At 29.9% G+C, this 57671-nt stretch carries 59 protein-coding genes, 11 tRNA genes and 1 rRNA gene; 52 read left to right on the top strand and 19 right to left on the bottom strand.

All coding sequences use genetic code 11. The features are described 5' to 3' along the window. Positions 1-57: 57 nt before the first annotated feature. The 8 genes from DR024_RS17460 to dnaA form a co-directional block, all read right to left on the bottom strand. Positions 58-1572, bottom strand: a 16S ribosomal RNA gene (locus DR024_RS17460). A gap of 529 nt (positions 1573-2101) precedes the next feature. Continuing rightward, positions 2102-4627 carry a DNA gyrase subunit A gene (gyrA, locus tag DR024_RS17455; RefSeq protein ID WP_055185049.1) on the bottom strand — a complete coding sequence of 842 codons (2526 nt, stop codon included), beginning with the start codon at positions 4625-4627 and terminating at the stop codon, positions 2102-2104. A gap of 21 nt (positions 4628-4648) precedes the next feature. Further along, positions 4649-6556, bottom strand: a complete 1908-nt coding sequence (gene gyrB / locus DR024_RS17450; protein WP_027099042.1) for a DNA topoisomerase (ATP-hydrolyzing) subunit B — start codon at positions 6554-6556, stop codon at positions 4649-4651. Positions 6557-6609: 53 nt separating this feature from the next. Then, positions 6610-6870: an extracellular matrix regulator RemB gene (gene remB / locus DR024_RS17445; protein ID WP_027099041.1), complete on the bottom strand. Its 261-nt coding sequence runs from the start codon at positions 6868-6870 to the stop codon at positions 6610-6612. A 14-nt stretch (positions 6871-6884) separates the two neighbouring features. Beyond that, positions 6885-7985, bottom strand: a complete 1101-nt coding sequence (gene recF / locus DR024_RS17440) for a DNA replication/repair protein RecF (protein WP_027099040.1) — start codon at positions 7983-7985, stop codon at positions 6885-6887. A gap of 58 nt (positions 7986-8043) precedes the next feature. After that, a complete protein-coding gene (locus DR024_RS17435) occupies positions 8044-8250 on the bottom strand; it encodes an RNA-binding S4 domain-containing protein (protein WP_027099039.1) in 207 nt (68 codons plus the stop codon). 36 nt (positions 8251-8286) lie between these two features. Continuing rightward, positions 8287-9387 (bottom strand): DNA polymerase III subunit beta, encoded by a 1101-nt coding sequence (dnaN, locus tag DR024_RS17430; RefSeq protein WP_027099038.1) that lies wholly within the window; start codon positions 9385-9387, stop codon positions 8287-8289. A 258-nt stretch (positions 9388-9645) separates the two neighbouring features. Next, a complete protein-coding gene (dnaA, locus tag DR024_RS17425; RefSeq protein WP_027099037.1) occupies positions 9646-11001 on the bottom strand; it encodes a chromosomal replication initiator protein DnaA in 1356 nt (451 codons plus the stop codon). Between the two features lie 533 nt (positions 11002-11534). Here dnaA and rpmH point away from each other — a divergent pair. From rpmH to DR024_RS17365, 12 genes are all read left to right on the top strand, one after another. Next, the gene (rpmH, locus tag DR024_RS17420) at positions 11535-11669 is read left to right on the top strand and encodes a 50S ribosomal protein L34 (RefSeq protein WP_027099036.1); all 135 of its coding nucleotides are present in this window, start codon (positions 11535-11537) and stop codon (positions 11667-11669) included. A 60-nt stretch (positions 11670-11729) separates the two neighbouring features. Further along, positions 11730-12116: a ribonuclease P protein component gene (gene rnpA / locus DR024_RS17415; RefSeq protein WP_099314368.1), complete on the top strand. Its 387-nt coding sequence runs from the start codon at positions 11730-11732 to the stop codon at positions 12114-12116. Further along, entirely contained in the window at positions 12079-12288 is a 210-nt protein-coding gene (gene yidD, locus DR024_RS17410) for a membrane protein insertion efficiency factor YidD (RefSeq protein WP_027099034.1), read from the top strand. Before rnpA ends, yidD begins: the two co-directional genes overlap by 38 nt. Before the next feature lie 38 nt (positions 12289-12326). Then, positions 12327-13106, top strand: coding sequence for a membrane protein insertase YidC (gene yidC, locus DR024_RS17405; protein ID WP_423236505.1), 780 nt, complete (start codon positions 12327-12329; stop codon positions 13104-13106). Positions 13107-13137: 31 nt separating this feature from the next. Then, positions 13138-13767, top strand: a complete 630-nt coding sequence (jag, locus tag DR024_RS17400; RefSeq protein ID WP_099314366.1) for an RNA-binding cell elongation regulator Jag/EloR — start codon at positions 13138-13140, stop codon at positions 13765-13767. 311 nt (positions 13768-14078) lie between these two features. After that, positions 14079-15458 (top strand): tRNA uridine-5-carboxymethylaminomethyl(34) synthesis GTPase MnmE, encoded by a 1380-nt coding sequence (gene mnmE, locus DR024_RS17395; protein ID WP_027099031.1) that lies wholly within the window; start codon positions 14079-14081, stop codon positions 15456-15458. 12 nt (positions 15459-15470) lie between these two features. After that, positions 15471-17354 (top strand): tRNA uridine-5-carboxymethylaminomethyl(34) synthesis enzyme MnmG, encoded by a 1884-nt coding sequence (gene mnmG / locus DR024_RS17390; protein ID WP_027099030.1) that lies wholly within the window; start codon positions 15471-15473, stop codon positions 17352-17354. Positions 17355-17369: 15 nt separating this feature from the next. Then, positions 17370-18089: a 16S rRNA (guanine(527)-N(7))-methyltransferase RsmG gene (gene rsmG / locus DR024_RS17385; protein WP_027099029.1), complete on the top strand. Its 720-nt coding sequence runs from the start codon at positions 17370-17372 to the stop codon at positions 18087-18089. A gap of 133 nt (positions 18090-18222) precedes the next feature. Next, the gene (gene noc, locus DR024_RS17380) at positions 18223-19002 is read left to right on the top strand and encodes a nucleoid occlusion protein (RefSeq protein WP_027099028.1); all 780 of its coding nucleotides are present in this window, start codon (positions 18223-18225) and stop codon (positions 19000-19002) included. 132 nt (positions 19003-19134) lie between these two features. Beyond that, complete coding sequence (locus DR024_RS17375) at positions 19135-19899, top strand: ParA family protein (RefSeq protein WP_027099027.1); 765 nt, start codon at positions 19135-19137, stop codon at positions 19897-19899. A 13-nt stretch (positions 19900-19912) separates the two neighbouring features. Beyond that, positions 19913-20755, top strand: coding sequence for a ParB/RepB/Spo0J family partition protein (locus tag DR024_RS17370; protein WP_027099026.1), 843 nt, complete (start codon positions 19913-19915; stop codon positions 20753-20755). A 39-nt stretch (positions 20756-20794) separates the two neighbouring features. After that, positions 20795-21310 carry a DUF4446 family protein gene (locus DR024_RS17365; RefSeq protein WP_111919375.1) on the top strand — a complete coding sequence of 172 codons (516 nt, stop codon included), beginning with the start codon at positions 20795-20797 and terminating at the stop codon, positions 21308-21310. Positions 21311-21337: 27 nt separating this feature from the next. Here DR024_RS17365 and yyaC read toward each other — a convergent pair whose 3' ends face one another. Continuing rightward, positions 21338-21928, bottom strand: a complete 591-nt coding sequence (yyaC, locus tag DR024_RS17360) for a spore protease YyaC (protein ID WP_111919373.1) — start codon at positions 21926-21928, stop codon at positions 21338-21340. 54 nt (positions 21929-21982) lie between these two features. Then, positions 21983-23128: an aminotransferase class V-fold PLP-dependent enzyme gene (locus DR024_RS17355; protein ID WP_065254779.1), complete on the bottom strand. Its 1146-nt coding sequence runs from the start codon at positions 23126-23128 to the stop codon at positions 21983-21985. Between the two features lie 150 nt (positions 23129-23278). Here DR024_RS17355 and DR024_RS17350 point away from each other — a divergent pair, with 150 nt between their 5' ends. From DR024_RS17350 to proC, 12 genes are all read left to right on the top strand, one after another. Then, positions 23279-23518, top strand: coding sequence for a putative Se/S carrier protein (locus DR024_RS17350; RefSeq protein ID WP_027099022.1), 240 nt, complete (start codon positions 23279-23281; stop codon positions 23516-23518). An 11-nt stretch (positions 23519-23529) separates the two neighbouring features. Further along, the gene (locus DR024_RS17345) at positions 23530-24417 is read left to right on the top strand and encodes a mechanosensitive ion channel family protein (RefSeq protein WP_027099021.1); all 888 of its coding nucleotides are present in this window, start codon (positions 23530-23532) and stop codon (positions 24415-24417) included. Continuing rightward, entirely contained in the window at positions 24417-24611 is a 195-nt protein-coding gene (locus tag DR024_RS17340) for a DUF951 domain-containing protein (RefSeq protein WP_027099020.1), read from the top strand. Before DR024_RS17345 ends, DR024_RS17340 begins: the two co-directional genes overlap by 1 nt. 98 nt (positions 24612-24709) lie before the next feature. Next, entirely contained in the window at positions 24710-24997 is a 288-nt protein-coding gene (gene rpsF, locus DR024_RS17335; RefSeq protein WP_027099019.1) for a 30S ribosomal protein S6, read from the top strand. 14 nt (positions 24998-25011) lie between these two features. Continuing rightward, on the top strand, positions 25012-25470 hold the full coding sequence (locus DR024_RS17330) for a single-stranded DNA-binding protein (RefSeq protein WP_027099018.1): 459 nt from the start codon (positions 25012-25014) through the stop codon (positions 25468-25470). A gap of 26 nt (positions 25471-25496) precedes the next feature. Further along, positions 25497-25742 (top strand): 30S ribosomal protein S18, encoded by a 246-nt coding sequence (gene rpsR / locus DR024_RS17325; RefSeq protein WP_027099017.1) that lies wholly within the window; start codon positions 25497-25499, stop codon positions 25740-25742. A 179-nt stretch (positions 25743-25921) separates the two neighbouring features. Beyond that, the gene (locus DR024_RS17320; protein ID WP_027099016.1) at positions 25922-26242 is read left to right on the top strand and encodes a MazG-like family protein; all 321 of its coding nucleotides are present in this window, start codon (positions 25922-25924) and stop codon (positions 26240-26242) included. 27 nt (positions 26243-26269) lie between these two features. Then, positions 26270-28213 carry a DHH family phosphoesterase gene (locus DR024_RS17315; RefSeq protein ID WP_027099015.1) on the top strand — a complete coding sequence of 648 codons (1944 nt, stop codon included), beginning with the start codon at positions 26270-26272 and terminating at the stop codon, positions 28211-28213. Between the two features lies 1 nt (position 28214). Further along, complete coding sequence (gene rplI / locus DR024_RS17310) at positions 28215-28661, top strand: 50S ribosomal protein L9 (protein ID WP_027099014.1); 447 nt, start codon at positions 28215-28217, stop codon at positions 28659-28661. 12 nt (positions 28662-28673) lie between these two features. Next, a complete protein-coding gene (gene lonC / locus DR024_RS17305; protein WP_027099013.1) occupies positions 28674-30569 on the top strand; it encodes a Lon family ATP-dependent protease in 1896 nt (631 codons plus the stop codon). Between the two features lie 22 nt (positions 30570-30591). Then, positions 30592-31926 (top strand): replicative DNA helicase, encoded by a 1335-nt coding sequence (locus DR024_RS17300; protein WP_027099012.1) that lies wholly within the window; start codon positions 30592-30594, stop codon positions 31924-31926. A gap of 18 nt (positions 31927-31944) precedes the next feature. After that, on the top strand, positions 31945-32745 hold the full coding sequence (gene proC, locus DR024_RS17295) for a pyrroline-5-carboxylate reductase (RefSeq protein ID WP_027099011.1): 801 nt from the start codon (positions 31945-31947) through the stop codon (positions 32743-32745). Positions 32746-33045: 300 nt separating this feature from the next. Here the strand turns inward: proC and DR024_RS17290 are convergent, their stop codons facing one another. After that, positions 33046-34218 (bottom strand): NAD(P)-dependent malic enzyme, encoded by a 1173-nt coding sequence (locus DR024_RS17290; protein WP_027099010.1) that lies wholly within the window; start codon positions 34216-34218, stop codon positions 33046-33048. A 169-nt stretch (positions 34219-34387) separates the two neighbouring features. Here DR024_RS17290 and DR024_RS17285 point away from each other — a divergent pair, with 169 nt between their 5' ends. The 3 genes from DR024_RS17285 (at position 34388) to DR024_RS17275 (ending at position 36468) form a co-directional block, all read left to right on the top strand. Next, positions 34388-35674, top strand: coding sequence for an adenylosuccinate synthase (locus DR024_RS17285; RefSeq protein WP_027099009.1), 1287 nt, complete (start codon positions 34388-34390; stop codon positions 35672-35674). A gap of 89 nt (positions 35675-35763) precedes the next feature. Then, complete coding sequence (locus DR024_RS17280) at positions 35764-35946, top strand: DUF1858 domain-containing protein (protein WP_027099008.1); 183 nt, start codon at positions 35764-35766, stop codon at positions 35944-35946. Between the two features lie 114 nt (positions 35947-36060). Further along, positions 36061-36468, top strand: a complete 408-nt coding sequence (locus DR024_RS17275; RefSeq protein ID WP_027099007.1) for a hypothetical protein — start codon at positions 36061-36063, stop codon at positions 36466-36468. On the opposite strand, the gene DR024_RS17270 is transcribed toward DR024_RS17275, so the two are convergent. After that, positions 36439-37674: a BaiN/RdsA family NAD(P)/FAD-dependent oxidoreductase gene (locus DR024_RS17270; protein WP_027099006.1), complete on the bottom strand. Its 1236-nt coding sequence runs from the start codon at positions 37672-37674 to the stop codon at positions 36439-36441. The genes DR024_RS17275 and DR024_RS17270 overlap by 30 nt on opposite strands. Before the next feature lie 94 nt (positions 37675-37768). Here DR024_RS17270 and DR024_RS17265 point away from each other — a divergent pair, with 94 nt between their 5' ends. From DR024_RS17265 to DR024_RS17210, 12 genes are all read left to right on the top strand, one after another. Next, positions 37769-38362, top strand: coding sequence for a hypothetical protein (locus DR024_RS17265; protein WP_027099005.1), 594 nt, complete (start codon positions 37769-37771; stop codon positions 38360-38362). A gap of 124 nt (positions 38363-38486) precedes the next feature. Further along, positions 38487-38561 (top strand) — tRNA-Glu (locus DR024_RS17260). Between the two features lie 9 nt (positions 38562-38570). Then, positions 38571-38646: transfer RNA gene (locus DR024_RS17255), tRNA-Val, on the top strand. Positions 38647-38653: 7 nt separating this feature from the next. Further along, positions 38654-38730, top strand: a tRNA-Asp gene (locus DR024_RS17250). Between the two features lie 32 nt (positions 38731-38762). Next, positions 38763-38837: transfer RNA gene (locus tag DR024_RS17245), tRNA-Thr, on the top strand. A gap of 6 nt (positions 38838-38843) precedes the next feature. Next, positions 38844-38918 (top strand) — tRNA-Glu (locus DR024_RS17240). A gap of 9 nt (positions 38919-38927) precedes the next feature. Beyond that, a tRNA-Val gene (locus tag DR024_RS17235) sits at positions 38928-39003 on the top strand. Between the two features lie 7 nt (positions 39004-39010). Further along, positions 39011-39087: transfer RNA gene (locus tag DR024_RS17230), tRNA-Asp, on the top strand. A gap of 32 nt (positions 39088-39119) precedes the next feature. Next, positions 39120-39194 (top strand) — tRNA-Thr (locus tag DR024_RS17225). Between the two features lie 6 nt (positions 39195-39200). Continuing rightward, positions 39201-39275 (top strand) — tRNA-Glu (locus tag DR024_RS17220). Positions 39276-39284: 9 nt separating this feature from the next. After that, positions 39285-39360: transfer RNA gene (locus tag DR024_RS17215), tRNA-Val, on the top strand. A gap of 8 nt (positions 39361-39368) precedes the next feature. Next, a tRNA-Asp gene (locus DR024_RS17210) sits at positions 39369-39445 on the top strand. Between the two features lie 79 nt (positions 39446-39524). On the opposite strand, the gene DR024_RS17205 is transcribed toward DR024_RS17210, so the two are convergent. Both DR024_RS17205 and DR024_RS17200 read right to left on the bottom strand, forming a co-directional pair. Then, on the bottom strand, positions 39525-40505 hold the full coding sequence (locus DR024_RS17205; RefSeq protein WP_027099004.1) for an ATP-binding protein: 981 nt from the start codon (positions 40503-40505) through the stop codon (positions 39525-39527). Further along, positions 40498-41490, bottom strand: a complete 993-nt coding sequence (locus DR024_RS17200) for a DnaD domain protein (RefSeq protein WP_027099003.1) — start codon at positions 41488-41490, stop codon at positions 40498-40500. Before DR024_RS17200 ends, DR024_RS17205 begins: the two co-directional genes overlap by 8 nt. Before the next feature lie 164 nt (positions 41491-41654). Between DR024_RS17200 and DR024_RS17195 the strand changes: the two genes are divergently transcribed. Next, positions 41655-42848, top strand: a complete 1194-nt coding sequence (locus DR024_RS17195; protein WP_027099002.1) for a peptidoglycan DD-metalloendopeptidase family protein — start codon at positions 41655-41657, stop codon at positions 42846-42848. On the opposite strand, the gene DR024_RS17190 is transcribed toward DR024_RS17195, so the two are convergent. The 5 genes from DR024_RS17190 to DR024_RS17170 all read right to left on the bottom strand — a co-directional run bounded on the left by DR024_RS17190 (position 42845) and on the right by DR024_RS17170 (position 46646). After that, complete coding sequence (locus DR024_RS17190) at positions 42845-44038, bottom strand: S8 family peptidase (protein WP_027099001.1); 1194 nt, start codon at positions 44036-44038, stop codon at positions 42845-42847. The genes DR024_RS17195 and DR024_RS17190 overlap by 4 nt on opposite strands. 93 nt (positions 44039-44131) lie before the next feature. Then, entirely contained in the window at positions 44132-44947 is an 816-nt protein-coding gene (locus tag DR024_RS17185) for an MBL fold metallo-hydrolase (protein ID WP_027099000.1), read from the bottom strand. A gap of 16 nt (positions 44948-44963) precedes the next feature. Further along, the gene (locus tag DR024_RS17180; protein WP_027098999.1) at positions 44964-45395 is read right to left on the bottom strand and encodes a DMT family transporter; all 432 of its coding nucleotides are present in this window, start codon (positions 45393-45395) and stop codon (positions 44964-44966) included. An 88-nt stretch (positions 45396-45483) separates the two neighbouring features. Then, the gene (locus tag DR024_RS17175) at positions 45484-45936 is read right to left on the bottom strand and encodes a dUTP diphosphatase (protein ID WP_027098998.1); all 453 of its coding nucleotides are present in this window, start codon (positions 45934-45936) and stop codon (positions 45484-45486) included. Positions 45937-46103: 167 nt separating this feature from the next. Then, positions 46104-46646 carry a hypothetical protein gene (locus tag DR024_RS17170; protein WP_027098997.1) on the bottom strand — a complete coding sequence of 181 codons (543 nt, stop codon included), beginning with the start codon at positions 46644-46646 and terminating at the stop codon, positions 46104-46106. Between the two features lie 321 nt (positions 46647-46967). Here DR024_RS17170 and DR024_RS17165 point away from each other — a divergent pair, with 321 nt between their 5' ends. The 12 genes from DR024_RS17165 to DR024_RS17110 all read left to right on the top strand — a co-directional run bounded on the left by DR024_RS17165 (position 46968) and on the right by DR024_RS17110 (position 57629). Then, positions 46968-48233 carry a UDP-N-acetylglucosamine 1-carboxyvinyltransferase gene (locus tag DR024_RS17165; RefSeq protein WP_055185022.1) on the top strand — a complete coding sequence of 422 codons (1266 nt, stop codon included), beginning with the start codon at positions 46968-46970 and terminating at the stop codon, positions 48231-48233. Positions 48234-48249: 16 nt separating this feature from the next. Beyond that, positions 48250-49041: an MBL fold metallo-hydrolase gene (locus DR024_RS17160; RefSeq protein WP_055185020.1), complete on the top strand. Its 792-nt coding sequence runs from the start codon at positions 48250-48252 to the stop codon at positions 49039-49041. A 29-nt stretch (positions 49042-49070) separates the two neighbouring features. Beyond that, the gene (locus tag DR024_RS17155) at positions 49071-49568 is read left to right on the top strand and encodes an SEC-C metal-binding domain-containing protein (RefSeq protein WP_027098994.1); all 498 of its coding nucleotides are present in this window, start codon (positions 49071-49073) and stop codon (positions 49566-49568) included. Positions 49569-49652: 84 nt separating this feature from the next. Next, positions 49653-50294 (top strand): lactate utilization protein, encoded by a 642-nt coding sequence (locus DR024_RS17150; RefSeq protein WP_027098993.1) that lies wholly within the window; start codon positions 49653-49655, stop codon positions 50292-50294. Between the two features lie 91 nt (positions 50295-50385). Beyond that, positions 50386-50904 (top strand): Hsp20 family protein, encoded by a 519-nt coding sequence (locus tag DR024_RS17145; protein WP_172458970.1) that lies wholly within the window; start codon positions 50386-50388, stop codon positions 50902-50904. Between the two features lie 60 nt (positions 50905-50964). Then, entirely contained in the window at positions 50965-51444 is a 480-nt protein-coding gene (gene rlmH, locus DR024_RS17140; RefSeq protein WP_027098991.1) for a 23S rRNA (pseudouridine(1915)-N(3))-methyltransferase RlmH, read from the top strand. Positions 51445-51584: 140 nt separating this feature from the next. Further along, positions 51585-53183 carry an amidohydrolase gene (locus DR024_RS17135; protein WP_099328560.1) on the top strand — a complete coding sequence of 533 codons (1599 nt, stop codon included), beginning with the start codon at positions 51585-51587 and terminating at the stop codon, positions 53181-53183. A gap of 85 nt (positions 53184-53268) precedes the next feature. Continuing rightward, entirely contained in the window at positions 53269-53415 is a 147-nt protein-coding gene (locus DR024_RS17855; protein ID WP_155849311.1) for a hypothetical protein, read from the top strand. A 141-nt stretch (positions 53416-53556) separates the two neighbouring features. Next, a complete protein-coding gene (locus DR024_RS17125; RefSeq protein ID WP_027098988.1) occupies positions 53557-53853 on the top strand; it encodes a hypothetical protein in 297 nt (98 codons plus the stop codon). A 276-nt stretch (positions 53854-54129) separates the two neighbouring features. Continuing rightward, positions 54130-55347, top strand: a complete 1218-nt coding sequence (locus DR024_RS17120) for a carboxylate--amine ligase (protein ID WP_027098987.1) — start codon at positions 54130-54132, stop codon at positions 55345-55347. 3 nt (positions 55348-55350) lie between these two features. Next, a complete protein-coding gene (gene cuyB / locus DR024_RS17115; RefSeq protein ID WP_027098986.1) occupies positions 55351-56061 on the top strand; it encodes a cysteate racemase in 711 nt (236 codons plus the stop codon). Positions 56062-56084: 23 nt separating this feature from the next. Beyond that, positions 56085-57629, top strand: coding sequence for a Mur ligase family protein (locus DR024_RS17110; protein ID WP_111919371.1), 1545 nt, complete (start codon positions 56085-56087; stop codon positions 57627-57629). The last annotated feature ends 42 nt before the right edge of the window (positions 57630-57671 follow it).

The raw sequence follows: 57671 nt of genomic DNA, 5'->3' as shown, positions 1-57671 counted from the left end.
AAAAACAGATTCTAATTTGTACTAGTCAAGCTTCTTGCTTGCTAGATTTCTCCATAGAAAGGAGGTGATCCAGCCGCAGGTTCTCCTACGGCTACCTTGTTACGACTTCACCCCAATCGCTGACCCTACCTTAGGTGGCTTCCTCCCTTACGGGTTAGATCACCAACTTTGGGTATTGCCAACTCTCATGGTGTGACGGGCGGTGTGTACAAGGCCCGGGAACGTATTCACCGCGACATTCTGATTCGCGATTACTAGTAACTCCAGCTTCATGTAGGCGAGTTTCAGCCTACAATCCGAACTGAGACCGGTTTTATAGTTTTGCTCCACCTCACGGTATTGCATCTCGTTGTACCGGCCATTGTAGCACGTGTGTAGCCCTAGACATAAGGGGCATGATGATTTGACGTCATCCCCACCTTCCTCCCGGTTAACCCGGGCAGTCTCGCTAGAGTGCTCAACTAAATGGTAGCAACTAACAATAAGGGTTGCGCTCGTTGCGGGACTTAACCCAACATCTCACGACACGAGCTGACGACAACCATGCACCACCTGTCTTCCTGTCCCCGAAGGGACTTCCCACATTACATGGTAATTCAGGAGATGTCAAGTCTAGGTAAGGTTCTTCGCGTTGCTTCGAATTAAACCACATGCTCCGCTACTTGTGCGGGCCCCCGTCAATTCCTTTGAGTTTTAATCTTGCGACCGTATTCCCCAGGCGGAATACTTAATGCGTTAGCGGCGGCACAGAGGTCATGACAACCCCTACACCTAGTATTCATCGTTTACGGCGTGGACTACCAGGGTATCTAATCCTGTTTGCTCCCCACGCTTTCGAGCCTCAGCGTCAGTTACAGTCCAGAAAGTCGCCTTCGCCACTGGTGTTCTTCCTAATCTCTACGCATTTCACCGCTACACTAGGAATTCCACTTTCCCCTCCTGCACTCTAGATTTCCAGTTTGGAATGCAGCACCCAGGTTGAGCCCGGGTATTTCACATCCCACTTAAAAATCCGCCTACGCTCCCTTTACGCCCAGTAAATCCGGACAACGCTTGCCACCTACGTATTACCGCGGCTGCTGGCACGTAGTTAGCCGTGGCTTCCTCCTTGGGTACCGTCATTATCGTCCCCAAAGACAGAGCTTTACAACCCGAAGGCCGTCATCACTCACGCGGCGTTGCTGCATCAGGGTTTCCCCCATTGTGCAATATTCCCCACTGCTGCCTCCCGTAGGAGTCTGGGCCGTGTCTCAGTCCCAATGTGGCCGATCACCCTCTCAGGTCGGCTACGCATCGTCGCCTTGGTGAGCCGTTACCTCACCAACTAGCTAATGCGCCGCGGGCCCATCTTATAGCGGATTGCTCCTTTAATTGCTACTTCATGCGAAGCTACAATCTTATGCGGTATTAATCTTCCTTTCGGAAGGCTATTCCCCTCTATAAGGCAGGTTGCCCACGTGTTACTCACCCGTCCGCCGCTAATCCGTTCCCGAAGGAACTTCATCGCTCGACTTGCATGTGTTAGGCACGCCGCCAGCGTTCGTCCTGAGCCAGGATCAAACTCTCAATAAAAAGTTTAATCTTGCTACTTGATTTCTCAAGTTTACTCGTAAAAAAGAATTGCTGGTTTTTAACTTTATATTCTGTTCAATTTTCAAAGACCAATCTGTGTGTCGCACTCAAGCGACTTTTTTATCTTATCACTATTGCTAAACCTTGTCAACAAGTTTTTATTTTTTTCTTGTTGTTTTTGTTATCTGCATCAGCGACGTGTTTTATAATATCATACACAAGTAATAATTAATTTATCTTACATATAAAATAATTAAATTATTCTAGTTTTTCTTTAATATTATTCTTTTTTCTCTATTTTATATATAGTGATACACCAGGGTATGATGATTAATATATTCATAAAAAATTTGATGGATATTCATTTTGCTTGTTCTGTCGCAAGCTTCGAATCACATCAGAACAAATATCCACCTCAATCATACTAAAGATACTACCTTTGATTTATAGCTAATTAAAATTTTATTCTTTTCTATGATAATAAAAAAGAAGTACTCTTGATATTTACAAGAATACTTCTTTAACACAATTATTCTTCAGAATCACTTTGTGCCCTATTTACTAATTCATCTAATATGTCATCTTTACCATTATAATCATCTAATATATCTATTTGTTCTTCTACATTTTCTTCTTCACTACCTGATATCTTAGCAACTGCTACTACTTTTTCATCTTCATTAGTCCTCATTAATGTAACTCCCATAGCAGATCTTCCGGTAACAGATATATCTTTTACATTTATTCTAATAGCTACTCCACTTGAATTTATTAACATAAGTTCATCCAGTTCATTACACATTGTAGCACCAACAACTTTTCCTGTCTTTTCACTTATTTTATAAGTTATTAATCCTACTCCACCTCTATTTTGAACTTTATATTCGCTTATAGGTGTTCTCTTACCAAATCCATACTCACTTATAATTAATAAATCTTCACTATCTACAGCTATATCCATACAAACAGCTATATCATCATCCTTAAGGTTTATTGATCTTACTCCAGATGCTGTTCTTCCCATAGCTCTTACATTTTTTTCACTAAATCTAACTGCATAACCATTTTGGGTTACTATTATTATATTAGCATCCCCTCTAGTTACCTTAACCTTAAGTAATTCATCACCTTCCCTTAAGTTAATAGCTATTAATCCATTTTTTCTTAAGTTTTTAAAGTCACTTAAAGGTGTCTTTTTTACTATCCCCTGCTTAGTTGCCATAAACAAGAATCCATCCTTAGTATTATCTCTTATTGATAATACAGTTTCTATTCTCTCATCTGGCTCTATAGCAATTAAGTTAATTATGTTAGTTCCTTTAGCTACTCTTCCTGCCTCTGGTATTTCATAAGCCCTTAGCTTATATACTCTTCCCTTGTTAGTAAAGAACAATACATCTGAATGAGTAGATGTTATCATTATATGTTCAACAAAATCATCCTCTTTTGTTGACATTGCTTGAATACCTTTTCCACCTCTTCTTTGTGAAGAATAAGTATCAGCAGATATTCTCTTAATATATCCAGAATGTGTTAAAGTTATTGTAACTTCCTCTTCTTGGATTAAATCTTCTATATCAATTTCATTTACTACTTTTTCAATTGATGTTCTTCTCTCATCACTGTATTTATTTTTTATTTCTATTAGTTCTTCTTTAATTACACCTAGTAATTTTTCTTCACTTGCTAAAATAGAATTCAAGTATTCTATTTGTTTCATAAGTTCATTATATTCTTCTTCAATCTTACCTCTCTCTAAACCAGTAAGTCTTCTCAATCTCATTTCTAAGATTGCTGTTGCTTGTTTATCTGTAAAATTAAATCTTTCAATAAGAGTATTCCTTGCTATTTCTGAAGTATCTGAATGTCTAATTATACTTATAACTTCATCAATATGGTCTAAGGCTATTCTTAATCCCTCAAGTATATGAGCCCTTGCTTGTGCTTTATTTAAATCAAATATAGTTCTTTTAGTTATTACTTCTTTTTGAAAGTCTATATAATTACATAAAACTTGTTTTAGATTTAAAACTTGAGGTTCGTTGTCAACAAGTGCAAGCATTATAACTCCAAATGTATCTTGCATTTTTGTATGCTTATATAGTAAGTTTAGTATTACATTAGGATTTGCATCCTTCTTCAATTCAATAACTATACGCATACCTTGCCTATCTGATTCATCTCTTAAGTCAGATATGCCTACTATTTTTTTATCTTTTACTAAGTCAGCTATATTTTCTATAAGCTTAGCTTTATTAACTTGATAAGGCAATTCAGTAACAATAATCCTATGTCTTGAATTTTCTTCTTCAATATCAGCCTTTGCTCTTACAACAATTTTTCCTTTACCTGTCTCATATGCTGCCCTTATTCCAGCCTTACCCATTATAATACCAGCTGTAGGGAAGTCAGGCCCCTTTATTATAGTCATTAATTCAAGTACTGATGTTTCTGGGTTATCTATTAACATTACAGTACCATCTATAATTTCACCTAAGTTATGTGGTGGAATGTTGGTTGCCATACCAACAGCTATACCTGATGAACCATTTACTAATAAATTTGGATATCTAGCTGGTAATACTGCTGGTTCTTTTTCTGACCCATCAAAGTTTGGTACAAAATCAACAGTATTCTTATTTATATCCCTTAACATTTCTACAGCTATCTTATTCATTCTAGCTTCTGTATATCTCATTGCGGCTGCACTATCACCATCAACTGATCCAAAGTTACCATGTCCATCAACTAACATATATCTCATTGAGAAATCTTGTGCCATTCTAACTAATGCATCATATACTGATGAATCTCCATGTGGATGATATTTACCTAAAACATCTCCAACAATTCTTGCACATTTCCTATATGACTTATCCGGAGTTATTCCTAACTCTTGCAATGAATATAAAATTCTCCTATGAACTGGCTTTAAACCATCTCTTACATCTGGAAGGGCACGACCAACTATAACACTCATTGCATAGTCGATATAACATCTCTTCATTTCCTTATTAATATCTACAGGAATGACTTTTCCCTCATTAAAATTCATGTACTTCACCTCGTTTTAGTACTAAATGTCTAAGTTACTTACTTTTTTAGCATTTTGTTGTATAAATTCTCTTCTTGGTTCAACCTTATCACCCATTAATATAGTGAATATTTCATCAGCAGCCATAGCATCTTCTATTGTTGCTTTTAGTAATATTCTCTTTTCAGGATCCATTGTAGTATCCCATAATTGTTCAGCATTCATTTCACCAAGACCTTTATATCTTTGTATATCAACTGAGTTATCTCTGCCTCCAAACTCATTCAATATTTGTTCTAACTCCTCATCTGAATAAGCATATGCCTCATTCTTACCTTTAGAAATCTTATATAAAGGTGGTTGTGCTATATATACATGCCCTCCGTCTATAAGTTCTCTCATATACCTATAGAAGAATGTTAATAGCAATGTTCTTATATGAGCACCATCAACATCAGCATCTGTCATAATAATTATTCTATTATATCTTATTTTCTCTATATCAAAATCTGTACCTATTCCTGCTCCGAATGCAGTTATCATAGACCTTATAGTATCGGCATTTAGAATTCTATCTAGCCTTTGTTTTTCAACATTTAAAATTTTACCTCTTAACGGTAATATAGCTTGGAATTTTCTATCTCTTCCTTGCTTAGCAGAACCTCCTGCCGAATCACCTTCGACTATATATATTTCACATTCCCTAGGATCCTTTGATGAACAATCTGCAAGCTTACCTGGTAATGATGATCTTTCTAATACAGATTTTCTTGTTAATTCTCTAGCCTTCCTAGCAGCTTCCCTTGCCCTAGCAGCCATCAATGCCTTATCTATTATAGTCTTTCCAACTAGTGGGTTTTCCTCCAGGAATATTGACATTCCTTCTCCAACTATAGAATCAACAATACCTCTAACTTCACTATTTCCAAGCTTTGTCTTTGTTTGTCCTTCAAATTGAGGTTCGCCAATTTTAACAGATATTACGGCAGTCAGACCTTCTCTTATGTCATCTCCAGATAAATTTTTATCATTCTCTTTTAGATGTCCGAATTTCTTACCATAATCATTTAATATCCTAGTTAAGGCAGTCTTAAAACCAACTAAATGTGTTCCACCCTCAATAGTATCTATATTGTTAGCAAACGAAAAAATATTCTCATTATATCCATCATGGTATTGGAGTGCCACTTCAACTGAAACCCCATCCTTTATTCCCTCAACATATATTGTTTGTTCATGAAGAGGCTCTTTATTTCTATTTAGGTATTCAACAAAAGACTTTATTCCACCCTCATAGTAATATTCTTCTTCTTTATCATTTCTCTCATCAATAAGAGTAATGCTTATTCCCTTATTTAAGAATGCTAACTCCCTTAATCTTTGAGATAGGACTTCAAAATCATATACAATTTCATCAAATATCTCTTCGTCAGGTTTAAAATAAACTTCAGTTCCTGTTTCATCAGTATTTCCGACGATATTTAAATCAGTTACAACTTTTCCTCTATGATATTCTTGTTGCCATATATGTCCTTCTCTCTTTACAGTTACTATACATTTATCTGATAATGCATTAACAACAGAGGCACCAACACCGTGTAAGCCACCAGATACTTTATAGCCACCACCGCCAAATTTACCTCCAGCATGTAAGACAGTCATTATTACTTCAACAGTTGGTTTTTTCATTTTAGGGTGCATACCTACTGGCATCCCCCTACCATCATCTATAACTTGTATAGAATTATCCTTATTTATTGTAACTTTTATATTTTTGCAGAATCCAGCTAAAGCCTCATCTATACTATTATCTACAATCTCATATACTAAGTGATGTAGACCTCTTGAGCTAGTACTTCCTATATACATTCCTGGTCTTTTTCTTACAGCTTCTAAACCTTCTAGAACCTGTATTTGATTTTCGTCATAGCTTTGTTTATTTTGTTCCAAAATATATTCCTCCTAAATAAAAGTAATTAAAACCAAGGTTTTAACTATTGGAGTTAAGGATTATAATCCATTCCAGTTCTCTTTGTTAAAGTAGATGATGAAATTGGTGAAAGATAAACTTTACTCATCTTATTTACTTCTGCTATAACAAATGACTTTGGTCTTTCTTTAGTTATTCGTTCAACAAATCCATCTTCTTCAGCTAACCTTAGAAATTGTATTGTATCTGAACTATACATTGTAGTTTGTAGATCAAATATTCCTATAACATCTTTTATAGGAACAACTACGTTTTCTCCTAAATGTAGAAACATAAATTTTGCCTCCTTTAGCTAGAGATATGTCCCTCTTGCACTTTAAAAATTTTAGATTCATTATCTAGATATTCACATATATCACTAATTCCAGTACATGTAATTATAGTTTGTATATTATTAATAGTACTTAATATATATTTTTTTCTATTAAAATCAAGTTCTGAAAGAACATCATCTAATAAAAGCACAGGGTATTCACCAGTTATCTCTTTTATTATTTTTAGAGAAGAGAATTTCATAGTTAAAACAGCTGTTCTTTGTTGCCCTTGTGATCCATAGCTTTTTGTATCTATATTATTAATCAGTACCATAAAATCATCTCGATGAGGACCAACTGTAGTTATTCCTTTCTCCTTATCTCTTTTTCTGTTCTTAATTAAACAACTTCTAAACTTTTCTTTAAATTCATCATTAATATTATTGTTAAACTCTTTTATTGACGATATGTATATATATTCTATATTTTCTTTATTTAAAGTTATATCTTTATGAATTTCAGCACCATAGTAATTTAACTTTTCTATGTATTTTAGCCTCTCATTTACTATGTATTCTCCAAAATTAACTAATTGCTCATCATATATATCTAGCATATCGTCTGTTATTTTACGATTTTTTAACAGAGTATTTCTCTCGTTAAGCACCTTATTATATTGTACAAGATTGTAGTAATATCTATTATTTATTTGACATAACTCCATGTCTATAAATCTACGTCTAATCCCAGGAGATTCTTTTATTATTTTTAAATCTTCTGGTGAAAACATAACAACATTAAAAGTACCAAATAATTCTCCAATCTTATTAATCTTTATTGAATTAACTTTTATTGCCTTTTTTCCATCTTTAAGTATATTTATATCTATTCTTTTATCTAATCGTTCTTTACCAATATTTAGACTTATATATGCACCGTCTTCATTCCAATTAATCAATTCTCTATCTTTCGAAGTTCTATGTGATTTAGCTAATCCACAATAATATATAGATTCTAAGATATTTGTTTTTCCCTGAGCGTTATCCCCCATAAAAACATTAACATTTCTACTAAAATCTATATTTACATTTTTATAATTTCGATAGTTTAATAACATAAGCTTTTTTATAAACATCTACATGCACCCATTCAATTATATCACAATACTAGCCTAAAAGCTTATATTGATATAATTATACAATTTCATACTCTTCTTGATTAAATGAAATTATATCTCCACGTTTTAACTTTTTTCCTCTTTGTAGGCATATTTCACCATTTACTTTAACTAGACCATCTTGAATATATAACTTAGCTTCAGATCCTAATGAAGCAATACCACTCCACTTCAAAAATGCATCTAATTTAATTACATCAGTATTAATTAATATTTTATTCATATTCATTGCATAAAAACTTATTATTTATGCATCCTCCTATCTAATTAATCTAACTGGTAAAACTAAATATTTATATGATTCAGCTTCTTTCCCCTTTATAACGCATGGGCTTACGCTTGAAGTCATTTCTATTTGCACATTATCATCTTCCATATTCTTCAGAACATCAATTATATATCTAGAATTAAATGCAATTTGTATTGGGTCTCCTTGCATATTTGCAGTTACTTCTTCTCTTACTTTTCCCAATTGAGAATTAGATGTGATAATTATACTTTCTTCATTCATCTCTAACTTTACTAAATTACTATTTCCTTCCTTAGCCATAAGAGAAGCTCTTTCTATTCCATTTTGTAATTCTTGCCTATTAACATTAATTAATAACTTATGTTCTTGAGGTAATAGAGATAAATAATTTACATATTTACCTTCTAGTAATCTTGATATTATTTTAGTTTCTCCTAAATCAAATAAGATATGATTATTAGTAAAAGTTATATTTACTATAGATTCAATATCTTCTAGTATTTTAGATACTTCATTCAAAGTCTTACCTGGAATAACAACTTCAATATCAAAATCATTATCTAAATATTCTGTTTTTATAGCCATTCTATATCCATCTAAAGCAACAAGATTTAATTTTTTTTCTTTCACCTCAAATAATATTCCTTGAAGTATAGGTCTAGTTTCATCTTGGGCAATAGCAAATGAAGTGCTTTTTATCATATTTTTTAATATACTTTGAGAAACCTTTAACTCTTTTGCTATATCTAACTTAGGAATTGAAGGGAATTCATCTGCATTCATAAATACAACATTAAATACAGATTTTTCACATGTTATTTGAACTGTATCATCTTGAATTATTTCGATTCTTACATCAGAGTTAGGTAATTTTCTTATTATTTCTCCAAATATTTTTGAATCTATTACAACTTTTCCTTCTTCTAATACATCTGCATCAACTTTTGTTTCGATACAGACATCTATATCTGATCCTATAAGTGTAATTCCTTCTTTTGTAGCATTAATATATATACCTTCTAATATAGGCATTGTTGATTTTCCAGTAATAGCTTTTTGACATATTGATATACCATCTTGCAGTTTCTGTTTATTACATATAATTATCATAAAAAATAACCTCCTCTGTTGATAACATAATTATTTATATAAATATAGATATATAATTTAAATTTAGTAATAATAGTAGTAGGTGCTGTGGATTTGTTGAAAAGTAGGTCTAACCCTTATAAATAGTAGAAAAGTTATAAAAAAATAGTGTGGATAAGGTAGTAACAAATTAATATACTTATCCACAAAATAAACAATAGATTTCTTTTGAAATAGTTATCCACAAGATATTATAAAGTTATTATGTACAGTTGTTAATTAATTTTGAGTCAATTTCTTTGTAATATCTTCTATAGTGTGTTGTAAACTTTCATCCGTATTAAGATTTTCTGATATTTTTTCGTAAGCATGTATAACTGTAGTATGATCTCTACCACCAAATTCTTCACCTATTTTAGGCAGAGACATATCGGTAAGTTTTCTACTTAAATACATAGCTATTTGTCTTGGATAAGCTATATTTCTAGTTCTTCTTTGTGATTTTAGGTCTTCTATTCGAAGATTAAAGTAGCTTGCAACAATATCTTGAATTATGCTTATTGTAATATTCTTGCCTTGTTTTTTAGATATTATATCTTTTAATGCTTCTGAAGCTAAATCAACTGTAATTTCCTTATTAGTTAGCGAAGAATAAGCTACTATTCTTATTAATGCACCTTCAAGTTCTCTTATATTTGATTTTATTTTTGTAGCTATGTAGACCATAACTTCATTTGCTACATTTAATTTCTCTACATCTGCTTTCTTTTTTAATATTGCCATTCTTGTTTCAAAGTCTGGTACTTGTATATCTGCAATTAATCCCCATTCAAAACGTGATCTTAACCTATCTTCTAAAGTAGGAATTTCTTTTGGTGGTCTATCAGAAGATAATATAATTTGTTTATTTGCATCGTGTAGTGCATTAAAAGTATGGAAAAACTCTTCTTGAGTTCTTTCTTTTCCTGCAATAAATTGAATATCATCTATTAAAAGTACATCAACATTCCTATACTTATTTCTAAATTCTTCATTTTTATCATCCTTAATTGCATTTATTAATTCGTTTGTAAATTTTTCTGATGAAACATACTCTACTCGTGCATTTGGATTACTATCTAATATATAGTGACCTATTGCATGCATTAAGTGAGTTTTTCCTAATCCTACTCCTCCATAAATAAATAAAGGATTATATGCTTTAGCAGGTGCTTCTGCAACAGCTAAAGATGCAGCATGTGCAAATCTATTACTATTACCAATTACGAATGAATCAAATGTATATTTTGGATTCAGTGTAGTTGATAGTTCATCACTGATTAATACAGCCTTATTTTTCTTTAGTTCAGGAGTATCTTCTTTGGATGTTTCATCTGATTTTATATCTGAAGCTATTAAGAATTCTATTTTATATAATTTTGAACAAATTGATTTGATTGAGTTAGCTACTAAATCCTTATATCTTTTTTCTAATATATCTTGGGTAAAGGAGTTTGGTACACTAATCCTAATAGTATCATTTGAAATAGATATAGGCTCACAACTTTTTATCCAAGTATTAAAGCTAACTTCACTCATTTCAGCTTTTATAATAGTAAGTGTTTGGTCCCATAATTTTTTTAAATCAGCATCCATATATAAATCCTCCAAATAAAATAAAAAAAATTTTAACTTACTTATTAACAATAAAATAACAACATATATACAAGTAATGTTGATAACTTATATTATGTTGATAAATTCACCTTATATTATTAACATGTTTATAAATTTATAAAAAGTAAAAGTAAATTTGATTTATCCACAATTTATAATTATATAACTTATACACATAATATTTTTTGTATAAAGTCTGAATTTTATAGTAATAATACAATATGTATGTAAAAACTAACAATATCTAAACAAGTTATCAACAATTTTGTCCACAGCTGTGGATAAAATTGAGTTAATAACATATTATTCACAGTTTAATTTAATAATATCATACTAGAATATAGATATTCAATAAGTTATCCACAAAAAAACTATTTTGTTTTCCAACTATCTACAAATAACTAGATTCTTGACACTTTATCATCATATATATATAATTAATAAGTAACATAAAAATCGAGTAGTATAGTTTTTACTATAAAAATTACTATTGAAGGGGGTGCATTTTTACAATGTTCATGACATATCAACCTAAAAAGAGACAAAGAAAGAAAGAGCACGGCTTCAGAAAGAGAATGAGCACTCTATCAGGAAGAAACGTTCTTAAGAGAAGAAGACAAAAAGGTAGAAAGAAATTAACAGCATAAGGGCCGCAATTGTGGCCTTTTTTCTGCAAATGGCAGAAAAAAAGGAGAATAGAAATACCTATGATATATAGATTGAAGAAAAATTTGGAGTTTCGCTTTATTTATAGACGTGGGAAATCTTTTGCTAATAGTTTGTTAGTACTATATGTTTTTAAAAATAAAATGAATAAAGATAACGAAGGAAACCTATATAATAAAGTGGGGATTTCTGTTAGTAAAAAAGTTGGAAATAGCGTTATACGAAGTAGAAGCAAAAGATTGATTTATGAAAATTATAGATTTAAAGATGAGTATCTAAATAAAGGATATGATCTTGTTTTTGTTGCAAGAACAAAGTTAAAAGATAAGAATTTCAATGAAGTGGAAAATGCTATGGACAATTTATTGAAGAAAGCTGGCTTATATAATAATGAAAAAATTAGTATTAAGTCTAATAAAATTTTATAGAAGAAATATTTCGCCAATGAGTCCACCAAAGTGTAAATATATACCTACTTGTTCTCAATATGCTTTAGAAGCAATTGAAAGATATGGAGTTGTTAAAGGTGGAATAATGGCTCTTTGGCGTATTTTGAGATGTAATCCTTTTAGTAAGGGTGGCTTTGACCCTGTTAAATAATATTTTGAATTTAGGAGGAATTTTATAGGATGTTGACCATTTTTGAACCAATAACGAAATTCTTTACAGTTATATTTAATTTCTTTTTAAATCTTGTAAAGGGATTAGGAGTAACTAATGAAGGATATCAATATGTATTGGCAGTAACATTATTAACAATATTGATTAGATTATGTTTATTACCTTTTAATATTAAATCAGCCAGATCTACACAAAAAATGCAAGAGGTTCAACCTGAAATTAAAAAAATACAAGATAAATATAAAAATGATCCTCAAAAGCAAAACATGGAGTTAATGAGAGTTTATAAAGAGAATAATGTTAGTATGACTGGTGGATGTTTACCAGCCTTATTACCACTTCCAATACTTATGGCTCTTTACGGAGTTTTCTATTCTATAAATCCAACAGGATCGTTTTTATGGATTAGTAATATAGGTGCTCCAGATCCATTCTTTATATTACCTATACTTGCTGCTTTAACAACATACTTACCATCATATTTAATGACTAAATCAGCTCCGGCAGCTGAAGGTGGTATGAATATGGGAACTATGAATATAGTTATGTCGTTAATGATGGGATTTATGGCATTAAGATTTCAATCACTACTTGTAATTTACTGGGTATTAGGTGGTGTAATTCAATTAATAACAACTTATTTTATAAACTATAGACCAGCTATGCAGAAAAAAAGAGCGGTTGAAGCAGTTGAAGCTGAAAAAGAAGCTTCAAGAACGCCTAAGTTTGTTATGCCAGATTATGAAGATTCTAATAAAGCTAGTAAGAAAAAGAAAAATAAGAAAAAGAAAAAGTAGAATTTATAATTTAGAGGTGGGTGAATAGGGTATGAAATCTATTGAAGTTACTGGAAAAAACGTAGATGATGCAATAGCTAAAGCCTTACAAAAGTTAAATGTATCTAAGGATGAAATTGAATACGAAGTAATAGATGAGGGTTCTAAGGGGTTATTTAATTTTATTGGATCAAAACCTGCAAAGTTAGTAGTTTCTTTAAAGAAAAATTATATCGATAATGCAAAAGAATTTTTAGTGAATGTTTTAAATTCTATGGGAATTGAACCTCAAATAAAAATTACAGAAGAAGGTAATACAATCAAAATTGATTTAGAAGGTATTAAGATGGGAAATGTAATTGGCTATAGGGGTGAGACTTTAGATTCTCTTCAATATCTACTATCATTAGTAATAAATAAGAATCATGAAATTCCTTATAAAAGAGTTGTATTAGATGTTGAAAATTATAGATTAAAAAGAGAAGAGACTCTTAAAAGGGTTGCTGAGAAAACAGCTTATAAAGTAAAAAAGATTAGTAGAGCATATAAATTAGAACCTATGAATCCATATGAACGTAGAATAATACATTCAGCTTTACAAGATAAGGAAGGAATATTCACATATAGTGAAGGAGAAGAACCTTATAGAAGAGTAGTTGTTGATATTAAACCTAAAAAATAAATATCTATTTAAATAATTAAACCTTTATGTGATTAGTATATATCTCATAAAGGTTTTTTATTCTTTAAATTTGAAAAGTTTATTATGTATAGATTATGGAGAAAATTGATAATGAAATTTATATTATAAAGATTAAAGATTGAAAATTTATATAGTATATAAGTTAGAAAGTAATATCTTTCTTTAAATAGAAGTTGAAAAACATATTTGGATTTCTTTTAATTTTGACTAATTAAATATAGTTATGTAAAATGTATATTAGTCAAATTCGGTTATAATACTTAAAAGTATAAAATTTAGGAGGTTAGTTAATGAAAGAATTCGATACTATTTGTGGTATAGCTACACCTATTGGTGAAGGTGGAATATCTATTATAAGAGTATCAGGCGATAAATCTAAAGAAATAGTTAATAAGATTTTTTGTGCTAAAAACGGTAAGAGTATGGATGATATGAAGTCTTATACTATGCGATATGGATATATAAAAGATATTAATAATAAAGATACTATAGATGAAGTTATAATAAGTTTTATGAAGGGGCCTAGGAGCTTTACAGCAGAAGACGTAATAGAAATTAATTGCCATGGTGGTGTTATATCTACAAATAAGGTTCTGGAAGAAGTAATTAAGGCTGGTGCAAGATTATCTGAGCCAGGAGAATTTACAAAAAGGGCATTTTTAAATGGGAGAATAGATTTAAGCCAAGCAGAAGCTGTTATGGATATTATAAGAGCAAAAACAGATTTATCTATGAAATCTGCTATGCTACAACATGAAGGTGCTCTATCTAAGGAAATAAATAAATTAAGAGAATATATGCTTAATACATTGGCCTTAATAGAATATGCTGTTGATTTTACAGAAGATGAAGAAGAAATAGATCCTGATATACCTATTAAAGTTGAGAGTGAAATAAAAAAAGCAATAGATAAAATGCATTATTTATTAAAAAATGCAGATGAGGGTAGAATTATAAGAGATGGTTTAAGTTTGGCTATAGTTGGAAAACCAAATGTGGGTAAATCATCATTATTAAATGCGTTATTAAAAGAAAAAAGAGCAATTGTTACAGATATACCGGGAACAACTAGAGATGTAATTGAAGAATTTATAAGTTTAGATGGTATTCCAATAAGGATAACGGATACGGCTGGAATTAGAGAAACTGATGATATTGTAGAAAAGATAGGTGTAGAAAAATCGCGAGAAAAAATAAATGAAGCAGATCTTGTAATTTTAATGCTTGATACATCCAGAGAATTAGAAGAAGAGGATAGGAAGATAATAAGTTCTATTATTGATAAAAATTATATTGCTCTTCTAAATAAGGTGGATTTAGAGAATAAGATAAGTGAAAAAGAAATTGAAGATTTAAATAATAAAATATATGTATCAGCTAAAGAAGAAATTGGATTAGATAATTTAAAAGAAAAAATAAAAGAGATGTTCTTTAGTGGTAGTGTAAGTACAGAAAGTTTAATTATTTCTAATAATAGGCATAAGCAAGCTTTATATAGGGCTTTAGAAAATTGTGAAACTGCTTATGAAAAAGTTAAAACAAATGAATTTTTAGATTTAATTTCAATATATGTAACTGCATCTCTAAAAGCATTAGGTGAAATAACAGGATCTGAGTTAGAAGAAGATTTAGTAAATAAAATATTTAAAGATTTTTGTTGTGGAAAGTAGGAGTAAGTTATTATGAAATATAATGCAGGTGAATTTGATATTGTTATTGTAGGTGCAGGGCATGCAGGGTGTGAAGCTGCTTTAGCATGTGCGAGATTAGGGTTAAATACATTAATGTGTACTATTAGTTTAGATTCAATTGCAATGATGCCTTGTAATCCTAATATAGGTGGAACAGCAAAAGGACACTTAGTTAAAGAGATTGATGCATTAGGTGGAGAAATGGGAATGAATATTGATGAAACGTTCATACAATCTAGAATGTTAAATACATCTAAGGGTCCAGCAGTTCATTCATTAAGAGCACAAGCTGATAAGTTGAAATATCAAAATAGAATGAAAAGAATTATGGAAGATACAAAAAATCTTCAAGTAAGACAGTTGGAAGTAATTGAATTAATAATAGAAGATAATAAAGTAACAGGTGTAGTTACAAAAAATGGTGCTATATTTAAATGTAAAGCTGTAGTATTAGCTACTGGTACATATCTAAAAGGAAGAGTAATAATTGGAGATGTAAGCTATAGTAGTGGGCCAAATGGACTTTTTCCAGCTAATGATTTATCTCAATCATTAATAGATTTAGGTATAAGTCTAAGAAGATTCAAAACTGGAACACCAGCAAGAATAAATAAGCGTTCAGTTGATTTTTCTAAGATGATTGAACAGGGAGGAGATAAAAAGATAGTACCATTTTCATTTATGAATGATAATGTTGATAGAGAACAAATTTCTTGTTATCTTACTTATACTAATGAAGAAACTCATAGAATTATAAATGAAAATATTTCAAGATCTCCTATGTATAATGGAAGTATTGAAGGTGTAGGACCTAGATATTGTCCATCAATTGAAGATAAAGTAATGAGATTTCCTGATAAAAAACAACATCAGATATTTATTGAGCCAGAAGGTGAAAATACTTTAGAAATGTATGTTGGTGGTATGAGTTCGTCTTTACCTGAAGATGTTCAAGTAAAAATGTTAAAAACTATACCGGGGCTAGAAAATGTAGAGATAATGAGAACAGCATATGCTATTGAATATGATTCAATAGATCCTACGCAGCTAAAGCCAACACTAGAATTTAAGAATATTCAAGGTCTATATGGAGCTGGTCAGTTAAATGGTAGCTCTGGATATGAAGAAGCTGCTGCCCAAGGTTTGATTGCTGGTATAAATGCAGCACTAAAGATAAAAGGTGAAGAGCCTTTTATACTAACGAGATCTGATGCTTATATAGGTGTTTTAATTGATGATTTAGTTACAAAAGGAACTAATGAGCCTTATAGAATGATGACTTCTAGAGCTGAATATAGGCTTTTATTAAGACAAGATAATGCCGACTTTAGATTAACTGAAAAAGGTTATAAGATAGGTTTAGTTACAGATGAAAGAATTAATAGATTTAGAGAAAAGCAAAGCATTATAGAAAATGAGATTAACAGAATTAAAGAATTAAAAATTACAAATAAAAGAGAAGTAAATGAATTCTTAAATTCTTTAAATTCAGCAGAATTAAGAAAACCTATATCTTTCTATGAATTAATAAAGCGAACAGAATTAGATTATTTTTCGCTTAAACAACTAGACACAGATAGACCAGAATTAAGAGATGAAATAGGAGAACAGATTAATATTATCGCAAAGTATGAAGGATATATTAATAGCCAATTAGAGCAAGTAAAACAATTTAGTAAGTTTGAAAAGAAGATATTGCCATTAGATATAGATTATAATAATGTTAGAGGATTAAGAGTAGAAGCAATGCAAAAACTAAATAATATAAGACCGATAAGTATTGGTCAAGCTTCTAGAATATCTGGAGTATCTCCGGCAGATATATCAGTTTTATTAATATATCTAGAACATCATTATAATAAAGAAAAAAAATAAACTCAGGAGGTAAAAATGAGTTTTTATGAATTAATGGAAAGAGCGTCACAAGACGTTGGAATGACTTTTAATGAAGATAAATATAATAAATTTATAAAATATATGAGATTGGTACAGGAATGGAATGAAAAAGTTAATCTAACAGCAATATTAGATGATGAAGAATTTATAAAAAAACACTTTATTGACTGTATAAAAATATTTAAAAGTAACGAAATAAAAAGTGCGAAGACTATAATTGATGTAGGAACAGGAGCTGGATTTCCTGGATTACCAATTGCTATAATGGATGAAAATAAAAAAATAACATTATTAGATTCATTGAATAAAAGAATTAATTTTCTTAATTTAGTAGTTAGAGAATTAGAATTAACAAATGTAGTAACAATACATTCTAGAGCTGAAGATGGTGGTAAAAATAGAGATTTGAGAGAAAAATTCGATATAGCCACTTCAAGAGCTGTTGCTAATATGACAGTTTTATCAGAATTCTGCCTTCCTTTTGTAAAAGTAGGAGGTAGTTTTGTGGCTTTAAAGGGGCCGTTGGTTGAAGAAGAGTTAAATCAAAGCAGAAATGCTATTGGAACTTTAGGCGGTAAGTTACAAGATGTGATAAAAGTAGACATTGAAGATACAGAATTAAAACATAATATTGTAGTAGTTAATAAAATAAAAGACTGTCCTATGTCGTTTCCTAGGAAAGCCGGAATGGTAACAAAGAAGCCTCTTAAATAAAATGATGTTATATGAATAATTTAATAAAAATTTGTCTTACAAAAAATAAATGTAAAAAGAAGGAAAATATACATATATATAGAAATCTATAAATAGACAAAAAAGTATTTAAGTTTAAGGATGTGTTGAATTTATGAGCAAAGAAATATTAAAGATAAATGTTAATGATATAATTCCTAATACATATCAGCCAAGAAGGTTTTTTGACGAGGTGGCATTAATAGAATTATCCCAATCTATAAAGGAACATGGAATAATACAGCCTCTAACAGTTAGAAAACGTGGGGATATTTATGAATTAGTGGCTGGAGAAAGAAGATTGAGAGCAGCTAAGTTGGCTAGTTTAGGAGAGGTTCCTTGTACATTGGTAGATATAACAGATACGCAGTCAGCACAAATTGCTTTATTAGAAAATTTACAAAGAGAAGATTTAAATTATATTGAAGAAGCAGAAGCATATTATAATTTAATGAATGATCATAATTTCACACAAGAAGAAATTGCCTCTAAAATGGGGAAAAAACAATCAACTGTGGCTAATAAATTAAGATTATTAAAGTTATCACCACAAGTTAGAGGTTTATGTCTTGAAAATTCGTTAACAGAAAGACATGCAAGAGCATTATTAAGTGTTACTGATGAGAAGTTACAATTAAAGATAATTGAAAAAGTTATAAAGAATGGATTGAATGTGAAGAAAACAGAGGAATTAATTAATAAAGAATTACTTAAATTAGCTGGTAAGTCTTTAAACTCTAAAAATAAAAATGTTAAATCAATTTTTCCTGCTAAATTATATGTAAATACTATAAAACAAGTTTTTGATAAATTTAACATTCCAGCAAACTATAAGTTTAATGAAAGTGAAGAGTATATTCAAATAACTGTAAATATACCAAAAGGAAAAAAGTAAATATTTTAATAAGAGAACTCTTATTTTTTTAAATAGGAGTTCTTTTTATATAAAATTTCTTTTAATATTACATAATTAAATATATAATAATATTATGAAAGGGGGTGTAGGCTCTATAGATTAGAGCTTTATATGAAGGTAATATGTATTTTTAATCAAAAAGGTGGAGTAGGGAAAACAACGACAAACATTAATTTATGTGCATATTTAGCTATGGAAGGTTATAAAGTTTTAACCATAGATATAGATCCCCAAGGCAATACGACAAGTGGTCTAGGGTTAGATAAGAGAAACCTTGAGTTATCTATGTATGATGTATTGACGTCTGATACATCTCTAAAAGATGTTATTTTAAAGAGTGATCTAGTTCAAAATTTACATATAGCTCCTTCTACTATGGAATTAGCAGGAGCAGAAGTTGAGATGATTGAAAGAAATTATAGAGAAAAGATATTGATAGATAAGATATCAGAAGTAAAAGATAACTATGATTTTATTTTTATTGATTGTCCTCCTTCACTAGGAATATTAACTATAAATGCATTAACTGCAAGTAACTCGGTTTTAATTCCTATTCAATGTGAATTTTACGCATTAGAGGGTGTAGGTCAACTTATCAATACAATTCAACTAGTTAAAAAGTCATTAAATAAAAATCTTACAATTGAAGGTGTATTAATGACTATGTTTGATTTTAGAACTAATTTAAGTAATGAAGTCTATAAAGAAGTAGAAAAGTATTTTGGAGAAAAAGTTTTTAATATTACTATTCCTAGAAATATTAGATTAGCTGAAGCGCCTAGCTTTGGTCTGCCAATAATGTTGTATGATGAAAAGTGTAAAGGTGCAGAATCATATTTAAATTTTACAAAAGAGTTTTTAGAAAGGCAAAAGTAATAGGGTGGTGTAAATGAACAAAAAGTTTGCTTTAGGTAAGGGCCTAGGGGCTCTTATACCAGATGAAATTAATGAAGATAATGAAGGAAAGTTAATGATTTCATTAAATAAGATCAAGAGTAATATAGATCAACCTAGAAAGTCTTTCGATAATGAAAAGATAGCAGAGTTAGCTGAATCTATTAAAAACCATGGAATTATACAACCTTTAATTTTAAAAGAAAATGATGGCGGATATATAATAGTAGCAGGTGAAAGACGATGGAGAGCTGCTAAGATGGTTGGGCTTAAGGAAGTTCCTGCTATAGTAATGGATTTAACTGAAAAGCAAGTATTAGAAATTTCCTTAATTGAAAATATTCAAAGACAAGATTTAAATCCAATAGAAGAAGCTTTAGCTTATAAAAAATTATTATCAGATTTTGACTTAACTCAAGAAGAGTTAAGTAAAAGAATTGGTAAGTCAAGAACAGCTATTACTAATACAATAAGGTTAATTAACCTAGATAGTAGAGTACAACAATATGTTATTGATGGAATTATAAGTGAGGGTCATGGAAGAGCTTTATTATCGCTAGAAGATGGTGATTTACAATATATTTATTCTCAAAAAGTTATCGATGAGAAGTTATCTGTCAGAGAACTTGAAAAACTTATTAGAAATATTTCTTTAAAATCAGAGAGAAGTGAGAAGAAAGAAGAACTAAATCCTTATTATAAGGATGTTAGAGATAGATTACAGAATTACTTTGGAACGAAAGTTAATTTAAGTAGTAAGAAGAATAAAGGTAAGATAGAAATAGAATACTATTCAGAAGAAGATTTAGAAAGAATTTTAGATATTATCAACTTATAATGTTTCACGTGAAACATTATACTGAAAGGATGACATGGAGTGGAAAGTTTAATAAGTAGTATAAATGAATTTATACCTTATATAATAGGTGGAATGGGGATAATAATTTTATTATTATTCATATTAGTAATTATATTATTTAAGTCATTAGGTAAGCTTGAAAATAGATATAGAAAGTTTATGAGAGGAACTAACAATAAAAATTTAGAGGAGTTAATAATATCTCAATTAGATAAAATTGAAAGCGCAAATAGTAACTCTGAGAAAGTTTTAGAAAAGTGTGAATTTATTCTAACAAGAATGAAGGATTGCGTTCAAAAAGTTGCTATAATGAGATATAAGGCATTTGAGGATGTAGGAAGCGATTTGAGTTTTTCTGTTGCAATATTAGATGACAATAATGATGGAATAATACTAACAGGAATATATGGAAGAAATGAAAGTACTACATATGCAAAACCAATTGATAAAGGAATATCAAGATATGATTTATCAGAGGAAGAAATATGTGTTTTAAACGAAGCTATTAATAAATATAATACGAAAAAGAAATAAAATTGGACGAGTAAATCTCGTCCAATTTTATTTTGATACATCTTTTGATAGAAAGTCATTTGATTTTTTTCCACCTACACTTTTTAAAATAAAGTGATATATTCCATTTGCTATAGAATCAGCAAGTGCCATAACTGTATATAGTCTAGTGTTTTGTAAAACCATAAATTCAAAGCTACCTGATATGTTTACTATACCAGTTATGCTCATGTTACCAACAGATGGTAGATTTTTATTCAAAGCAGAGCCTGGAAGTAGAGGTTCTTTTTTTATAGCTATTTTACCTACATTTTGAAAGCTTCCTAGACATGCATCTACAGCTATTATAAAGGGATCTTCAAAGTTTTCTTGGATTCGTTGGAGAATTGTTTCAATATTTTTTGAATGAACAGGATTCTCCAAACTTCCATATATATAAAAATTTTTTCTTTTTAAAAATTGAAGTTTATATCCTATAAGCGGCCCAAGTGAATCACCAGTAGATCTATCAGTTCCTATACATAAAAAGATTATAGGTCTTTTATCTTTTATAATGGGTTTAAGTTCATTATATAAATAGTCTCTAATATTTTCATATGAATTTGGAGACAATGAATCTATATAAAAATCAGTATTCATAAAAAACCTCCTTTATTGGAATTATTTCCAAAGAGGAGGTTCAATATACATGTGTTAAATATTTATATTATTTAATATTGATAATGTATAATCAATTTCTTCTTCTGTATTAAAATAGCCAAGACTAAATCTTATAGTACCACCTGGATAAGATTCTATGGATTTATGAGCTAGAGGCGCACAATGAAGTCCTGAACGAGTTTTTATACCATTGCATTCTAAAAAGTATGAAACTTCAGCAGGGTCAAAGCTCTTATAATTAAAAGATATACAAGTTGTGTATTTAGAAAAATCAGTGTTTCCATATAATTTTATACCATCAATATTAAGCATACCTTCATAAAGTTTTGATCTTAGATAAAAGTTTTTAGAATAGATAGTTTCAAGACCTTCCTTATTTATAAAATCAATTGAATTAGATAAGCCTACTATTCCAGGTGAATTTAAAGTTCCACATTCAAATTTATCAGGTAAAAAGTTTGGTTGATTAAGAGAATGAGACAAGCTTCCTGTTCCTCCACTAAGGATTGAAGAACATTCATCATTTAATGAGTCATCAATAATAAATCCTCCAATTCCTTGTGGTCCTAATAAGCTTTTATGCCCAGTAAATGCAATGGCATTAGCATTACATCGTTGCATATCTACTTTTATCATTCCTGCAGTTTGAGCGGTATCTATTATAAAAAATATATTATTTTCTTTACATATAGCTCCGATTTCTTCGATATTTTGAATAGATCCAACAACGTTAGAAGCATGTGAAATTATTACTAATTTAGTATTCTTATTAATTTTATTCTTTATATCAATAGGATTTATAAAACCATCTTTTGATGAATTAACTAAATCAACATTAACGTTAAGTAAATTAGAACATTCAAATAATGGTCTTAAGACAGAGTTGTGTTCTAAAGTTGTTGAAATAACGTGGTCATTTTGTTTTAAGATACCTTTAATTAAAATGTTTAAAGAAGAAGTGATGTTATTAGTGAAAATTACATTCTCACTTTTATTATAATTAAAAAAATCTGCTATTTTTTCCCTAGTAAGAAGTATTAGCTTGTTAGATTCATAAGAATTTGAATAATTACCTCTACCAGAATTGCCACCAACATTAATTATATAATCATACATTGCATCTGCCATAACTTTAGGTTTTGGAAAAGATGTGCTTGCATTGTCTAAGTAAACTTCCATATAAACCACCTTCTAAAATAAGTTTAGTAATTTTTATAATATTATAAAATAATAAAAAAATAAATAACTACTAAATATTATACTAAACTTTATAAATTATAAAAATTATATATAATATTAATTAAAAGATAAAGTATAGTGGAGGTAAATATGAAATATTATATTATAGTATATAAAAATACACATGATGCAATGGAAGCAGAAAAGAATCTTACTAATGAAAATATTGAGTTTAGAGTAATGCCAACACCAACCTCAATAACTCAAAGTTGTGGAATGTGTACAAGAATTGAAAGTGAAGAGTTGTTAAGTAATGTGATAGAAAGAAAATTAGTAAATTATAAAAATATTTATATGAAGGATAAGGATGGATTTAAGTTTATGAAATAGGAGTTGATTAGATGTTTTCAGCACTTTTTAAGGTGAGTTTGGGAGATGGAAGTTTAGATATAGGAAAAGGTATATCTATCGATATGAGTGATATTGAAAATATAGTTAATAAAGGAATTAGAATAGTTATCATTATTCTATTAATGTATATAACTATAAAAATAGGTAACAGATTAATTAATAAATTTGTAAAAAAACAAATTGAAAGTAATGCACGGTTTTCTATGGATAACCAAAAAGCAAAAACTATAGGTGAAGTTTTAAAAAGTGTATTAAAATATATGACTTATTTTATAGGGGCAGCTTTAATACTTTCAGATGCATTTAATGGTATATCAGTAGCTATGGCAAGTGTTGGTGGTTTCGCACTTGGTTTTGGAGCACAGAGTCTAGTTAAGGATATAATTAATGGATTTTTTATATTGTTTGAAGATCAGTATGGAGTTGGAGATCATGTTACTATAGGAACTTTTTCAGGAATTGTGGAGACTATAGGAATAAGGACTACTGTTATTAGAGATTTTTCTGGAGATGTTCATTTGATTCCAAATGGTACTATAAATCAAGTTACAAATCATTCTAGAGGTAATATTAGATTTATTGTTGATGTTGATATTTCTTATGAAGAAGATATAGATAATGCTATTAATGTTATAACAAATGTATGTAATAAGTATAAAAATGAAAATGAAAATATAGTAGAGCCAATAGAAGTTTTAGGTGTGAATTCTCTTAATGCATCAAGTGTCACAATAAGAATAATAGGAAAGACAAAACCATTAAAGCAATGGGAAGCTGAAAGGGAACTAAGGAAGAGAGTAAAAAAGGTGTTAGATGAAGAAGGTATAGAAATACCATATCCAAAAACGCAATTAGTAAATAAGGAAGGGGATAAATAATGATAGAAACATTTAATCTTGGAGATATAGTAGAAATGAAAAAACAACATCCTTGTGGTAACCATAATTTTGAAATAATAAGATTAGGTGCAGATATAAAAATAAAATGTACTGGATGTGGAAGAATAATAATGTTATCTAGAAGTAAATTCGTAAAAGGTGCTAAGAAAATAATAGAAAGTGTAGAAAAATAAAAAAACTTGAAATTTTAAAAAATAAATGATAAAATAATAAATTGTAATCCCTGCTGTACAAAGTACAGCCGTTAGTCCGAGGGGAGGAGGTGAAATAGATGAGAAAGTACGAAACTATATTCATACTAAACCCATCTTTTGAAGAAGAAGCTGTAAAGGCTACTATTGAAAAGTTTAAGGGTGTTATTGAAAATGGTGGTGGAACTGTTGAAAATGTAGATTTCTGGGGTAAGAGAAAGCTTGCTTACGAAATTGCTAAGGTAAACGAAGGTTACTACACATTAATCAACTTTACTGCTAACACTGAATTACCAAGAGAATTAGACAGAATTTTTAGAATTACTGATGGAGTTATCAGACACATTATTGTTAAAGAAGAAGCTTAATAGGAGGTATTGTAATGAATAAGGTTATTCTTATTGGAAGACTTACAAAAGATCCTGAATTGAGATTTGCAGCTGGTAGCGGAATGGCTATAGGTAGATTTACTGTGGCTGTAAATAGACAATTCAAGAAAGATGAAACTGATTTTATTAATTGCGTTGCATTTGGTAAAACAGCAGAAACGATATCTCAATATCTTACGAAGGGTAGACAAATAGCTGTTACTGGAAGTATAAGAACAGGTAGCTATGATGCTCAAGATGGAACTAAAAGATATACTACAGATGTTGCTGTAGAAAGTTTTGAGTTCATTGGTTCTGGAAACGGAGCTAGAGATAATGCAGATTCATTTAACAATGGTGGATATGGAAATTCAAATTCTAATTATTCAGCTCAAGGAAATAACGATTCATTCGGTGACTTGAGTTTCAATGATGACATTACTCCAGTAGATGATGGAGATATGCCATTCTAAATTTCAAGGTAAGGAGGGAAACATAAATGAAAGATGTTAGAAGACCAAACGGTAAGATGAGAAGATCTAAAAGAAAAGTTTGTGCTTTTTGCGTAGATAAGGCTGAAAGCATCGATTATAAAGATGTTGCTAAGTTAAGAAAGTATGTTACAGAAAGAGGAAAGATTCTTCCAAGAAGAATATCTGGAACATGTGCTAAGCACCAAAGACAATTAACAGATGCGATAAAGAGATCTAGAAACATAGCATTATTACCATTCACAACTGAGTAATAGTGAACAGAAACCTCTGAGTAATATCAGAGGTTTTATTATTATTAAAGAAGCTTTAAGGCTTCTTTTTTGTTAAATGAAGGAATTAGTGAAAAATATGGTAAAAGCTATGAGCTAACCTTGAAATACTCCTTAAAAAAACATAAAATATATATACAAGGATAAAAGAGGTGAGTTCCATGAAATATAAAGAACTTAACATAATGGCAAATGTAAAGATAATAGAGAATTTAAAGGCTCAATTAATATGTATCATAGGAGAATTTTTTAGATTATTAACTAAAGGATCGAATGTTGCACAAAATGCAATTTTGGAGTGCATATCTGGGGCAATAATAATATTATATGTATTAGCAGAAAAGTTAGGATATTCATTTTCTGAAGTGGACAATATAATGAAAGAAAAATTAGAACTAGGAATTAGAGCGGAAGATGAAGTTGAAAAAGAGGGAAAGTGTTTAAGTAATTTAAAAAATTATATTGAAAAAAATAGAAAGTGATATCTTTGTTAGGAGGATAATTGGCTTATGAACAAATCTGAAATATTAAAGAGATATCTTAAGCCTATGACTTTAATTATAATATCTATTTTGTTCTGGTACTATGATTATAAGATGATAGGAGCAGCAGTATTTCTAATTTTTCTAATTAATAATTTTTATTTATTACAGATGTATTGGAGAAAAGATAATGATAAAAGAAAATTTATTGATGATATAAATAAATCAATATCAGATAACATGTGTAATATACCATTTCCTATTGTGCTTATCAATAATACAGGAGATATTGCCTGGAGTAATGAAAGGTTTAATGATATAGCAAAAAGGGAAGAATTATTAAATAAGAATATTTTAAGTGTTGCAAGAGGACTAAGTTTAGATAAAGTACTAGAAAATAAAGCAGATTCACATCAAAGATTAAAATATGATGGAAAAGTATATGATGTTCATAGTACAAAGCTAAATAATAACAGTGAAGAGTATTATCTTATTTATTTCAATGATATAAGCAATATTTTTGATTTAGAGAAGACAAAGGAAAGTATAGTTCATATAGAAGTTGATAACTTAAATGAAGCTTTAGATACTACTGAAGAAAATAGTAGACCCTTAGTTGTAGCAGAAGTAGAAAGATGTATAAATGCCTATGCTCATAAATTAAATGCAATGATAAAGAAGTATGATACTAATAAATATGTTTTATCAGTAAATGATAAAAGCGTTGAAAAAGAAATATCTAATAAATTCCCTATTTTAGAAGAAATTTCAAAAATAGATAAGGGTAATAAATTAGAGGTTACTTTGAGTATTGGTGTTGGTAGAGGGGGGATATCTCCTTTAGAAAATGATAATTTTGCTACCGTTGCAAAGGAATTAGCATTGGGTAGAGGTGGAGATCAAGTAGTAATTAAAGATAATGAGAATATAAAGATAATTGGTGGCAATACAAAAGAGATTGAAAAGAGAACAAGAGTTAGAGCTAGGGTAATATCTCATGCATTAAAAGAATTAATATATGAAAGTGAAAAGATATATATAATAGGACATAGGAATCCTGATATGGATTGCTTTGGTTCAGCTGTTGCGTTAGCATCTACAATAAGACAATTAGGAAAAGATTGTAGTATAATACTAGGAAATGATACTGTACCTATAAATTATTTTCTAGATAGATTAAAAAGAGATGTTAAATATAATGATTATTTTATATCTTTAGATGATGCTAATAGATATATAGATGATAATGATTTAGTTATAGTAGTTGATGTTCACAATAGAAGTTATGTTGAGAATATAGATTTTATAGAAAAAAGTAAGAGAAAGGTTATAATAGATCATCATAGGAGAAGTCCTGATATGATAGGAGGGGCTTTGCTAAATTATATAGAAGTTTACGCTTCTTCAACTTCAGAAATGATAACAGAAGTGATTCAATATATGTTGAAAGACCCAAAGCTTACTCAAACTGAGGCAGAGGGACTTTTAGCTGGAATATATATGGATACAAAAGGATTCTCCTTTAAAACAGGAGTAAGAACTTTTGAAGCAGCATCTTTTTTAAGGAATATTGGTGCAGATACAATAGAAGTTAAGAAGATGTTTACTGATAACCTAGAAGATTATTTACTAATTGCAGAAACTATAAAATCAGCTAAGGTAAATCCAAGTAATAATACTGCTATAGCAGTATGTCCTGATAATGTTGATACAGTAATAGTAGCTAAATCGGCTGATGAGATGTTAAATATATCTGGAATCTTAGCTGGTTTTGTTCTAGCTAAGATTAATGATGATATCTATATAAGTGGAAGGTCAGTTGGTGATATAAATGTTCAAGTTGTATTAGAAGAACTTGGAGGTGGAGGTCACATGAATATAGCAGGCACAAAGATGTCTGGATTAACAATAGAAGAAGTAATTGAAAAACTAGAAGAATCAATAAAAAAACATTTAAAGGTGGGTGAATAACATGCAAGTAATTTTATTACAAGATGTTAAGAAGTTAGGTAAAAAAGGTGATGTAATTAATACATCAGATGGATATGCAAGAAACTATTTATTTCCTAGGAAATTAGCTCAAGAGGCAACAGATTCAAATCTTCATATTTTAAATAATAAAAAGGAAAATGAAAGAAAACAAAAGTTAGCTGAGCTAGAAGCAGCTCAAAAGTTAGCATCAGAATTAAAAGATAAAGAAATAAAAATAACTGCTAAGACAGGTGAAAGTGGAAAGTTATTTGGTGCAATTACAAGTAAAGATGTTGCTGAATTAATAAAAACACAGTACAAGGTAGTAGTAGATAAGAAAAAAATAGTAATGGAAACAATAAAGGTTGCTGGAGGTTATACTATAGAAGTTAAGTTATATCCAGAAGTAACAACAAAGATGAAAGTTATTATTGTTCCACAACAATAAGGAGGAGTAATATTGAAGTTTCATGAGGAAGTAGACTTCTTAAAAGAAGTATTAAATGGTGACTTGACTCAGGAAGCTCAGATTAATGTATTATTTGAAATTTTAAATAATGTTTTAGATCAAGGAGCAGTAAGAGCAAGAACTGTAAAATATAAATTGCAAAAGTATGTTAATTCTCCAAATGTATGTGAGAGAGCATATGCATTAGAAATGATAGCTTCAGATGGAAAAGGTAGAGATACTATTCCATCTGAAGATGAAGTGGATAATACTATTGAAAATACAGTTGATTGGATTTCAGAAGAGTTGGCGCGTAAATATGTTCAGAGTCAAATTGAAGCTAAAGTAGAAAAAAATATAATGGATAAGCAAGAAAAGTATATAGATGAAGTACGTTTATCTGTTATTAAAAAGCAAAAGGGAAGTGAAAATTCTAAGACTAATAAAAAGTATGAAGAGTTAATTCACTTAGATGAAAAGAAAACAAATAAGAATATAATGAGTTTTCTTAGACCCGAAAATTTTAGTGAAGTAGTAGGTCAAGATAGAGCTATTAAATCATTAATATCAAAGCTTTCATCTCCATATCCACAGCATATAATCTTATATGGACCTCCAGGTGTAGGTAAGACAACGGCAGCTAGAATAGCATTAGAAGAGGCTAGAAGACTATCTTTTACTCCATTTGATGATGAATCAAAATTTGTAGAGGTAGATGGGACTACATTAAGGTGGGATCCAAGGGAAATAACAAATCCTTTGTTGGGTTCTGTACATGATCCTATATATCAAGGAAGTAAAAGAGATTTAGCTGATGTTGGAGTTCCTGAACCAAAGCCAGGATTAGTAACAGAGGCACATGGAGGAATATTATTTATAGATGAAATAGGAGAATTAGATAATATACTTCAAAATAAGTTACTTAAAGTATTAGAAGATAAAAGAGTAGAGTTTTCATCGTCTTATTATGATCCAGATGATGAAAATACTCCTAAGTATATAAAGTATTTATTTGATAAGGGTGCTCCAGCAGATTTTGTTTTAATAGGCGCAACAACAAGAGAACCTGGAGAATTAAATCCAGCCCTACGATCTAGATGTACTGAAGTATATTTTGAACCTCTATCATCTAGAGATATAGAACAAATTGTTTTAAATGCGTCTAATAAGTTAGGTGTTACTCTAGAGGATGGGGTAGCAGAATTAATAAGTAGATATACTATTGAAGGCAGAAAAGCTGTAAATATATTAACTGATGCATATGGTTTTGCTTTATATAGGAATAATTCGAATAGTACAGATAATATACAAATAACGCTTAATGACATAGAAGAAGTAATTTCTATAGGAAGATATGTACCATTTGAAAGAAACAAGGATGAAAAGGAATATGAGGTTGGACATATATATGGCCTTGGGGTAAGTGGATTCCTTGGTTCTACTTTAGAAATAGAGGCAGCAGTTTTTACTGCTAAGAAAAAGGGTGCAGGTACAGTTAGATTTAATGAAACGGCTGGATCAATGGCAAAAGACTCTGTGTATAATGCAGCATCAGTAATTAGAAAGTTTACAGATAAAGATATTAGAGATTATGATATACACGTAAATGTTGTTGGTGGAGGTAAAATAGATGGACCATCAGCAGGTGCAGCAATAACTATGTGTGTAATTAGTGCTCTATTAGATAAGCCTTTAAGACAAGATATTGCTTTAACAGGTGAAATATCCTTAAGAGGTAAAGTGAAGCCCGTAGGAGGAATATTTGAGAAAATATATGGAGCAAGAAGAAAAGAAATTAAGTTGGTTTTAGTTCCAAAGGATAATGAAAATGAGATTCCTAAGGGATTAAAAGATATAGAAGTAAGGGCAGTAGGCGATATAGAAGAATTATTGAGTATTGTATTTTAATAGTTAGGAGGAGAGTTATGTAATGGACGCTCCAGTTATGAGAAGTCTACCACAAAGTATTGAGGCAGAACAATCTGTAATAGGATCAATGATAATTGATAAAAGTGCTATTGCTCAAGTGGCAGAAAAGTTAACAGAAGACGATTTTTATAGAGATGGACATAAGATAATATATAAATCAATTTTTGAAATGTTTAAAAATGACATGGCTGTAGATTTAGTTACTCTTCTAGAGTATCTAAAATCTACAGATCAATTAGAAAAGGCTGGTGGGGTAACATATATAACAGAAGTTAGTTCTTCTGTCCCAACTACAGCTAATTTATCATCTTACATAAAAATAGTGGAAGAAAAATCTATATTAAGAAGGTTAATTAAAGCATCAACTGCAATTATAGAAGATAGTTATAATAAGCAGGGTGAAGTAGAAGGCGTTTTAGACCTTGCAGAGAAGAAAATATTTGATATAGCTGAAAAAAGGAGTACTAGTGACTTTGAAGCATTAAGTGATGTTCTTGAAAGAGGTTTTCTAGAAATAGAAAGACTTTTTAATAACAAGGGACAAATTACTGGTGTTCCTTCTGGATTTACTGATTTAGATGCAAAAACATCAGGATTTCAAAAGGGAGATATGGTTCTTATAGCAGCTAGACCATCTATGGGGAAAACTACATTTGCTTTAAATATTGCAGAAAACGCAGCATTAAGAGAGGGAAAGAGTGTAGTAATATTTTCTTTAGAAATGCCTAAGGAACAATTAGCATATAAGCTACTATGTTCTGAAGCAAATGTTGATATGCTTAAATTGAGAACTGGTAATCTTGATGATAAGGACTGGGAAAACATAGCTAGAGCTACAGGTCCTCTTTCAAAAGCTAAAATTTATATTGATGATACAGCAGGTGTAACTGTTATGGAGATGAGATCTAAGTGTAGAAGACTTAAGATGGAATATGGTATTGATCTTATTTTAATAGACTATCTTCAATTAATGTCAGGATCATCATCAGAAAATAGACAACAAGAAGTATCCGAAATATCAAGATCTATTAAGGCATTAGCTAAGGAAATGGAGTGTCCTGTAATAGCGTTATCACAGCTATCTCGTGCACCTGAACAAAGAGCTGATCATAGGCCTATGTTATCAGATTTAAGAGAATCAGGTTCAATAGAGCAGGATGCTGACCTTGTTATGTTTTTATATAGAGATGAGTATTACAATAAGGAAACAGAAGATAAGAATATGGCAGAATGTATAGTGGCTAAACACAGAAATGGTCCGGTTGGAACTGTAAAGATGGCATTCTTAGGAGCATTAAGTAAGTTTGGTGACTTAGATGTTATTCATAAAGACTAATTTAGTTGGGAGATATGTATTATGAAGAGGATTGGGTTTATAGGTTGTGGCAATATGGGAAGAGCTATGGTAGGAGGATTAATAAATTCAGGATTTTCAAATTCAAGTAATATTATTGTTTCTACTAGAACAGAAGAGTCTGCAAAATTAATACAAGAAAAATATAATGTTAATGTAACAACTAATAATGAAGATGTTATAAAAAATTCAGATGTAATTTTTCTTGCAGTTAAGCCTAATATGTATGCAAAAGTTATTGGTGAACTAAGAAGAGAATTATTGCAAGAAAAACTTATTATAACTATAGCAGCAGGAATAACTATAAGTGATATGGAAGCTTTAATTAGTGATAAAGCTAGAATTGTAAGAACAATGCCTAACACTCCTGCACTTGTAGGAGAAGGTATGTCAGCTATATGTACTAATAATAATGTTTTAGACGAAGAGTTAAAGTTAGTGATAGATATGTATAAAAGTTTTGGAGAATGCGTAGAACTTGAAGAAAAAGATTTTCATGGTTTTATAGCCTTATGCGGTTCCTCACCAGCATATGTATTTATATTTATTGAGGCTATGGCAGATGCAGCAGTAAAACTTGGCATACCAAGAAAAAAAGCATATAAAATGGCAGCACAAAGTGTATTAGGATCAGCAAAGATGATATTAGATACAGAACAACATCCTGGTGAATTAAAAGATATGGTATGTTCACCATCAGGAACAACAATAGATGCTGTAGTAGAGTTAGAAAAACAAGGATTTAGAAGTTCTATTATTGAAGCAATGATAAAATGTGCAGATAAATCTAAATCTATGTAAGTAAAGAGTAGGGCTATATCATAATAATTTATTATTTTGATATAGCCCTTTTTTATCTTTAAACAGAAACTTATTTTAAGTTTAGAGAGTCTTAACTTTTTTAAAATTATATTATAAATAACTTACGGATTATGATTGCATATAGATGTATTCTCTAAATATATAAAGAAATAAATATATGAACAAATAAATATAAAAATATATAAAGAAACAAACATATAAATATAAAAATATATAAATATGAAATAAAAAAAGTTAGCAATGGAGAAAACCTATTCTCTATTGCCAGCTTTACATTTTTTATATTTTATTTACTCCAGTTTTTATTGCAGCATTTTTTACTGCTTCAGCAACTAGATTTTGTACGTTTAAGTCGAAAGCTTTAGGAATAATATTATCTGGTCTTAATTCATCATCACTAATAGCATTAGCAATAGCATAGGCAGCTGCTACCTTCATCGCTTCATTTATTTCTCTTGCTCTAACATCTAATGCACCTCTAAATACACCAGGGAAAGCCAAAACATTATTTATTTGATTAGGATAATCTGATCTTCCTGTACCAACAACTAGTGCTCCCGCCTCAAGAGCATCCTCAGGAAAAATTTCAGGAGTAGGGTTAGCCATTGCAAACAATATAGAATCTTTATTCATTGAAGAAACCATTTCCTTAGAAACGATATTTGGAGCAGATACACCTATAAATATATCAGCACCTTTCATTGCAGTACTAAGAGAACCTGTTTCATTATTTGGATTTGTTATTTGTGCTAATTCTTTTAAAGCATCATTTTTTAAGTCAGCTTCCTTATGAATAATGCCATTAATATCGCACATAACAATATTTTTTACTCCAGATGATAATAGGAGCTTACAGATAGCAGTACCAGCAGAACCAGCACCATTAATTACAACTTTTAAGTTTTCCAACTTTTTATTAACTATCTTAAGGGCATTTATAATCCCTGATAAAACAACTATAGCAGTTCCGTGTTGATCATCATGAAAAACTGGAATATCTAATTTTTCCTTTAATCGTTGTTCAATTTCAAAACATCTTGGAGCAGATATGTCTTCAAGATTTATTCCGCCTAATGAAGGTGAAATTTTAACTATTGTATCGACAATCTCATCAACATCTTTTGTATCTAATACTATAGGAAATGCATCAACATCTCCAAATTCTTTAAATAGAATTGATTTTCCTTCCATTACAGGTAAAGAAGCTAGAGGACCAATATCACCTAAACCTAGTACTGCTGTACCATCAGATATTACAGCAACAGTATTCCACTTTCTAGTATATAGATAGGCTTTAGAGGGATCTTTATATATTTCTCTACATGGTTCAGCCACCCCTGGAGTATAAGCTAAACTAAGATCTTGTGAATCTTTAATTGGAGTTCTTGAACATATTTCAAGTTTACCTCTTTTTTCTTCATGAAATTTTAAAGCTTTTTCGTATATTGTCATATGAGCACCCCTTTTTATATATTAATTTCTAGAATAAGAAACTAAGTTTACTACTATTATTATACGAATTATAATATTAATTTGCAAAAAAATATTCGAGTGGATATTGACCTATGACAATCACTTTGTTAGTATGTAGGAGTAGATTTTACATAAGGAGGCAGTGTATATGTCAGCGTTTATTGTTTTAGGTGCCCAATGGGGCGATGAAGGAAAGGGTAAAATGACTGATTATCTAGCTGAAGAAGCAGATGTAGTCGTTAGATTCCAGGGAGGAAATAATGCAGGTCATACTGTAGAAGTAGGAGATAGACAATACAAGCTTCACTTAATACCTTCAGGTATATTATATGACAACAAGTTAAATGTAATAGGAAATGGTGTTGTAGTAGATCCTAAGGCCTTATTTGAAGAGATAGGATATTTAGAAAAAGAAGGTGTTAAGGTAACTCCAGAAAAGCTAATTATTAGTGATAGAGCTCACTTAATAATGCCATATCATAGAGTATTAGATATTTTAAAGGAAAAGGCTAGAGGGAAGAATGATATAGGAACTACTGGAAAAGGAATAGGTCCTTGTTATACAGATAAGTTTGAGAGATGTGGAATTAGAGTTTGTGATTTATTACATGAAGATGTATTTGAAGAAAAACTAAGAGAAAACATAAAAATGAAGAATGAATATATAACAAAGGTTCTTGGTGGAGAAGCTTTAGATGCAGAAGAGATATTAGTTCAATATAAACAATATGCAGAGAAAATAGGACCATTCGTAAAGGATACATCAGTAAAAGTTTATGATTCAATTAAAGAAGATAAAACAGTTCTTTTTGAAGGAGCTCAAGGTATGCTTTTAGATATAGATCATGGAACATATCCATATGTTACATCTTCAAATACAACAGCAGGTGGAGTAAGCAACGGAATTGGTGTTGGACCAAATATGATTAAAAATGCAGTAGGTATTACAAAAGCATATACTACAAGAGTTGGTAAGGGTCCTTTCCCAACTGAATTAGAAAATGAAACTGGTGAATGGATAAGAACAAAGGGACATGAATATGGAGTAACTACAGGTAGATCTAGAAGATGTGGTTGGCTTGACTTAGTTATAGTTAAGTCTGCAGTTAGAGTATCTGGCTTAACTTCATTGGCAGTTACTAAGATTGATACACTAGCAGGATTGGATAAGTTAAAGGTATGTGTAGGGTATAAATTTAATGGAGAAATAATAGATTATTTCCCAGCAAGCTTAGAGGATTTAGCTAAGTGTGAACCTGTATATGAAGAATTTGATGGATGGGATGATTCAGTAGCAGATGCAAGAAGTTATGATGAAATACCTGAAAATGCAAAGAAGTACCTTGAAAGAATTTCAGAGTTTACTGGAACAAGAATATCAATAGTATCAGTAGGACCAAAAAGAGATCAAACTATGAGAGTTGGAGAACTTTAATTCCGAGTACTTTACTTGACTTTATTTAGTGGATAAAATATAATTTTTTTATAATACTAAGTACTAGTAAGTATAAAGAGGTGATAAGTATGATAACTAAGGATATGACAATAGGTGAAGTTATAAAAGCTGATTCAAGTAAGGCAGAAGTTTTAATGAGCTTTGGAATGGGTTGCGTGGGTTGTCCATCAGCACAAGCTGAAACAATTGAGGAAGCTGCTATGGTACATGGAATAAACTTAAATGAATTAATGGAAGCATTAAATAAATAATTAAAAGAGCGGATATTTTTATATTCGCTCTTTTTTTATATATTGAAATATTTATATAAATATAAGTTTATTGATATGAATATAGATAAGTATATGAATTAATAGAGGGATAGGATGAATAAATTAGATAAGAATAAGGTAACGTTCTATTGTTTATTATTTGGAATTATGCTTGTGGGAGTTATATGTTTAACATTTGTTATAAAGAATTCTTTTATAACAGGAAAAAGAGTATGTAATGATTTAAGGGGCAAAGTTATATACATAAGAGATAAAGAATACATTTTAGATAATGAAGTGACTTTTAAATTCAATATAGAAAGTGTAAAAGAGATAGAGTCATATAAATTAAGGGAAATACAAGGTGTATTAACAATACAAGAAGATGAAATAGAATATGAAGTAAATATGAAAATAAAATATTTAAAATCAGAAGATAAGTGGGATATATTAAATATTATCTATGATAGTACAAACATAAAAGGGAATAGTTTAAACACTATTCCCTACAGTATAACCTGATGACCATGCCCATTGAAGATTAAATCCACCGCAATCACCATTAACATCTAGTACCTCTCCACAAAAGAATAAACCTGGTGTTATATTAGATTCTAGTGTTTTAGGATTAACTTCTTTTGTATTTATGCCACCTACAGTTAATTGGGCATTATTGAATCCATTAGTATCTATACATTTAAATCTCCATCCCTTAAATCTAGACAGTAATTCATTTTTATCTTTCCAATCCAAGTCATAGCAAGGAATATGAATATTATTTATTCCTGAATCCTTTAATATTATAGGTATGAGTTTTTTATTTATAATCCCAATAAAAGAATTAGAAATGGTTCTATGGCTAAACATGTATAAGTGTCCCTCTAAAAAATCTTTAGTTTCTTCAATAGATAAGTTAGGCATCATATCTACACTTAATTCAACATTTTGATTATTATCCAAGGCTCTAGAAGCTATAGCAGAAAGTTGTAATATTGGAGGCCCTGATATTCCATAATCGGTAAAGAGAACTTCACCAATATCTTCTCTAACTAATTTCCCATCAACATATATAGAGATTCTTCCATCAAACTTAATTCCAGATAATGCTTTTAGGTGTGGATAATCTAACTTTAACTGCACAATACCAGGTACTGTACTTGTGACAGAATGCCCTAAGTCTTTTGCTAATCTATATCCTGAACCATCTGAACCTGTTTTTGGAGCAGATTTTCCTCCACAAGCTAAAATAACTTTTTTGCATGTGAATAAAGTATATTCATCATTAGTTGTGGATAATTTAAAGTTTTTGTTTTTGTGGATAGTTTTTACTTTGCAATTTGTGAATAAAGGAATTTCCTTTTCCTCTATAGATAACCTTAAAAGATCTACTACAGATGAAGCCTGAAGAGAGGCTGGATATAATTTACCTTTTTCTAATTCAACTATAGGTAGACCTATAGATAAAAATAAGTTTCTAGTTTCTTCAACACTCAACTGATCTAAGCAATCTATATAGAAATCTTTATTAGAACTATGGTAAGTATCATAAGGAAAAGAAATTCTAGAGTTAGAAATATTACATCTACCATTACCAGTAGTTAAAATTTTTTTCCCTATTCTATCTGTTGCTTCTATAATTGCAACATCCTTTCCTAGATCTTTTGCAATTATTGCAGCCATTAAACCAGAAGCTCCACCACCAACAATAATAATATCGTGATATATCATAAAACTTATGTCTCCTTTTTAAAAATATAATTAAATTTTAACATAGTAATATTACCTATTAAAGAGAGGAATAATACCATAAGAGGTGATTATTTTGAAGGTTAAAGTTATTGCAGAGATTGAAGATAAGGATAGAGAATTTAAAGTAAGAAGAATGAATATAGATGAGATAATAGTTAATTATCCCACAGGTACTGGATTAAAGTCTTATAAGCATGATGAAGTTGAGTTAATTAGCGAGGGAGAGATAGATGATTTTTTAATAAACAACATTAATTTCCTAACTATAAAATTAAATAGGGGAATATCAATATTTTTCTATAAAGCTTTAAAAGACTCTTTAGAAAATGAGATGGATGAAAAATTAAATGATTTAAATGTTTTAAGAGATAGATATAAAGTTAATAAGAGAGGAATATGGGAAAAGGAACTAATTTGTGTAATAAATAACTCATTACCTATAAAAGTTATGGCATCAGGACAAAATTTTAAAAGAGACAACTATAGTATATTAATTACACCACTGGAAATACAAGGTTTTATGGAAGGGGCAAAAGAAGAAATAAATAAAATTAGAAAAGAAATAAAGCAAAAAGAAATTTTATTATCTAGATATGGAAAAGCCATAAATAATATTAAAAAAAGTGAGAAAAATGAAGCTATTTATCTCTTATCGGACACGGAATAATGCGAGGTTTAAGAAAAATAAAAAGAAATTTAAAAAAATGTGTTGACACATATAATGAATTTCTGTATTATAGTCTATGTGGTCAGCGCAGAACACATTAGCGAGGATCATAAGATAACAATTTGGCTCCTTGGTCAAGCGGTTAAGACACCACCCTTTCACGGTGGTAACAGGGGTTCGATTCCCCTAGGAGTCACCATTTTTATTTGGGCGCATAGCTCAGCTGGGAGAGCACCTGCCTTACAAGCAGGGGGTCACAGGTTCGATCCCTGTTGTGCCCACCATAAATGCGGCTCAGTAGCTCAGTTGGTTAGAGTGCTGGCCTGTCACGCCAGAGGTCGAGGGTTCGAGCCCCTTCTGAGTCGCCAATTTTAAAAAACAAATATTAAATGCTAATTATGCTGGCATGGCTCAACGGTAGAGCAGCTGACTTGTAATCAGCAGGTTGTAGGTTCGATTCCTATTGCCAGCTCCATTATTTGGCTCCTTGGTCAAGCGGTTAAGACACCACCCTTTCACGGTGGTAACAGGGGTTCGATTCCCCTAGGAGTCACCATTTTTATTTGGGCGCATAGCTCAGCTGGGAGAGCACCTGCCTTACAAGCAGGGGGTCACAGGTTCGATCCCTGTTGTGCCCACCATAAATGCGGCTCAGTAGCTCAGTTGGTTAGAGTGCTGGCCTGTCACGCCAGAGGTCGAGGGTTCGAGCCCCTTCTGAGTCGCCAATTTTAAAAAACAAATATTAAATGCTAATTATGCTGGCATGGCTCAACGGTAGAGCAGCTGACTTGTAATCAGCAGGTTGTAGGTTCGATTCCTATTGCCAGCTCCATTATTTGGCTCCTTGGTCAAGCGGTTAAGACACCACCCTTTCACGGTGGTAACAGGGGTTCGATTCCCCTAGGAGTCACCATTTTTATTTGGGCGCATAGCTCAGCTGGGAGAGCACCTGCCTTACAAGCAGGGGGTCACAGGTTCGATCCCTGTTGTGCCCACCAGATAATTTGGCTCAGTAGCTCAGTTGGTTAGAGTGCTGGCCTGTCACGCCAGAGGTCGAGGGTTCGAGCCCCTTCTGAGTCGCCAAATTAAAACATCAACATTAGTTGATGTTTTTTGTTTTTATAAAAAAAGGTTTATAAAAAAGGTAATGTAGATTTTTACATTACCTTTTATTTTTTAAATTTAACTTTATTCTAATGTCATCTGAATAAAACTTGAAAAGTTTAAAATCACCTAATAGTCTAGAGTAAATTCTTTCACTATATATATTTGTTATATTAGGAAGTGAAAGGTTGGTTGAAATAAGCATCTTTTTATTTCTTAATAGTTTTCTGTTAATAAGATTAAAAAGTTCTGTTATTGAAAAATCACTCTTAGATTCGGCACCAAGATCATCAATAATAAGTAAATCACATTCAATTAAGAGTTCTTCTAATTTAGCATTATTATTAAACTTTATATCTCTTAAATCTCTTATAAGTTCTTCTGAAGTTTTATATACTACTAAAAAGCCTAGGTCTAATAGCTCTTTAGCTATACAATAAGATAAATAAGACTTTCCGCTTCCAGGGTTACCATAAAAAAGTAGATTAGTATTTGAATTATTGAAGTTTGGCAAATATTCAGAAGTAACATAGGATACAATATTATCCATATTTTTTCTGGGAGAAAATTTATCATCACTTACCTTATGCATTGAAAATAAATTAAGATCAAAATTATCAAAGTTCTTTTCTTTTAGAGTATCCTCAAGTAAAGAATTTTGATAATATAATTTTATTAGTTTTGGTTTATAGCATGAACACTTATTAATACCTATAAAGCCTGTATCTTGACATTTATTACACCTATATTTTAAGGTCAAATAGTCAGGGTCATATCCTTTAGATACTAACATTTCACATTTTTTTACTCTTAAATCTGTAATTTCATTTCTAAACTTTTTTATAGTTTCATCTGCATCCTTAGACTTAAGTATAGCCATAGATAATTGAAGCGAACGTTTTTGAATTAAGTTATCTATATCCATTATTTCAGGATACAAATTACGAATTTCGTTTCTTCTAAGTTCTAAGTTTTTAGATTCTTCATCACGTATCTTTTCATAAACGGCCATAATTTTTGCTTGATATCCGTTAATCATCAACATCCCATCCTAACAATTTCTTTTCTAAAGAGTCATAATCATATGATCTTGGTTCAAAGTTATTAAAACCTGAGGCTTTTAAGTTTTTTTGATAATTAGTAGATGAGTTTTTATAATTATTTTTATGTTGTTTATCTTTAATTGCAACATCATCTAGGGTTTTTATATTGTCATTAAACCATTTGCTAAGTATGCCATCAATATATTTAAAGTCAGCTCTATTAAGTCTTTGAAAACAAATGTCACAAGCTTTCTTTATTAATTGAATGTCAAATTTATATACATTAATCCATTTATTCAAAAGCTCTTCCTGAGGCTTCATAATTTCTGAATTGTTAATGCCTAGGTAATTTAGTATTTGTCTTATCTTAACCCACTTATCTTCTGTCTGCTTTATATGACTTTGGGCTTTTTCAATAGTTTTTATACCCATATCATTCCAAGCCAGAGCAACCTTTTCTATATACCTGTAATCAACTTTACCTTTTGATGCACAATATTCAATAAGTATTAGGATAAGTTCTGAGGTAAAAGAAAAATCTTTTTGCCATCCTAAATATATTTCCATCTCTTTTGTTGAAAGTGGTCTACAAAGTATTCTTTCTATATCTCTTAACATATCGTTAGTTTCTGTGTTATTTAGTGCATCTAATAGGTTAACATCTGGTGAAGTACTACTTAAGTCATTATCTAGTGGTACAAATTCTATACTGAAGTTATTCATTTTATCTACAGGAACAAATTTTATTACACCTTGGTCATTCCAATAATTTAATGCGTTCATTACATCAGATTCTAACAGGTTTAAGGAAGATGCTAGTATTGAACTATTTACTCCAGGCTCATTAGAAAAGTTATACTTTAATAGAAGTAAATAAACCTTAACAAATTCTCCTCTAGCAAATGGCATATATTTTTCAATAAAAACATTGCTAATAGGTGTAAAGGTACATGCGTTATTTTTCAATATAAAAGTACTCATTCTAACATTCCTCCTTTCAAAATTAGTATTTTATAAACATCATATTTAATAATTATAACAAAGGAGAGGAGGGATAACAACTTATCTAAATAGATATATAATGTATAAATTAATAGATTATGGGAAAAGTAATTGATGTGTTTTTGGAAGTGAAGGGATGATGTATGGATATAAGATTACAAACTAAATTTATATTATGTTGTTTAATAAGCAGTATAATATTAATTATTATTAACTTATTAGGTTTGAACAGTGATAATATATATAAATTATATATTAATAATCAAGAAGTAGAGTGTTATGGAGAAATAGAAGAGTTATCAATTCAATGTAATGAAGTTAAGAATAGTATAAATGATATTATTATAGATAAAGAGGATAAAAACGATATTACATATAAGAAAGTAAAATATGATGAAGTAAAAGGAACTGATAAAGATTTAAGAGATTCTATAATATCTTCTATAAATTCAGAAGCTGTTCTAACTAAAGTTTATTTAGGGGATCAATATTATGGATTAGTTCTAAATGAACAAGAGGGTAAGGAGGTTTTAAGAAGAATAGGAGAGATATTTATAGATGAAAGTAAAATAGATAGAGATAAAATTATATCTGTAGATGTAAAAGCTAACTTAAGATATGAAAAGGAAAATGAAAGAATTAGAAATGTGAAACCTATAGAAGAAATAGCTAGAAATATTATAAAAAGTGATAAGTTTAATAATCTAGTATTTGTAGATATATTATGTAGAGAAGAAAGAGTTGATAGCATAGATGTATCAACAAAAGTAGTAAATAGAGATGATATGTATTTAGGGGAAGTCTATGTAGAGGAGGGGGAGGAAGGAATCAAAAGTGTTGTATCTAACGTAGTTTACAGAAATGGATTAAAAGTAAATGAGGAAATAATAGAGCAAGATATAATAAAAGATAGTATAGATAAAGTTGTATATAAGGGGACTAAGAGCCCAATAAAAGAAGATGTAGCATTTTTAAGAATGCCAACTAGAGGTGGATATGTAACATCAAACTTTGGACCAAGATGGGGAAGTACACATAGTGGTATGGATATAGCAGGAGAAATTGGAGATCCAGTTTGTTCAGCTCTTGATGGAAAAGTTAAGGAATGTAGGTATGATGGTAGCTATGGAAATAAGATATTGATACAACATGAAGATGGAATAGAAACTATATATGGACATTTAAGCAAGTTTGAAGTAAAGGTTGGAGATGAAATTAAAAAAGGTCAGTTAATAGGTAGGGTTGGAAGTACAGGAAGAAGCACAGGACCACATTTACATTTTGAGGTTAGAGTAAATGGTAGTCCTGTGGATCCTAAAAAGTATCTAGTTAATTAATCTAATAACTTATAAAGATTTATAGTTCCTTCTCCTACCTGCTTTTTAGGTAGTTCTCCTAATTCGCAGGATAGCTTTAATAGCGAACACAAATCTTTAAAGGATAAGTTTGGATTCTTTTCGTATAAAAGTGCACATATTCCAGAAATATAGGCCGTGGATATAGATGTGCCAGAAAATGATTTATATAATACATCTAATTTTTTAGGATATATTTTAAATCCCTCTTTTTCAGATAAATAGGATGTATCTGAATTTAGAGATACTATATCAACACATGCAGCACTTAGATTAGGTTTTGAAAGATTTTTAAAGGGACCTGAAGATGAGTATAAGTAAGGTTTTAATGAGTTATTAGTATCTATTCCACCAACAGTTAAACAATTATCTAAGGTTGCAATTCCCATAATAGAAAAATCTTCATTTAAACTACTGCCACTAGGTACAATTGGGGCAACATTATTTTCAATTGCTTTATTAAAGGTATCCTTAAAAGCATTGATTATAAATATATTGTGGTTTTGTAATTCAAAAGGTAAACATAGAATTTTTATATTTTTTTCTTTAGATGTTTTTATTAATGACTCAATTGCATAGAGAACTGTAGATGAAAATCCTTTTCCACACTTATCAAAAGCTTTATAGCAATATATATCAGAACGTGGCGCTATTCCCTTATACATATTATTAGATGTTATTCCACTACTTGCAATTATACCAGCGGTGCATGTACCGTGACCATTATCATCATAGGGATATTGGAAATTATTGATTAAGTCAGTAAAGCTGGATATCCTATTAGATGGAGAAAGTAAGTCTGGATGAGGATATATTCCACTATCAACAATACCAATACCAATACCCTTTCCAGATAGAGAAACTTTTTCTGAAATATAAACTTTATTAGCAGTGGAGACACTCATTCCACATAAATGTAAGTATTCATCAAAACTTATATATTTAACTTCAGGATATTCTGAAATACGTTCTATAGACCTACTATCTAATTTAGCACAAACTATATTTGAATATTCTAATATATATATAAGTTCTCCTCTATATGAGGAGATTTTTTTTGCAATTTCTTTTGTGAAGTTTTTACATTTGATTAGAACTCTATATTTTCTATAAACTTTATTTTCCATGTAATACTTTAGGTTAGAGTCTATCTTACTTCTAAATGAAAACATAAAATACTCCTATAAATTCTTTCACTTATATAGTATAAAGATTAGGGCAATTTTGTTAATACAACTAAAAAAAGCAGTTATTATAAAAACTGCTTAAAATTTATATGTTTGACCTATATTTAGAATTTTAATTCTTTCATCATTAAAATTAACAAGTGTATCATGTGTTTCATTGAAATCTTCTAATGATATCTTAAAGGTCTTATAATGAATAGGAATCATAGCATTACATTTCATCATGCTAAACATTTTGTAGCTTTCCTCTGGAGTACAGTGCATATATGAAAATCTATCTGGTTTATAACAACCTACAGGCATAATAGCAACATCACACTCTAAGTTGTCAAAATCATTAGTAAAAGCTGTATCTCCAGCAAAAAATACCTTCTTTTTATTTCTTTCTATAAGATAGGAATTACTTTCATCGTCTATTCCTATATAAAATCTACGACCATCATGATTAGCTTTTATAGCTGTAATTTTTATATTTTCATCTTCATATATTTCTGTATCTCGAAGCATTATAACATTTTTAAATCCTAATAATTTCATTAATCGTCTATATCCTTTAGGAACTATAATAGTAATATTTTTATCTAACTTTCTTAAGGAAGAGAAGTTAGTGTGATCCATATGTCCGTGAGATAGTAGAATATAATCTATTTTTTGATCATCAAGGCTACTAGGGCGGTTAGCAATTCTTTTAAAGAATCCTAAAGTATTATTTAAAACTGGATCAGTAAGTATTATGATATCTGATAAATTTATCAATGCAGTAGCATGACCATACCAATGTACTGAATCGGTTTTCAATGCTTCATTAGAAATATCATTTCTTTGATTAAAGTATTCCTTTATATTGGTTGCTGTTAGTATGGATAAAAATTTAATATTACTAAATATATTCATTATAGAACTCCTTTGTTTAATGTTTCCATTTAAATACTATAATACCTACAACCATGATTGCAATACCTATAAGTTCTTTTAATGTAAAATTAAGTTTTTCACTTCCGAATAGTCCAAATGCTTCAATTAATGCAGCAGCTAATAATTGAGCAACAAGTATTATACCGATTCCACATGTAGGGCCTAAACCACTAATGCTTTTCATAACTGTATATGTTATTACAACACCAAGAGCACCCCCTAGTAAATATAATTTATTGGCTTCTTTAATTTGATTATAGCTTCCTTTACCTATAAAAAAGGTAATAATTAAGGTTAGTATAAGAGCACTTCCTTGAACAAAAACGTTTGTTTCCCAAACTCCAATTTTTTCTCCTAGTCGTGTATTAAATACACCTTGAACACTCATAGCAATACCAGAAATTATTGCTGTAATTATAGCTATCATTTTAATCACCTCAAAAATAGTATTCCCAGAGAGATTTAGAATATAATAAAAGCTCCCTAAAAATTAGAGAGCTTAAAATATGATGAAGTTATAATTTAAAACCATCTACAATATCTTGTTCAGAGAATCCTAGACTTATTGCAAGACTTAAAAAGTCTTCTAATAAAGTAACATAGTGATCTTCAGAAGAAGATATTAGAAGGTCATTTATGTCTATATATAAATTTAAAAATTGATCGCTTAAACAATATTCACTAGGTTGTATAGTAATACATTTAATACTGTCATAGCCTTTATCAATTCCTAAAGATAAGACTTGCCTGAAGCAAGAGATATACTTATCGAATACAGTACTTTTATTTACAGTAAAGTTATCATCAATCCAATATTTATAGCATTTTGTTTCATTTGCTAATTCACTCATTTTTATTTGAAGTTCAAGATGTTTTCTTGCAAGTAGCTTATAACCACTTAAGTTAGTATCTATTTGAACTTTATTATTAGCTTCTTTTTGTATTTTAAACAAATCTTCAATTTGCATGTTTATATCCCCCTTAATTTTCAAGGCAATCGTCTTTATATATTTTACAGAATCTTTAGAATAAAGAAAAGGTCAGAAAACGACTACAAAACAAATATTTTTCAAATATTAAAAAAAATAATAAAAACTCCTATTTATTCTTTGAAAAAATAGGAGTTTTTATTATTTTAAAAATTTCTAAGAGGATAACTTTTAATTAATGTTTCCCTTCTACTATTAGAAATTTTCCATATTTCAAATCTATCAACCTTTAGTGTAGGATAGGTTTTATTATTTTTATTTGAATCATATAGTACTTCACTATTATTTTTTTTATCCTTATTAAAATAATTTACATTGGCTAAAGAAATTGCAAGTTCATCTTCATCATTATTTAAGATATTAAATCCATGTAATTTTAAAGTATCATTGATAACTCTTGAAATCTTTCTTATATATCCAATATGTTCAATCTTGAGATTTACTGTTTTAGTAGTCTCACTTACGCAAACACTATCGCACAATTCAACTTTAAATTTTTTATAAGGTTTTAAAATCTTTTCTAAAATTGGACTAAGCTTATCTATAGTTGGATTTTCCAATGCTCCTAAAACGATGTATGGCTGAGGAGAATTTCTATTAGCCCTAAATTTTTTTGAAAGATTTTTTTGAATAGGTGATATTAACTTATAAGATTCGTCATCGAATAGTGCAACAATATAATATTTCATAGCAAACCTCACATTCGGGAAAATTTTATATACAAACTTTGTTATAAATTATAACATATTACCAAATATAAAAAAACATAAAAGCATTGATTTTATTTAATTTACTAAAAATACTAAAATTTTAACAAATTAAATGGAGTATAGTTACTAAAAAGGTGAATTTGCCATAAAAAAGATATTTAAATAACTATACTTTATGTTATAATAGTTAAGATAGAATTCTATATAATAGAGTTATAATGCGTATTTAATAGAATTTTGGATATAATTATGAATTTTGGGAATTTTAATATATATAATCTTTGAATAAGGGTGAATTTGATGGAAAAGTTAGTTATTAATGGAGGTAAGTCTCTTAGGGGATCGGTTGAAATAAATGGTGCAAAAAATGCAGCGGTTGCAATATTACCAGCTGCTATAATAGCGAATACTGGAAAATGTGTAATTGATAATATACCGGATATAGAAGATGTACATTGTTTAGAACGTATACTAAAAAGTTTAGGATGCACTGTAAATAAGTTAGATAATAATACATTAGAAATTGATAGTACGGATGTAAATAATTTTGATGCTTGCACAGAAGATGTTAGAAGAATGAGAGCTTCTTATTATTTTATTGGATCGTTATTAGCAAGATTTAAGCAAGCTAGAGTGGAATTACCAGGGGGATGCCCTATAGGTGTTAGACCAATAGACCAACATATAAAGGGGTTTGAAGCATTAGGTGCAGAAGTTGTTATAGAACATGGTGCTGTAAAAGTTAAAGCAGATAGGCTAGTTGGGACTAATATTTTCTTTGATGTTGTTTCAGTTGGAGCTACAATTAATGTTATGATTGCAGCTACATTAGCTGAAGGGGTAACAACATTAGAAAATGTTGCAAAGGAACCACATGTAGTAGATGTTGCGAACTTCTTAAACACTATGGGGGCAGACATAAAGGGTGCAGGAACTGATGTTATTAGAATTAGAGGTGTTAAAGAACTAAGCGGATGTTCGTATAGTGTTATTCCTGATCAGATTGAGGCCGGGACATTTATGATTTCTGCTGCAGCAACAAGAGGGGATATTACAATAAAAAATGTAATTCCTAAGCATTTAGAATCTATAACAGCAAAACTTATAGAAATGGGAGTAGTTGTTGAAGAAGGTGACGATAGTGTTAGAGTTACAGTCGATGGAGAACTTAAGGGCGTTAATATAAAAACAACTCCATATCCAGGGTTTCCAACAGACATACAACAACCTATGTCTTCGCTTTTATCAACAGTACCAGGAAGAAGTATGATTAATGAATCTATATATGAAAATAGACATAAACATACTGATGAGCTAAAGAAGATGGGTGCTAACATAAAAGTTGAAGGTAGAGTAGCCTTAATTGATGGTGTAGAGAAGTTAACAGGTGCTGTAGTTGTGGCAACTGATTTAAGAGCAGGTGCAGCTATGGTTGTAGCTGGGCTTATGGCTGAAGGTGAAACAGAAATTACAAATATAGAACATATAGATAGAGGATATCCTCATATAGAGGAAAAATTTAGATCTTTAGGAGCTGACATACATAGAGTTAGTTGTGAAGATTAAGATGGGGGAAAAGTAAATGATTTTTTGCTCATTATATAGTGGTAGCAGTGGCAATAGTATTTTTATAGGTGATAAAGAATCAAAAATATTAATTGATGCTGGTATGCCTGGAAAAAAGATTGATGAAGCAATGAAGTCTATTGGGCAAGATCCTAGTAAGTTAGATGGAATATTCATTACTCATGAGCATAGTGACCATATTAAAGGTGTAGGAATAATATCAAGGAAATACGATGTCCCTATATATGCTAATGATAAGACTTGGGCTGCTATGGAAAGTTCAATAGGCAAGGTAAAAGAGCATAACATAAAAGTTATGGATAGAAGAACAAGCGTTGATATAGGTAGCTTAAATATAAAGTCTTTTATAATACCACACGATGCTATATCGCCGGTAGGTTATACAGTAAGTAATGGGATAAAGCAAGTAAGTGTTGCTACTGACTTTGGTGTATTTACAGAAGAAATTTATAGTAATGTAAAAGACTCAGAGGTTATTTTATTAGAAAGTAACCATGATGTTAATATGCTAAAGTTCGGTCCATATCCATATTCACTAAAAAGAAGAATATTAAGTGAAGTTGGTCACTTATCAAATGATGACTGTGGCGAAGCTATAGTTAATATAGCAAAAAATGGATTTGGAAAAAAGGTTATATTAGGGCATTTAAGTAATACAAATAATCATCCTGATTTAGCTTATCAAACAGTTTTAAATGTAATAAAAGATAAAGGCTTAAAACAAGGTGAGGATGTAATACTTTCTATGGCAAGTAGAAAAGAGCCAAGTGGCTATATAGAATTATAAAAAATATATTTAGAAAAGAGGAGAATAGTATGAGTTTATACAGTAATTGGACTGATATGGTAGTAGAATATGTTAAGACTAAGGGCGAAAAGGCTTTTTGGGATGAATATAGTGCTATAGAAACAAAAATATATAAAGATTTATTAGCAGATCATAAAAACGTGAAAAAAGTTGTGATTTCAAATCTTGCTAAAGAATATAATACAACAGAAGAGTTCATAATGGGATTTGTTGATGGAATAAATGATAGTTTAAACAATCCATATGATCTTGAATCTGTAGATTCAAATACTGAATTAGTATTTGATATAAACTTAGAAAAATTATATTTTAATATGTTAGATGCAAAGGCTGATTACTTATATAACTTACCACAATGGGATGGAATATTCTCAGTAGAGAAGAGACATGAAATAGAGAAAGAATATAAAGATTCTAAAACAGTTAGAAATGAAAATAAAGTAGGTAGAAATGATCTTTGCCCATGTGGTAGTGGTAAAAAGTATAAGAAGTGTTGTGGAAAGTAAGTTGAATTTAGGTAGATATGAGTATCATATCTACCTTTTTTGTATGATAAAATTTAATTAAAGATGTATTGAGGAGGTTTTTATATGGATAAGAATTTAAAGTGGGTTAATGAACAAAAAATAATTAGAACAATTGAAGCATTAGAGAAAAATAATATGAATGGTTACTTGGTTGAAAATGAAGAGGAGTTAATAGATAAAATTAAAGAGATAGTTTCAGAAGGTTCAATGGTAGCTTGTGGTGGTTCTATATCTTTATTTGAAACAGGAGTAATAGATCATTTAAGAAGCGATAGATATAAATTCCTAGATAGATATAAGGAAGGATTAACAAAAGAGGAAATAGTAAAGATTTATAAAGAGGCTTTTTTTGCAGATGCATATTTTTCTAGTAGTAATGCCATAACGGAAGATGGACAACTGTATAATGTTGATGGGAATGGAAACAGAGTAGCAGCTTTATTATATGGGCCAGAAAAAGTAATTATCATATGTGGTATTAATAAGATAGTTCCAACATTAGATGATGCTATTAAAAGGAATAAAACAGTAAGTGCGCCAGCTAATGCAAAAAGGTTAAATAAAAATACTCCTTGTACAAAGGTAGGATACTGCATGAACTGCAATAGTAAAGAAAGGATATGTAGTGAGTATACTGTTATAAAAAGACAAAGTATAAAAGGAAGAATACATGTTATATTTTTAAATAAAGAGATAGGATATTAAAATTGTATCAAAAAAGGAACCATTTAATACATATATATTATAAAAGCATCTTTATGAGGGGATGGTATATATGTTTGGAATGTTTCCTTTTATGTTTAATAATAGCCCTATGAATAATAACAATAATAATTTTAACTATGGAAGTATATTAAATGGTTTGCTAAATGATGATTTTATAAATGGAATGGTTGATCAACTTTTATCTAGTGATTTTGTAAATAATATGGTTGATGATTTGATGAATGAGGATGCTTATGATATATCAATAAAAGATTATGGCCCATATTATTTGATAAAAGGATATTTACCAGGATTAACTCCAAAGGATGTAAATATAGACTTTGAGGAAAACAAAGCTATATTAACCATTAAGAAAAAGCAAACATATTCAAATGGTAGAAATGTAAGAATGACAATAATTCAAACTGGTGGAGATTTAATAAAAACCTTCTATGTAGAAGAAATAGATGTAACAAAATTAAAAGCATCATTTGATAATGATTTATTATTGTTAACATTACCTAAGAAAAAACAAATAAAATCTAAAGATGTTGTTGTAGAAGATGATTCTCCAACTATTATAGATGTAGATAACTATAAAGTAGAATAAAATGAGTTTTAATCCTCCTTTGTGGTAATATATTAGTATATTACTTAGGAGGATATTTTTATGAACATTTCAATTATTGCAGTGGGAAAGTTAAAAGAGAAATATTTAAAACAAGCAATTGATGAATATTCAAAGAGATTGAGTAGGTATTGTAAGTTAGAAATTATAGAATTACCAGATGAGAAAACACCAGATAATGCATCAGAAAAAGAAGAGCAACAAATAAAAGAAAAAGAAGGTAGATTGATTTTATCTAAAATAAAGGATAATTCTTATGTAGTTGCAATGGACTTAAAGGGTAAGCAAATAACTTCTGAAGAGTTTGCTTCATTTATATCAAATTGTTGTGTTACAGGAAATTCAAATATAGTTTTTATAATTGGAGGAAGTTTAGGGTTATCAGAAGATGTAATTAAAAGAGCAAATTATAAGCTATGTTTTTCAAAGATGACATTTCCTCATCAGTTATTTAGAGTAATGCTTTTAGAGCAAGTATATAGAGGATTTAGAATTATTAACAATGAGCCGTATCACAAGTAAGTTTTCAAATAAAGATAAGTAGTGTGTTTTATTTGAAGAGAATATAGTAAGATTCTAGCTAAAAAACTGATTAAAAAATATATACTGTGAAAAGCTAAAGCTGAATAAATATAAATTAAGAGAATTTTGGGAGGGTAAAAATGTCCAATAAAGAAAAGTTATATTTTAATGGAGATATATTGACACTTGAGGATGAATTATATACTGAAGCAGTGTTAATTAAAGGAAGAAAGATAGATAAGTTAGGGAAAAAAGAAGATTTACTTAAGGAAGCAAGTAAAGATGTGGAGATAATTAATCTACAAGGGAAAACATTAATGCCATCATTCATAGATGCACATAGTCATTTTTCTGGATATGCTAGTTCCTTTACACAAGTAGATTTAGGAGAAGCAGTAAGTTTTGAGGAAATTGTTGATGCTATACAAAGGTTTATTAAAAAGAATAATATACCAGCTGGAATGTGGATTCAAGCAAATGGCTATGATCAAAGTTATTTAGAGGAAAAGTCTCATCCAACTAAGGCGGTTTTAGATAAAGCAGCTCCTAATAATCCACTTATTGTTAAACATAAGTCTGGACATATGGGTGTATTAAATACTATAGGAATAAATGATTTAGGGATAACAGTGGATACACCAAGTCCAGAAGGAGGCGTTATAGAAAAGAAGGATGGAGAAGTTACTGGATATTTAGAAGAAAATGCATATATAAATTATATTCAATCTATACCAGTTGTATCTAATGAAGAATTTATGGAAACTCTGCTTAAGGCTCAATGTGCATATGCCAGTTATGGTATTACAACTGTTCAAGAGGGAATGGTTGTAGATGTATTAACAGATATATTTCAGTATTTAATACAGTCTAAACTTCTAAAAATAGATTTGATTGGATATTTAGATATAATGAATGCTGAATTATTAAAAGAAAAGTTTGCAAATTGTATTCAGAGATATGATAATCATGTGAAAATGGGAGGATATAAGACTTTCTTGGATGGATCTCCACAAGGTCGTACCGCATGGATGAGAACTCCATACTTAGGAAAGGAAAAAGATTATTATGGATATGGAGTACAAAAGGATGAAGAAATAGAAAGTAAATTAGAGAAGGCATTAAGGGAAGATATGCAGATATTAGTCCATTGTAATGGAGATGCTGCTTCTCAGCAATTCATAGATCAATATGAAGTTGCCAAAGAAAGAACTCATTCGAATAATAATATAAGGCCTGTTATGATACATGCTCAATTATTAGCAGAAGACCAATTAGATGATTTAAAAGCTTTGGGTATAATGCCATCTTTCTTTGTAGCCCATGTTTATTACTGGGGGGATGTTCATATAAAGAATTATGGAATGGAAAGAGCAAGTAAAATAAGTTTGGCAAAGTCAGCTCAAGATAAGGGAATACTATATACATTTCATCAAGATTCGCCTGTTATAGAGCCTAATATGTTAGAAACTATATGGTGTGCTGTTAATAGAATAACTAAAAATGGAGTTTTATTAGGAGAAGAGGAAAGGGTAAGTCCCTTAGATGCCTTAAAAGCTGTTACAAAAAATGCAGCATACCAATATTTCGAGGAAGATATTAAAGGTACCTTAAAAGAAGGTAAGTTAGCGGATTTAGTTATATTAGATAAGAATATACTAAAGGTTGATCCTATGGAAATAAAAGATATACAAGTTCTTGAGACTATTAAAGAAGGCGAAACTATATTTAAAAAGCAATAGTTATAATTTTAAAAGAAGAGGTGGTTTATCCACCTTTTTTATTTTAGGTTACTTAAAGGTAATAGTATTTAGTACTACTTTTTTATTGGTTTTATTATTGGGAGGAATATTTAAGATTGTAGATACTAGAAAAACTCAAGCTATAGAAAGAGAAAAACAGGTTGAGTTTGAGGCACAAAGACTAAAAGCAGAGGAGGAAGCTAAAAGGAAGTTGGAAGGGGAAAAAGAATGAACAGAAGCCACAAAATAATCAAACACAGGAAGGTACAACTTCTGAATCTATATTAGAATCTAATATTCCTATTAAGGAGAATACAAAAATATTTAGGGTCTGAAATAAGCAGGTTTGGATTTATTTATTATGATTTAACAAGTGGGATACAAGATAGAAATAAATGAAAATAAGGTCTTTACAGCAGCAAGTACATATAAGGTTGGCTTAAATATGGTCACATATGAAAAAATAAGAAAGGGTTCATTAGATAAATATTTCCAATACAATAAGGTCGTACATAAAATGAGTAATTATGGTGGCGCTGTTAGTGATATAGGAATAGTGTTTACAGACAAGCCATATGTAATAGTAGCGTATGCAGAAGGGGTAAGTGGCCCAGCTGAAAAAATATCTAAAATATCAAGAATGATATATAATGAACAATTGAAAAAGTAACTAATCAAGAGGTTGTCTCAGATTAAGGTTTTACCTTAGGCTTATACAGCCTTGTTTATTAAATATGAAAAAGTATGTTTAATAAATTCTTTTGTGACAATAATTAAAAAAGAAGTTATTTTGCTAAAAATAATGTATAATAGTAGTTGTAAAAACCTTGGAAAGTGGCAATATTACTTGCCTTGACAAATAAAATAGCGAATACTATAATGTATTGAGCAAAAATGTACAAGTTTTTTTACTTTTAATTATTGAGAAAAGATGGTGAGATAAATTATGAAACAAAAGGAAATAGAATTTATGCCACTTTTATTTGGCGGAGATATTAATGTTTATAGTGTGGCTAGAGCTTTTCATGAAGCATATGGAATAAAAAGTACAGTATGGGGAAAGTATGCAATAGGTCCTTGTTTTAATAGTGATATTATAGATTATAATGTGTGTGAGAAAAATGATGATCAAGAAAACTTTATTAAACATGTAAGAGAATTTGCGAATAAGCACAAGGATAAAACAGTTATATTAATTGGATGTGGAGATAGTTATGTAAAACTATGTGCTGAAAATTTAGGGAATTATCCAAGTAATGTAGTAGCTCCATATGTTAGTAGTGAAATGATGAATACATTAATACATAAGGAAAAGTTCTACAATATATGTGATAAGTATGGAATAGATTACCCGAATACATTTATATATCGTAAGGAAATGGGAAATGACTTTGAACTTCCATTTGGAGCACCATATATCTTAAAGCCTGCTAATAGTGTTATGTATTGGGAATATCCTTTCCAAAGTCAAAAAAAGGTTTATAAGCTTGATACAAGAGAAGAATTAGAAGAAACATTAAAGCAAATATATGATGCTGGATATACGGATTCAGTGGTGTTACAAGAATTTATAAATGGTGACGACACATATATGAGAGTTTTAACAAACTATTCAGATAAGAATGGAAAAGTTAAGTTAATGGCATTAGGACATGTTTTGTTAGAAGAACATACACCTCATGGAATAGGGAATCATGCTGTTATAATAAACGAATATAATGAAGATGTTACAGTGAAAATTAAAAAATTCCTTGAAGATATCAACTTTGTAGGATTTTCAAATTTTGATATAAAATACGATGAGAAAGACGGAAAGTATAAAGTATTTGAAATAAATGTTCGTCAAGGAAGAAGTAATTACTATGTAACAGGTAGTGGAAATAATATAGTTAAATATTTAGTTGAGGATTATATAGAAAATAAGGATATTCCTTTTAAAATAGCAAAAGAAAGATGCTTATGGAGTGTAGTTCCAAAGTATGTAATGTTTAAGTATATAAAACCTCAACAATATAAAGATGAAATGAGAGAACTTATAAAAGAAGGAAAAGTAACAAACTCTCTAGATTATAAAGTAGACAATGGATTTAAGAGAAAAATGAGTTTGTTTAAATCAAAGTTAGGGCACGTATATAAATATAGAAAGTATCTTGGAGGAAAATAGTAGATGTCTTCAAATACAGGTTATAATAAACTAGGTGTTATAGGTGGAATGGGACCTAAGGCAACTCAATTATTTATGGGAATGGTTATTGATAGAACCAATGCAGATAAAGATCAAGAGCATATACCAATGGTTGTTTTAAATGATACTACAATACCAGATAGAACTAGTGCTATTCTTAATAAAGATGAGAGTAAGGTGTTAAATAAGCTGGTAGAAGATGCAAAGCTATTAGAAACTACTGGATGTAAGGTTATAGCAGTTCCATGTAATACTTCACATTATTTTATAGATAATGTTCAAAGTGAGGTATGTATACCTATAATAAATATGATAAAAGAAACAGTTAAATATATATATAACAGAAAGAAAAGTATTAAAAAGGTTGCTATTTTAGCAACTGATGGCACAATAAGTGTTGGGGTATATCAAAAAGAACTTGAGTTATTAGATATTGAAAGTTATATTCCTAGTAAAGACAAGCAAGCTATGGTGATGGACATAATATATAATCAAGTTAAAAAAGGGAAAATAGGAAATTATGGTATGTTTTTAGAGATAGAAAGGGAACTTAAAGAGGCAGGCTGTGATGGAGCTATATTAGCGTGTACAGAATTATCTTGCTTTAAAGAGCAACATGATTTATCTGATTTTTATATAGATGCAATGGATATTTTAGTAAGTAAGTCTATAGAGATGTGTTCAAAAAACTAAGTAATAAAGAAAAGGAGTAGTTTATGAGTAATATATGTAGTTTAGAAGAATACCTAAAGCTTTTATTAAAACAGAATTTAGTATTGGAATATGATATAGAAGATAAGAAGAAAAGTCATATAGAGTATGTTTCATGTAATTCTAAAGATATAAAAACAAATACTTTATTTATTTGTAAAGGGGCACACTTTAGAGAAGAATTTTTAAAGGATGCAATAATAAGTGGAGCAGTTTGCTATATAAGCGAAAATAAGTATGAGTTAGGAAATGATTGCTCTTATATAATTGTTAATGATATAAGAAAAGCAATGGCGTATATATCAAATTATTTTTATAATAAAGCTTGGGAAAAGTTAAACTTAGTAGGGATTACAGGTACTAAAGGAAAGTCTACCACTACATATTTTATAAGATATATATTTGATGAATATCTAAAAAGCATTAATGAACCAATGAGTGGCGTTATATCTTCTATAGATACATATGATGGTGTTATAGATATAGAGTCACATATTACTACACCAGAATCAATTGATTTACATAAGCACTTTGATAATGCTGTTAGAAGTGGAATGAAATATATGGAGATGGAAGTATCTAGCCAAGCGTTGAAATACAATAGAGTATTAGGTATAGAATTTAATGTTGGATGTTTTTTAAATATAGGTTATGATCATGTAAGTGATATAGAGCATAAGGATTTTGATGACTACTTTAGCTCAAAGCTTAGGATATTTGAACAAAGTAAGATATCTTGTATTAACTTAAACACTGAGCATTTAGAAGAAGTATTAAAAGCAAGTAAGAAGTGTTCTAATATGATAACTTTTGGGTTAGATAAAAAAGAAGCAGATGTATATGGTTATGGTGTTAGAAAGAAAGATAATAACATATTATTTAGAGCTAGAACAAAGAGATTTGATAAGGAGTTCCAATTAACTATTCCAGGGTTATTTAATGTTGAAAATGCATTAGCAGCAATAGCAATATGTGAGGCGTTAGATATTCCTGAAAAGTATATATATGAAGGCCTTAAAAAAGCTAAGGTTAAGGGAAGAATGGAAGTTTATAACAATGAGGATAATAAGGTGATAGCCATTGTAGACTATGCTCATAATAAGTTGAGTTTTGAAAGGCTATTTGAATCTGTTAAAGCAGAGTATCCAGAAAGAAAAATAACTACTGTTTTTGGATGTCCAGGTAAGAAGGCTCTAGATAGACGTAAAGATTTAGGTGAGATTTCAGGAAAATATTCAGATACGGTAATAATTACAGAGGAAGATCCAGGAGAAGAATCAGTTGTAGATATATGTAATGAAATATCTAAATATATTAAAGCTCAAGGATGCAATTATTCTATAGTTACTGACAGAGGAAAAGCTATAGAAAAAGCCATTATGGATGTAGATGAAGATAGTGTAATTTTAATAACAGGAAAAGGAGATGAAACAAGACAAAAAAGAGGTCTTGAATATATAGATTGTCCTTCAGATGTTGATTATACTAAAGAATTTTTATATAAATATGATAATAGGTTGTTTAAAAAAGATAGAATAAAAAAATTTTAATAAGAATAAATAATAGTAATAAATCTTATATAATTAAGTAAA

Source organism: Clostridium paraputrificum (assembly GCF_900447045.1).
Lineage (GTDB): Bacteria > Bacillota > Clostridia > Clostridiales > Clostridiaceae > Clostridium > Clostridium paraputrificum.
The sequence above is the reverse complement of the archived record's forward strand: the minus strand, read 5'-3'. Positions and strand labels throughout refer to the sequence as shown.

What these genes read in the sequence shown, in the direction of transcription:
- gyrA (WP_055185049.1), bottom strand. Translation starts at nt 4,627, where the DNA reads ATGAATTTTAATGAGGGAAAAGTCATTCCTGTAGATATTAATAAGGAA.
- remB (WP_027099041.1), bottom strand. Translation starts at nt 6,870, where the DNA reads ATGTTTCTACATTTAGGAGAAAACGTAGTTGTTCCTATAAAAGATGTT.
- recF (WP_027099040.1), bottom strand. Translation starts at nt 7,985, where the DNA reads ATGTTTATAAAAAAGCTTATGTTATTAAACTATCGAAATTATAAAAAT.
- DR024_RS17435 (WP_027099039.1), bottom strand. Translation starts at nt 8,250, where the DNA reads ATGAATAAAATATTAATTAATACTGATGTAATTAAATTAGATGCATTT.
- dnaN (WP_027099038.1), bottom strand. Translation starts at nt 9,387, where the DNA reads ATGATAATTATATGTAATAAACAGAAACTGCAAGATGGTATATCAATA.
- dnaA (WP_027099037.1), bottom strand. Translation starts at nt 11,001, where the DNA reads ATGGATGCTGATTTAAAAAAATTATGGGACCAAACACTTACTATTATA.
- rpmH (WP_027099036.1), top strand. Translation starts at nt 11,535, where the DNA reads ATGTTCATGACATATCAACCTAAAAAGAGACAAAGAAAGAAAGAGCAC.
- rnpA (WP_099314368.1), top strand. Translation starts at nt 11,730, where the DNA reads ATGATATATAGATTGAAGAAAAATTTGGAGTTTCGCTTTATTTATAGA.
- yidD (WP_027099034.1), top strand. Translation starts at nt 12,079, where the DNA reads ATGAAAAAATTAGTATTAAGTCTAATAAAATTTTATAGAAGAAATATT.
- jag (WP_099314366.1), top strand. Translation starts at nt 13,138, where the DNA reads ATGAAATCTATTGAAGTTACTGGAAAAAACGTAGATGATGCAATAGCT.
- mnmE (WP_027099031.1), top strand. Translation starts at nt 14,079, where the DNA reads ATGAAAGAATTCGATACTATTTGTGGTATAGCTACACCTATTGGTGAA.
- mnmG (WP_027099030.1), top strand. Translation starts at nt 15,471, where the DNA reads ATGAAATATAATGCAGGTGAATTTGATATTGTTATTGTAGGTGCAGGG.
- rsmG (WP_027099029.1), top strand. Translation starts at nt 17,370, where the DNA reads ATGAGTTTTTATGAATTAATGGAAAGAGCGTCACAAGACGTTGGAATG.
- noc (WP_027099028.1), top strand. Translation starts at nt 18,223, where the DNA reads ATGAGCAAAGAAATATTAAAGATAAATGTTAATGATATAATTCCTAAT.
- DR024_RS17375 (WP_027099027.1), top strand. Translation starts at nt 19,135, where the DNA reads ATGAAGGTAATATGTATTTTTAATCAAAAAGGTGGAGTAGGGAAAACA.
- DR024_RS17370 (WP_027099026.1), top strand. Translation starts at nt 19,913, where the DNA reads ATGAACAAAAAGTTTGCTTTAGGTAAGGGCCTAGGGGCTCTTATACCA.
- yyaC (WP_111919373.1), bottom strand. Translation starts at nt 21,928, where the DNA reads ATGAATACTGATTTTTATATAGATTCATTGTCTCCAAATTCATATGAA.
- DR024_RS17355 (WP_065254779.1), bottom strand. Translation starts at nt 23,128, where the DNA reads ATGGAAGTTTACTTAGACAATGCAAGCACATCTTTTCCAAAACCTAAA.
- DR024_RS17350 (WP_027099022.1), top strand. Translation starts at nt 23,279, where the DNA reads ATGAAATATTATATTATAGTATATAAAAATACACATGATGCAATGGAA.
- DR024_RS17345 (WP_027099021.1), top strand. Translation starts at nt 23,530, where the DNA reads ATGTTTTCAGCACTTTTTAAGGTGAGTTTGGGAGATGGAAGTTTAGAT.
- DR024_RS17340 (WP_027099020.1), top strand. Translation starts at nt 24,417, where the DNA reads ATGATAGAAACATTTAATCTTGGAGATATAGTAGAAATGAAAAAACAA.
- rpsF (WP_027099019.1), top strand. Translation starts at nt 24,710, where the DNA reads ATGAGAAAGTACGAAACTATATTCATACTAAACCCATCTTTTGAAGAA.
- DR024_RS17330 (WP_027099018.1), top strand. Translation starts at nt 25,012, where the DNA reads ATGAATAAGGTTATTCTTATTGGAAGACTTACAAAAGATCCTGAATTG.
- rpsR (WP_027099017.1), top strand. Translation starts at nt 25,497, where the DNA reads ATGAAAGATGTTAGAAGACCAAACGGTAAGATGAGAAGATCTAAAAGA.
- DR024_RS17320 (WP_027099016.1), top strand. Translation starts at nt 25,922, where the DNA reads ATGAAATATAAAGAACTTAACATAATGGCAAATGTAAAGATAATAGAG.
- DR024_RS17315 (WP_027099015.1), top strand. Translation starts at nt 26,270, where the DNA reads ATGAACAAATCTGAAATATTAAAGAGATATCTTAAGCCTATGACTTTA.
- rplI (WP_027099014.1), top strand. Translation starts at nt 28,215, where the DNA reads ATGCAAGTAATTTTATTACAAGATGTTAAGAAGTTAGGTAAAAAAGGT.
- DR024_RS17300 (WP_027099012.1), top strand. Translation starts at nt 30,592, where the DNA reads ATGGACGCTCCAGTTATGAGAAGTCTACCACAAAGTATTGAGGCAGAA.
- DR024_RS17290 (WP_027099010.1), bottom strand. Translation starts at nt 34,218, where the DNA reads ATGACAATATACGAAAAAGCTTTAAAATTTCATGAAGAAAAAAGAGGT.
- DR024_RS17285 (WP_027099009.1), top strand. Translation starts at nt 34,388, where the DNA reads ATGTCAGCGTTTATTGTTTTAGGTGCCCAATGGGGCGATGAAGGAAAG.
- DR024_RS17280 (WP_027099008.1), top strand. Translation starts at nt 35,764, where the DNA reads ATGATAACTAAGGATATGACAATAGGTGAAGTTATAAAAGCTGATTCA.
- DR024_RS17275 (WP_027099007.1), top strand. Translation starts at nt 36,061, where the DNA reads ATGAATAAATTAGATAAGAATAAGGTAACGTTCTATTGTTTATTATTT.
- DR024_RS17270 (WP_027099006.1), bottom strand. Translation starts at nt 37,674, where the DNA reads ATGATATATCACGATATTATTATTGTTGGTGGTGGAGCTTCTGGTTTA.
- DR024_RS17205 (WP_027099004.1), bottom strand. Translation starts at nt 40,505, where the DNA reads ATGATTAACGGATATCAAGCAAAAATTATGGCCGTTTATGAAAAGATA.
- DR024_RS17200 (WP_027099003.1), bottom strand. Translation starts at nt 41,490, where the DNA reads ATGAGTACTTTTATATTGAAAAATAACGCATGTACCTTTACACCTATT.
- DR024_RS17195 (WP_027099002.1), top strand. Translation starts at nt 41,655, where the DNA reads ATGGATATAAGATTACAAACTAAATTTATATTATGTTGTTTAATAAGC.
- DR024_RS17190 (WP_027099001.1), bottom strand. Translation starts at nt 44,038, where the DNA reads ATGTTTTCATTTAGAAGTAAGATAGACTCTAACCTAAAGTATTACATG.
- DR024_RS17185 (WP_027099000.1), bottom strand. Translation starts at nt 44,947, where the DNA reads ATGAATATATTTAGTAATATTAAATTTTTATCCATACTAACAGCAACC.
- DR024_RS17180 (WP_027098999.1), bottom strand. Translation starts at nt 45,395, where the DNA reads ATGATAGCTATAATTACAGCAATAATTTCTGGTATTGCTATGAGTGTT.
- DR024_RS17175 (WP_027098998.1), bottom strand. Translation starts at nt 45,936, where the DNA reads ATGCAAATTGAAGATTTGTTTAAAATACAAAAAGAAGCTAATAATAAA.
- DR024_RS17170 (WP_027098997.1), bottom strand. Translation starts at nt 46,646, where the DNA reads ATGAAATATTATATTGTTGCACTATTCGATGACGAATCTTATAAGTTA.
- DR024_RS17165 (WP_055185022.1), top strand. Translation starts at nt 46,968, where the DNA reads ATGGAAAAGTTAGTTATTAATGGAGGTAAGTCTCTTAGGGGATCGGTT.
- DR024_RS17160 (WP_055185020.1), top strand. Translation starts at nt 48,250, where the DNA reads ATGATTTTTTGCTCATTATATAGTGGTAGCAGTGGCAATAGTATTTTT.
- DR024_RS17155 (WP_027098994.1), top strand. Translation starts at nt 49,071, where the DNA reads ATGAGTTTATACAGTAATTGGACTGATATGGTAGTAGAATATGTTAAG.
- DR024_RS17150 (WP_027098993.1), top strand. Translation starts at nt 49,653, where the DNA reads ATGGATAAGAATTTAAAGTGGGTTAATGAACAAAAAATAATTAGAACA.
- DR024_RS17145 (WP_172458970.1), top strand. Translation starts at nt 50,386, where the DNA reads ATGTTTAATAATAGCCCTATGAATAATAACAATAATAATTTTAACTAT.
- rlmH (WP_027098991.1), top strand. Translation starts at nt 50,965, where the DNA reads ATGAACATTTCAATTATTGCAGTGGGAAAGTTAAAAGAGAAATATTTA.
- DR024_RS17135 (WP_099328560.1), top strand. Translation starts at nt 51,585, where the DNA reads ATGTCCAATAAAGAAAAGTTATATTTTAATGGAGATATATTGACACTT.
- DR024_RS17120 (WP_027098987.1), top strand. Translation starts at nt 54,130, where the DNA reads ATGAAACAAAAGGAAATAGAATTTATGCCACTTTTATTTGGCGGAGAT.
- cuyB (WP_027098986.1), top strand. Translation starts at nt 55,351, where the DNA reads ATGTCTTCAAATACAGGTTATAATAAACTAGGTGTTATAGGTGGAATG.
- DR024_RS17110 (WP_111919371.1), top strand. Translation starts at nt 56,085, where the DNA reads ATGAGTAATATATGTAGTTTAGAAGAATACCTAAAGCTTTTATTAAAA.